This window comes from Lysinibacillus sp. NPDC097195 (assembly GCF_044762075.1).
Lineage (GTDB): Bacteria > Bacillota > Bacilli > Bacillales_A > Planococcaceae > Lysinibacillus.
The window spans coordinates 2,131,313-2,188,983 of record NZ_JBIWDP010000001.1 but is presented as its reverse complement, the minus strand read 5'-3'; the positions used below and the strand labels follow the sequence as shown (position 1 = coordinate 2,188,983).

General features: G+C 37.6%; 52 protein-coding genes and 1 riboswitch (1 of these 53 cut by a window edge). Of the genes, 48 read left to right on the top strand and 4 right to left on the bottom strand.

Annotated features, from left to right (window positions below):
• From ACIQXI_RS11385 to cobT, 36 genes are all read left to right on the top strand, one after another.
• On the top strand, positions 1 to 654 hold the 3' portion of the coding sequence (locus ACIQXI_RS11385) for an ABC transporter permease (protein WP_402924677.1). Its footprint begins 393 nt before the window's first position; only the last 654 of its 1,047 coding nucleotides appear in the window; the start codon falls outside the window, past its left edge; the stop codon is at positions 652 to 654.
• Position 655: 1 nt separating this feature from the next.
• Complete coding sequence (locus tag ACIQXI_RS11380) at positions 656 to 1,615, top strand: ABC transporter permease (protein WP_402924674.1); 960 nt, start codon at positions 656 to 658, stop codon at positions 1,613 to 1,615.
• A 233-nt stretch (positions 1,616 to 1,848) separates the two neighbouring features.
• Positions 1,849 to 3,120 carry an EF-P 5-aminopentanol modification-associated protein YfmF gene (yfmF, locus tag ACIQXI_RS11375; protein WP_402924672.1) on the top strand — a complete coding sequence of 424 codons (1,272 nt, stop codon included), beginning with the start codon at positions 1,849 to 1,851 and terminating at the stop codon, positions 3,118 to 3,120.
• A complete protein-coding gene (gene yfmH / locus ACIQXI_RS11370) occupies positions 3,117 to 4,415 on the top strand; it encodes an EF-P 5-aminopentanol modification-associated protein YfmH (RefSeq protein ID WP_402924670.1) in 1,299 nt (432 codons plus the stop codon). Before yfmF ends, yfmH begins: the two co-directional genes overlap by 4 nt.
• Positions 4,415 to 5,143 (top strand): elongation factor P 5-aminopentanone reductase, encoded by a 729-nt coding sequence (gene ymfI, locus ACIQXI_RS11365; protein WP_402924668.1) that lies wholly within the window; start codon positions 4,415 to 4,417, stop codon positions 5,141 to 5,143. The genes yfmH and ymfI overlap by 1 nt, the downstream gene beginning before the upstream one ends.
• Positions 5,144 to 5,188: 45 nt before the next feature.
• A complete protein-coding gene (locus ACIQXI_RS11360; RefSeq protein ID WP_402924665.1) occupies positions 5,189 to 5,446 on the top strand; it encodes a DUF3243 domain-containing protein in 258 nt (85 codons plus the stop codon).
• 227 nt (positions 5,447 to 5,673) lie between these two features.
• Positions 5,674 to 6,462 (top strand): DUF3388 domain-containing protein, encoded by a 789-nt coding sequence (locus ACIQXI_RS11355; protein ID WP_402924662.1) that lies wholly within the window; start codon positions 5,674 to 5,676, stop codon positions 6,460 to 6,462.
• A 16-nt stretch (positions 6,463 to 6,478) separates the two neighbouring features.
• Positions 6,479 to 7,402 (top strand): helix-turn-helix domain-containing protein, encoded by a 924-nt coding sequence (locus tag ACIQXI_RS11350; protein ID WP_402924659.1) that lies wholly within the window; start codon positions 6,479 to 6,481, stop codon positions 7,400 to 7,402.
• Positions 7,403 to 7,449: 47 nt separating this feature from the next.
• On the top strand, positions 7,450 to 8,028 hold the full coding sequence (gene pgsA, locus ACIQXI_RS11345; protein WP_402924657.1) for a CDP-diacylglycerol--glycerol-3-phosphate 3-phosphatidyltransferase: 579 nt from the start codon (positions 7,450 to 7,452) through the stop codon (positions 8,026 to 8,028).
• A 17-nt stretch (positions 8,029 to 8,045) separates the two neighbouring features.
• Positions 8,046 to 9,305: a competence/damage-inducible protein A gene (locus ACIQXI_RS11340; protein WP_402924655.1), complete on the top strand. Its 1,260-nt coding sequence runs from the start codon at positions 8,046 to 8,048 to the stop codon at positions 9,303 to 9,305.
• Positions 9,306 to 9,473: 168 nt separating this feature from the next.
• Complete coding sequence (recA, locus tag ACIQXI_RS11335; RefSeq protein ID WP_173477690.1) at positions 9,474 to 10,538, top strand: recombinase RecA; 1,065 nt, start codon at positions 9,474 to 9,476, stop codon at positions 10,536 to 10,538.
• A 591-nt stretch (positions 10,539 to 11,129) separates the two neighbouring features.
• Entirely contained in the window at positions 11,130 to 12,689 is a 1,560-nt protein-coding gene (gene rny, locus ACIQXI_RS11330; RefSeq protein ID WP_402924653.1) for a ribonuclease Y, read from the top strand.
• Between the two features lie 368 nt (positions 12,690 to 13,057).
• Positions 13,058 to 13,741: a YveK family protein gene (locus ACIQXI_RS11325; protein WP_402924651.1), complete on the top strand. Its 684-nt coding sequence runs from the start codon at positions 13,058 to 13,060 to the stop codon at positions 13,739 to 13,741.
• 78 nt (positions 13,742 to 13,819) lie between these two features.
• A complete protein-coding gene (locus ACIQXI_RS11320; RefSeq protein ID WP_402925750.1) occupies positions 13,820 to 14,485 on the top strand; it encodes a CpsD/CapB family tyrosine-protein kinase in 666 nt (221 codons plus the stop codon).
• A gap of 29 nt (positions 14,486 to 14,514) precedes the next feature.
• Positions 14,515 to 15,294, top strand: coding sequence for a tyrosine-protein phosphatase (locus ACIQXI_RS11315; protein WP_402924649.1), 780 nt, complete (start codon positions 14,515 to 14,517; stop codon positions 15,292 to 15,294).
• 72 nt (positions 15,295 to 15,366) lie between these two features.
• On the top strand, positions 15,367 to 16,485 hold the full coding sequence (locus ACIQXI_RS11310; RefSeq protein WP_402924647.1) for a glycosyltransferase: 1,119 nt from the start codon (positions 15,367 to 15,369) through the stop codon (positions 16,483 to 16,485).
• A gap of 52 nt (positions 16,486 to 16,537) precedes the next feature.
• A complete protein-coding gene (locus tag ACIQXI_RS11305; RefSeq protein ID WP_402924645.1) occupies positions 16,538 to 17,716 on the top strand; it encodes a glycosyltransferase in 1,179 nt (392 codons plus the stop codon).
• Positions 17,716 to 19,059: an O-antigen ligase family protein gene (locus ACIQXI_RS11300; protein ID WP_402924643.1), complete on the top strand. Its 1,344-nt coding sequence runs from the start codon at positions 17,716 to 17,718 to the stop codon at positions 19,057 to 19,059. The genes ACIQXI_RS11305 and ACIQXI_RS11300 overlap by 1 nt, the downstream gene beginning before the upstream one ends.
• Positions 19,060 to 19,249: 190 nt before the next feature.
• Positions 19,250 to 20,758: a lipopolysaccharide biosynthesis protein gene (locus tag ACIQXI_RS11295; RefSeq protein WP_402924641.1), complete on the top strand. Its 1,509-nt coding sequence runs from the start codon at positions 19,250 to 19,252 to the stop codon at positions 20,756 to 20,758.
• 269 nt (positions 20,759 to 21,027) lie between these two features.
• Positions 21,028 to 21,825, top strand: coding sequence for a TIGR00282 family metallophosphoesterase (locus ACIQXI_RS11290; protein WP_402924639.1), 798 nt, complete (start codon positions 21,028 to 21,030; stop codon positions 21,823 to 21,825).
• A gap of 234 nt (positions 21,826 to 22,059) precedes the next feature.
• Positions 22,060 to 22,326, top strand: coding sequence for a stage V sporulation protein S (locus ACIQXI_RS11285; RefSeq protein WP_010858535.1), 267 nt, complete (start codon positions 22,060 to 22,062; stop codon positions 22,324 to 22,326).
• Between the two features lie 495 nt (positions 22,327 to 22,821).
• Entirely contained in the window at positions 22,822 to 24,561 is a 1,740-nt protein-coding gene (locus ACIQXI_RS11280; RefSeq protein ID WP_402924636.1) for a 2-oxoacid:acceptor oxidoreductase subunit alpha, read from the top strand.
• A complete protein-coding gene (locus ACIQXI_RS11275; RefSeq protein WP_069510033.1) occupies positions 24,561 to 25,427 on the top strand; it encodes a 2-oxoacid:ferredoxin oxidoreductase subunit beta in 867 nt (288 codons plus the stop codon). The genes ACIQXI_RS11280 and ACIQXI_RS11275 overlap by 1 nt, the downstream gene beginning before the upstream one ends.
• Positions 25,428 to 25,851: 424 nt before the next feature.
• A complete protein-coding gene (locus ACIQXI_RS11270) occupies positions 25,852 to 26,226 on the top strand; it encodes a 2-oxoglutarate ferredoxin oxidoreductase subunit beta (RefSeq protein WP_402924634.1) in 375 nt (124 codons plus the stop codon).
• Between the two features lie 351 nt (positions 26,227 to 26,577).
• On the top strand, positions 26,578 to 28,122 hold the full coding sequence (miaB, locus tag ACIQXI_RS11265; RefSeq protein ID WP_402924633.1) for a tRNA (N6-isopentenyl adenosine(37)-C2)-methylthiotransferase MiaB: 1,545 nt from the start codon (positions 26,578 to 26,580) through the stop codon (positions 28,120 to 28,122).
• Positions 28,123 to 28,560, top strand: coding sequence for a YlbF/YmcA family competence regulator (locus ACIQXI_RS11260; RefSeq protein WP_402924630.1), 438 nt, complete (start codon positions 28,123 to 28,125; stop codon positions 28,558 to 28,560).
• Between the two features lie 147 nt (positions 28,561 to 28,707).
• Positions 28,708 to 29,376: an outer spore coat protein CotE gene (gene cotE / locus ACIQXI_RS11255; RefSeq protein ID WP_402924628.1), complete on the top strand. Its 669-nt coding sequence runs from the start codon at positions 28,708 to 28,710 to the stop codon at positions 29,374 to 29,376.
• 342 nt (positions 29,377 to 29,718) lie between these two features.
• Positions 29,719 to 32,286 (top strand): DNA mismatch repair protein MutS, encoded by a 2,568-nt coding sequence (gene mutS / locus ACIQXI_RS11250; RefSeq protein ID WP_402924625.1) that lies wholly within the window; start codon positions 29,719 to 29,721, stop codon positions 32,284 to 32,286.
• Positions 32,287 to 32,300: 14 nt separating this feature from the next.
• On the top strand, positions 32,301 to 34,211 hold the full coding sequence (gene mutL / locus ACIQXI_RS11245; protein WP_402924622.1) for a DNA mismatch repair endonuclease MutL: 1,911 nt from the start codon (positions 32,301 to 32,303) through the stop codon (positions 34,209 to 34,211).
• Between the two features lie 86 nt (positions 34,212 to 34,297).
• Entirely contained in the window at positions 34,298 to 35,791 is a 1,494-nt protein-coding gene (gene glpK / locus ACIQXI_RS11240; RefSeq protein ID WP_402924619.1) for a glycerol kinase GlpK, read from the top strand.
• Between the two features lie 17 nt (positions 35,792 to 35,808).
• On the top strand, positions 35,809 to 37,455 hold the full coding sequence (locus tag ACIQXI_RS11235) for a glycerol-3-phosphate dehydrogenase/oxidase (protein WP_402924617.1): 1,647 nt from the start codon (positions 35,809 to 35,811) through the stop codon (positions 37,453 to 37,455).
• A 3-nt stretch (positions 37,456 to 37,458) separates the two neighbouring features.
• Positions 37,459 to 38,376, top strand: a complete 918-nt coding sequence (locus ACIQXI_RS11230) for an alpha/beta fold hydrolase (protein ID WP_402924614.1) — start codon at positions 37,459 to 37,461, stop codon at positions 38,374 to 38,376.
• A complete protein-coding gene (miaA, locus tag ACIQXI_RS11225; protein WP_402924611.1) occupies positions 38,363 to 39,256 on the top strand; it encodes a tRNA (adenosine(37)-N6)-dimethylallyltransferase MiaA in 894 nt (297 codons plus the stop codon). The genes ACIQXI_RS11230 and miaA overlap by 14 nt, the downstream gene beginning before the upstream one ends.
• A 98-nt stretch (positions 39,257 to 39,354) precedes the next feature.
• Positions 39,355 to 39,585 carry an RNA chaperone Hfq gene (gene hfq / locus ACIQXI_RS11220; protein WP_402924608.1) on the top strand — a complete coding sequence of 77 codons (231 nt, stop codon included), beginning with the start codon at positions 39,355 to 39,357 and terminating at the stop codon, positions 39,583 to 39,585.
• A 249-nt stretch (positions 39,586 to 39,834) separates the two neighbouring features.
• Positions 39,835 to 40,137, top strand: a complete 303-nt coding sequence (locus tag ACIQXI_RS11215) for a rhodanese-like domain-containing protein (protein ID WP_402924605.1) — start codon at positions 39,835 to 39,837, stop codon at positions 40,135 to 40,137.
• Between the two features lie 87 nt (positions 40,138 to 40,224).
• A riboswitch (cobalamin riboswitch) is annotated at positions 40,225 to 40,401 on the top strand.
• A 102-nt stretch (positions 40,402 to 40,503) separates the two neighbouring features.
• Positions 40,504 to 41,562: a nicotinate-nucleotide--dimethylbenzimidazole phosphoribosyltransferase gene (cobT, locus tag ACIQXI_RS11210; protein ID WP_402924603.1), complete on the top strand. Its 1,059-nt coding sequence runs from the start codon at positions 40,504 to 40,506 to the stop codon at positions 41,560 to 41,562.
• A gap of 105 nt (positions 41,563 to 41,667) precedes the next feature.
• Here cobT and ACIQXI_RS11205 read toward each other — a convergent pair whose 3' ends face one another.
• Positions 41,668 to 42,273, bottom strand: coding sequence for a trimeric intracellular cation channel family protein (locus ACIQXI_RS11205; protein WP_402924601.1), 606 nt, complete (start codon positions 42,271 to 42,273; stop codon positions 41,668 to 41,670).
• 147 nt (positions 42,274 to 42,420) lie between these two features.
• On the opposite strand from ACIQXI_RS11205, the gene ACIQXI_RS11200 reads away from it, so the two are divergent.
• The 3 genes from ACIQXI_RS11200 (at position 42,421) to glnA (ending at position 45,701) form a co-directional block, all read left to right on the top strand.
• On the top strand, positions 42,421 to 43,671 hold the full coding sequence (locus tag ACIQXI_RS11200; RefSeq protein ID WP_402924598.1) for a methionine gamma-lyase family protein: 1,251 nt from the start codon (positions 42,421 to 42,423) through the stop codon (positions 43,669 to 43,671).
• Between the two features lie 254 nt (positions 43,672 to 43,925).
• The gene (locus ACIQXI_RS11195; protein WP_402924596.1) at positions 43,926 to 44,300 is read left to right on the top strand and encodes a MerR family transcriptional regulator; all 375 of its coding nucleotides are present in this window, start codon (positions 43,926 to 43,928) and stop codon (positions 44,298 to 44,300) included.
• 66 nt (positions 44,301 to 44,366) lie between these two features.
• Entirely contained in the window at positions 44,367 to 45,701 is a 1,335-nt protein-coding gene (glnA, locus tag ACIQXI_RS11190; protein ID WP_402924593.1) for a type I glutamate--ammonia ligase, read from the top strand.
• A gap of 45 nt (positions 45,702 to 45,746) precedes the next feature.
• Here the strand turns inward: glnA and ACIQXI_RS11185 are convergent, their stop codons facing one another.
• On the bottom strand, positions 45,747 to 46,598 hold the full coding sequence (locus tag ACIQXI_RS11185) for a helix-turn-helix transcriptional regulator (RefSeq protein ID WP_402924590.1): 852 nt from the start codon (positions 46,596 to 46,598) through the stop codon (positions 45,747 to 45,749).
• Between the two features lie 121 nt (positions 46,599 to 46,719).
• On the opposite strand from ACIQXI_RS11185, the gene fabF reads away from it, so the two are divergent.
• The 5 genes from fabF (at position 46,720) to ACIQXI_RS11160 (ending at position 52,038) form a co-directional block, all read left to right on the top strand.
• A complete protein-coding gene (gene fabF, locus ACIQXI_RS11180) occupies positions 46,720 to 47,955 on the top strand; it encodes a beta-ketoacyl-ACP synthase II (RefSeq protein WP_402924587.1) in 1,236 nt (411 codons plus the stop codon).
• Positions 47,956 to 48,485: 530 nt separating this feature from the next.
• Complete coding sequence (locus tag ACIQXI_RS11175) at positions 48,486 to 49,634, top strand: YhgE/Pip domain-containing protein (RefSeq protein ID WP_402924585.1); 1,149 nt, start codon at positions 48,486 to 48,488, stop codon at positions 49,632 to 49,634.
• Between the two features lie 92 nt (positions 49,635 to 49,726).
• Positions 49,727 to 50,266 carry a PadR family transcriptional regulator gene (locus ACIQXI_RS11170; protein WP_402924582.1) on the top strand — a complete coding sequence of 180 codons (540 nt, stop codon included), beginning with the start codon at positions 49,727 to 49,729 and terminating at the stop codon, positions 50,264 to 50,266.
• 338 nt (positions 50,267 to 50,604) lie between these two features.
• Positions 50,605 to 51,069 carry a DUF3291 domain-containing protein gene (locus ACIQXI_RS11165; RefSeq protein ID WP_402924581.1) on the top strand — a complete coding sequence of 155 codons (465 nt, stop codon included), beginning with the start codon at positions 50,605 to 50,607 and terminating at the stop codon, positions 51,067 to 51,069.
• 261 nt (positions 51,070 to 51,330) lie between these two features.
• Positions 51,331 to 52,038 (top strand): hypothetical protein, encoded by a 708-nt coding sequence (locus ACIQXI_RS11160; RefSeq protein WP_402924579.1) that lies wholly within the window; start codon positions 51,331 to 51,333, stop codon positions 52,036 to 52,038.
• A gap of 220 nt (positions 52,039 to 52,258) precedes the next feature.
• On the opposite strand, the gene ACIQXI_RS11155 is transcribed toward ACIQXI_RS11160, so the two are convergent.
• Positions 52,259 to 53,044: a hypothetical protein gene (locus ACIQXI_RS11155; protein ID WP_402924577.1), complete on the bottom strand. Its 786-nt coding sequence runs from the start codon at positions 53,042 to 53,044 to the stop codon at positions 52,259 to 52,261.
• 502 nt (positions 53,045 to 53,546) lie between these two features.
• On the opposite strand from ACIQXI_RS11155, the gene xerA reads away from it, so the two are divergent.
• The 3 genes from xerA (at position 53,547) to ACIQXI_RS11140 (ending at position 56,322) form a co-directional block, all read left to right on the top strand.
• Positions 53,547 to 54,389, top strand: a complete 843-nt coding sequence (gene xerA, locus ACIQXI_RS11150) for a site-specific tyrosine recombinase/integron integrase (protein ID WP_402924575.1) — start codon at positions 53,547 to 53,549, stop codon at positions 54,387 to 54,389.
• Positions 54,390 to 54,546: 157 nt separating this feature from the next.
• Complete coding sequence (locus ACIQXI_RS11145) at positions 54,547 to 55,497, top strand: YolC/YozM family protein (protein WP_402924574.1); 951 nt, start codon at positions 54,547 to 54,549, stop codon at positions 55,495 to 55,497.
• A 273-nt stretch (positions 55,498 to 55,770) separates the two neighbouring features.
• On the top strand, positions 55,771 to 56,322 hold the full coding sequence (locus tag ACIQXI_RS11140) for a GNAT family N-acetyltransferase (protein WP_402925747.1): 552 nt from the start codon (positions 55,771 to 55,773) through the stop codon (positions 56,320 to 56,322).
• 273 nt (positions 56,323 to 56,595) lie between these two features.
• Here ACIQXI_RS11140 and ACIQXI_RS11135 read toward each other — a convergent pair whose 3' ends face one another.
• Entirely contained in the window at positions 56,596 to 57,036 is a 441-nt protein-coding gene (locus ACIQXI_RS11135; RefSeq protein WP_402924571.1) for an Lrp/AsnC family transcriptional regulator, read from the bottom strand.
• Between the two features lie 132 nt (positions 57,037 to 57,168).
• Here ACIQXI_RS11135 and ACIQXI_RS11130 point away from each other — a divergent pair, with 132 nt between their 5' ends.
• Complete coding sequence (locus tag ACIQXI_RS11130) at positions 57,169 to 57,582, top strand: carboxymuconolactone decarboxylase family protein (protein ID WP_402924570.1); 414 nt, start codon at positions 57,169 to 57,171, stop codon at positions 57,580 to 57,582.
• The last annotated feature ends 89 nt before the right edge of the window (positions 57,583 to 57,671 follow it).

Genomic DNA, 57,671 nt, shown 5'->3' with positions numbered 1-57,671 from the left:
TTTAAAGTGCATGAAGTAATTGCGACAATTATGTTAAACTATACAGCGCTTTATATTGCGAACGCTGTTATTAAAAAATTGTCAGATGGTAGCTTTAAAACAGAACGCGTTCATGAATCCGCTTCATTACGTTCTCCGTTTTTAAGAGAGCTTACAGACAACTCAAGTCTTCACTATGGGATCCTCATTGCACTACTAATGGTTGTTGTTATGTGGTTCATTTTAGAAAAAACGACACGTGGTTATGAGTTAAAAGCTGTTGGCTTTAACCATAATGCGGCACAATACGCTGGTATGAGCGTTAATAAAAATGTTATTTTAGCTATGACAATTTCAGGTATGTTCGCTGGTCTTGGTGGTGCGATGGAGGCGCTTGGTACGTTCCAAAATGCATCGATTAAAGCTGGCTGGACAGGAATTGGTTTTGACGGTATTGCCGTTGCCTTACTTGGTGCCAATACACCACTTGGCGTAGTATTCGGAGCTTCATTATTTGGCTCATTAAAATACGGTGCACTTAACATGCCGAATGCTGCAGGTATTCCAGAGGAAATTGTATCAATTATTATTGCGTTAATTATCTTCTTTGTAGCGTCTGGTTACATTATTCGAGTTGGATTACAAAAGTTAAGTAAGAAAAAGGAGGGACAATAACATGAGCTTTTTAGAAATGTTATATTTCATCATCCCTTCTGCGATTCTTTATGCGACACCGTTAATTTTTACTGCAATCGGTGGTGTCTTCTCTGAACGTTCAGGTGTTGTAAACATTGGGCTAGAAGGTTTAATGATTGTCGGCGCGTTTGTTGGTATTGTTGTCAATTTAGAGTATGCACCACAATTAGGTTCTGCAACGGTATGGGTAGCTATGCTGGCTGCGGTTATTGTGGGGGGCATTTTCTCCCTACTACATGCAGTTGCGGCGATCTCTTTCCGTGCCGATCAAACGGTATCAGGGGTAGCCATTAACTTACTTGGTTTAGCTGCTACTGTATTCTTAGTGAAATTGTTTTATGATAAAGGTCAAACAGATATGATTGACGAATCGATTCGTCGCTTTGCAATTCCTTATTTAGAGGATATTCCGTTCTTTGGACCATTATTATTCCATAATGTCTACAGTACATCAATTTTAGCCTTTGCTGTAGCCATTGGCGCATGGTTTATTATTTATAAAACACCTTTTGGATTACGTCTACGTGCAGTAGGGGAACACCCAATGGCTGCAGATACGATGGGTGTAAAAGTGAATAAAATGCGTTATATTGCTGTTGTTATTTCAGGAGCACTTGGTGGTCTTGGTGGTGCGGTATATGCGCAAACAATTACAGGTAATTTCTCACATGCAACAATTGCTGGTCAAGGGTTTATGGCACTTGCTGCAATGATCTTTGGTAAATGGCATCCAATCGGTGCACTTGGAGCAGCATTATTCTTTGGTTTAGCGCAAACATTAAGTATTGCAGGGAACCAAATTCCGTATGTGCAAGATATTCCAGCAGTGTATTTGCAAATTTTACCTTATGTCCTAACGATCTTGGCGTTAGCAGGATTTATCGGTAAAGCAAATGCACCAAAAGCAAGTGGTCAACCATATATTAAAGGCAAACGATAAGTTTCAGGCAACATGTTTATTCGTTGAATTACTGGACAAAGTCGGAAGAAATGAAGCGAGTAAACAAAAGACTGGGCAAACAAGCCCAGTCTTTTGCCTTATACAGGTAACAATTGACAAGCTCATTTACACTTTTCCCATACATACTTTGGATTCTTTTTGCAATTATAGACAATAGACATGTATAGTATTTGTAGTACATTGTTATATTAAGAAAGATAGGAGGGTTTCATATGTTTAAAACAATACCTTTTGCAAAAGGTGTCAATTTGCATATCCGACAAACGACCCAATTTAAAACAGTAAATTTTTCGATTAAATGGAGAAGAGCTTTAACAGCCAAATGTGCGTCTGAACGTACGGTGTTAACAAATGTATTGCAACATAGCAATGCAAAATATACAACAACTGCTGCTTTTCGTAGTTTTTTAGATGACTTATACGGTACAGTGTTGTATTTTGATACATCGAAGCGTGGTAATGAGCATACGGTATTGATGAATGTTGAAACCGTAAATGATCAATATTTGGCTAATGCAAGTGTCTTAAATGAAGTGCTAGGCATTATGCATACGGCTATTTTTGAGCCAAATCTAGAAAATGGTGTCTTTAAAGAATCCATTGTAGAACGCGAAAAGAAAATGGTCATCCAACGTATTGAATCTATTTTTGACGATAAATCTCGTTTTGCACAGATGCGTCTACAAGAAATATTACGTCCAAATGAGCCTGCTTCTATTTCGGCAAATGGAACAGTCGAAGACATTGAAAATATTACACCAGCTTCTTTATTCGCTGCGTACGAATCAATGCTGACAAACGACAAAATCGATATTTATGTTGCGGGTGACATCAATGAAGATGAGCTTGTTGCAAAATTAAAACAGACACTACCATTTAAGGATCGTATTGCTGAGGAAATTCCAGCTGTATTGCCGCAAAAACATCCTCAAAATGATTATGTTCGTGAACAACAAGACATGAAGCAAGGAAAGCTGCATATTGGCTTTAGTACGCCAGTGCGATTTGGCGATGCAGATTTCCCTAAAATGCAAATCTTTAATGGCATTTTCGGAGGTTATCCGCATGCCAAATTATTTATGAATGTTCGCGAAAAAGAAAGCTTGGCGTACTACGCTTCTAGTTCTTATGCTTCCCATTATGGGTTGTTATTTGTCGTATCAGGTATCGAGGCGAAAAATGAAGAAAAGGCACTCAATCTGATAAAAGAACAATTGGCTGTAATGCAAGCAGGAGATATTACAGATTTAGAATTAGACCAAACAAAGGCGATGCTGACAAATCAACTAAAAGAATCGCTTGATTCTGCACGTGGTCAAATTGAAATCTTTGACCAATATAAAGACTTACCAGAGGAATTCTCGGTTGAAGCATGGGCAACGAAATGGCAAGCTGTTACGAAAGCAGATGTGGTCGAAATGGCGAAGCAAGTGCAGTTAGAAGCGGTCTATTTCTTAAGTGGAAAGGAGCAAACCGCACAATGAAAACAATTGAATTTAAACAATTAGACGAAACACTTTACTATGAAAAATTAGAGAACGGCTTAGATGTCTATATTTTACCGAAAAAAGGATTTTCTAAAACGTTTGTGACATTCACGACGAAGTATGGCTCGGTTGATCGTACATTTGTACCGCTTGGTGAATCGGAAAGTATTACAGTACCAGATGGCATCGCGCACTTTTTAGAGCATAAAATGTTTGAAAAAGAAGATGGCGACGTGTTCCAAAAATTTAGCGAATATGGTGCATCCGCTAATGCTTTTACTTCTTTCACGCGCACAGCCTATTTATTTTCTTCGACAGATAATATTTATAAAAGCACAGAAACATTATTAAATTTCGTTCAAGAGCCATACTTTACAGAAGCGACAGTCAATAAGGAAAAAGGTATTATTGGTCAGGAAATTACGATGTATGATGACCAACCTGATTGGCGCCTTTACTTTGGCACGATTGAAAATATGTATCATCATCACCCAGTGAAAATTGATATTGCAGGAACAATTGAATCCATTGATGGTATTACAGCAGATCATTTGTATACATGCTACAACACGTTTTATCATCCATCTAATATGTTGCTATTTGCCATTGGTGCTGTTGATCCCCAAGAGATGATGGCATTCATTCGCGAAAATCAAGGTAAAAAAGAGTTCCCTGAGCCAACACCAATTGAGCGTTTCTTTGATGAAGAACCAACAGAAGTTGCCATTAAAGAGCGTACATTGAATATGGATGTGCAAAAACCAAAGGTCTACATTGGTTTAAAGGCGAAAGACACAAATTTATCTGGTCGTGAAATGCTAAAGCATGAGCTGTCAGTACAAATTGCGTTAGAGTTAATTTTTGGGCGCACTTCTAGCTTTTATGAGCGCGTTTATGATGAAGGCTTGATCGATGAATCCTATGCCTTTGACTTTACGCTAGAAAAAGGGTTTGGCTTTGCGTTGATTGGCTCTGATTCAACTCAACCTGATGAATTGGAAAAAGCGATTAAAGCGGAGTTGCAAAAATTTGAAAAAGGCGCACATTTTGAAAGTGCAGACTTAGAACGTATTAAGCGTAAAAAAATTGGCTTCTTCTTACGAGCATTAAATTCAATCGAATTTATTGCCAACCAATTTACTCGTTATTCATTTAATGACATGAATTTATTTGATGTGGTGCCAGTTTTAGAAGAATTAACAATTGAAGATTTAACAACAGCGTTTACGTCTATACAAGGTGAGTCTCAACAAACCGTATTTAAAGTTTTACCGACAGAGAAGGGCGTCTAGTGAAAAAGTTTGCCCTTATATTAGGTGCATCGGGTGAGATCGGTCGTGCTATTTGCCAAAGCTTGGCACAAGACGGCTGGTCTCTCTATGTGCATTATTCAAACAATGAGCATATGGCTCAAACGTTATGCAATACGCTAGCGCGGGATTTTCCTACACAGGAATTTATGCGTGTCCAGGCAGATTTTACAACAATAACAGCGGCGCAACAATTGGCCACTCAAATTTTTAGTGTGCAGGCCATTGTCTTTGCTAATGGCCAAGCACATTATGCATTGCTGGAAGATACCACACTAGAGGATATGGATGTACTTTGGCGTGTGCATGTGCAAAATCCTATGCATTTAACTGCTTTATTATCTGCCAAACTACGTAGCCATGATGTAAGCTATGTGTTATTTATTGGCTCCATTTGGGGTGAAGCAGGTTCGGCAGGAGAAGCGCTATATGCTACAGTAAAAGGTGCTCAGCATGCTTTTGTTAAGTCCTACGCTAAAGAGGCTGCATTATCTCGCATTCGTGTCAATGCGATTGCGCCAGGTTTTATTAATACTTCGATGAATAATCATTTAAGTGATGAAGAGCTGCAATATATTTTAGACGATATTCCATTAGGAGCTGTCGGACAAACATCGGATGTTGCAGAAATGGTCCGTTTTTATCTTTCAGGTAAAGCAGATTATGTCACAGGACAAATTATTCGATTGAACGGTGGCTGGTACATATAAAATTTCTTTTTGCACATACTACATGTGTAAAGGAGGAGGAAACATATGACCATTTTAGAAAACTGGCAAAAATGGACATCTTTTTTAGGACAAAACGTTATGCAAGCTGAATCAAGTGGTATGCCAAAGAAAATGATTCAACAGGCTGCTGTCCAAATCGGCGAATATTTAGCGAACAATGTCGATCCTAAAAATGAACAAGAGCGAGTGCTGTCGGATTTATGGGGCGTTGCCTCTGATGATGAAAAACATGCATTAGCGAATTGTGTCGTAAAACTTGTGCAAAATAAACATGTACAATAAAAAAAGAGGAGAGCTACTCTCCTCTTTTTTCTATATTAAAAAGCGATAATTGCATAGAAAAGGGAACGTATGTAAGTCTATTTTCAATAGTACAAAAAAAATTAGAAAGAATTTAAAAATAACGCGTTAATTCCATGTATTCTAACTTTCCATTACATAAAAAATCAGCTATGATGGAACTTATAAAAGATTTTTTACGTTAACTAATAGGAAGGGAACGAGTGTGTTTGAGCGATTGGTACTTTGAATATGAGATTCAGGTGAATCGCCCTGGATTATTAGGAGATATTGCTTCACTTTTAGGGATGCTTCGTGTCAATATTATATCAATTAACGGTGTCGATGAAGATCGGCGTGGTATGTTAGTGCATACAGACAACGATGAAGCAATTGAACGTTTTCGTACAATTGTTTCGACAATGGAACATATCCACGTGACTAAATTTCGACAACCTAAACTTCGTGATCGATTAGCTATCAGGCATGGTCATTATATTCCTCGTGATGCAGATGAAAAGAATACCTTCCGCTTCGTGCGAGATGAACTTGGTATTTTAGTGGATTTTATGGCAGAGCTTTTTAAAAAGGAAGGTCATAAGCTAATTGGAATACGTGGGATGCCTCGTGTTGGTAAAACAGAGTCAATTGTTGCAGCAAGTGTTTGTGCCAATAAAAAGTGGATTTTTTTATCATCTACAATGATTAAGCAAACTATTCGTAATAAGCTCGCCGGCGATGAATTCAGTGACAATAATATTTTTATTTTGGACGGGATTGTGACACGTCGATCTTCGGATGAGCGACATTTGCAACTAGTGCGTGAAATGATGAATATGCCTTCTATTAAAGTAGTAGAGCATCCTGATATGTTTGTTCAGCATTCTGAATATAAGATTGAGGATTTTGATTATATCATTGAACTACGTCATCACCCTGATGAAGAAATTACTTATGAAATAATGGAAAAAAATCATATGATGTCCGAATCCGATTCATTCGGAGGATTTAATTTTTAATTTGATATTAAAGTAGGTGTTATTAGTGGCGGAATTAGGGACTCGACTGAAAGAGGCGAGACTGTCTAAAGGCTACAGCTTAGACGATTTACAAGAAATAACAAAAATTCAAAAACGTTATTTAGTAGGTATTGAAGAAGGCAATTATTCCATTATGCCAGGTTCGTTTTATGTACGAGCTTTTATTAAACAATATGCAGAGGCTGTTGGCTTAAATCCAGAGGAAATTTTAGAGACTTATAAAAACGAATTGCCAGGGACACCGAACGACCAAGTTAGCCAATCGTTGACTCAAACTTCAACAAGAAGAAAGGTGTCAAAAACCCCTTCGAATAAAATGATGGAGGCTATGCCGAAAGTCATTGTTGCTTTATTTATTATCGTTATTATCGTGGCTATTTGGGTTTTATTTCAATCTAAAAGCAACTCAGGAACGGGTGAAAGTAATGATGCACCACCAGTAATGGAGTACGATAAAAAACCAAAACCAATCGATAATGAGAAAGACAAAGAAGAAGAAGATAAAAAAGCGCAAGCGAATGCAAATAAAGACCAGAAAGACGATGTAACACCAGATGAAAGTAAAGATGATAGTAAGACTGATGAGGTTAAGCAAACGATTTCAGCAGGTACAATCGAAGCAGATGGGGCTACAACATCTTATTCTTTAACAGGTACTGATACGTTTAAAATTCGTATTGAAGTATCTGGTCCAACATTTATTGGTATTCGAGACCAACAGCAACAAGAATTACTAGCTGAAACGCGTGTCTATAACGCTGGTGAAGTGGTAGAGTTTGATGCAACAGCACAAAGCTATGCACGTATCCGCTTAGGTAATTCAACACAAGCTAAGGTGTATATTAATGACGAACTTTTAACGTACGCGCAGCAAATCGTAACGCAAAATATTGTCGTCAATTTCAATAAAGAACAGTAGTCATCTTAGGATGACTACTTTCTTTCATCATGAAAGGTGTTAGAAAAATGAACATTCCAAATAAAATTACCATCTCACGTATCTTACTTATTCCGTTTTTTGTCATTGTTATGATGTTTGATTTCGGCTGGGGAACAATGACATTATTTAGTGCAGAAATGCCAGTGCATCATTTTGTAGGAGCTCTTATATTTATTATTGCATCAACAACGGACTGGGTAGATGGTTACTATGCGAGAAAGTATAACCTTGTAACGACGTTTGGTAAATTTTTAGATCCATTAGCGGACAAATTACTTGTCTCTGCAGCATTTATTTTAATGGTAGAGCTTGATATGGCACCTGCATGGATAATTATTGTGATTATAAGCCGTGAATTTGCGGTAACGGGTTTACGTTTAATTCTTGCAGGCGGTGGAGAAGTCGTAGCTGCGAATCAGCTTGGCAAAATTAAAACATGGGCACAAATTGTTGCTATTGCAGCAGCCCTTTTACACAATACAATTTTTGTGATTTTCGGTATTCCATTCGATACAATTATGCTTTATATTGCATTGTTCTTTACATTATGGTCTGGATGGGATTATTTCTATCTAAATCGTCGTGTATTGCTTGAATCTAAATAAGAAAGGTCTTGTGGATTATGAATGCTGAAATCCTTGCAGTCGGCTCAGAGTTATTACTTGGACAAATCTCAAATACAAATGCAAAGTTTATTTCCAATCAGCTTTCTGAGTTAGGTATTAATGTGTTTTATCATACAGTTGTTGGCGATAATGCCAAGCGCTTAGAAGAAGCCATTAGCATAGCGGAATCTCGCGCAGACCTTATCATTTTTTCAGGTGGTTTAGGACCTACTAAAGATGATTTGACAAAAGAAACCATTGCTCGTCATCTTGGTTTGGATCTTGTTATTGATCAAGTTGCATTGACCTACATTGAGCAATTTTTTGCTAAACGTGGTATCGCAATGACGGACAATAATCGCAAGCAAGCGCTTGTTTTAGCAGGTAGCGAGGTGCTCGCAAATCATCATGGTATGGCACCAGGGATGATTTTGACAAAGGATCAGCATACCTACATATTGCTCCCAGGACCGCCAAAAGAATTGGAGCCGATGTTCCAATTTGAAGCGAAGCCAAAGCTTGGCACAATGCTAAATGATGGCGGTGTCATCGTATCTCATGTTATGCGTTTTTATGGCATTGGAGAAGCGGAGTTAGAAGTACGTGTGCAAGATATTTTAGATACACAAACTAATCCAACAGTTGCACCATTAGCGGCTGATGGAGAAGTAACTTTACGTGTCACAGCAAAAGCACAATCAGAGCAGGAAGCCCAACAGCTTATTCATGCAAAAGTTGCAGAGATTCGCGCAATTGTTGGCGACTTCCAATATGGCATAAATGATGATTCACTTGCTTCGAAAACAGTAGAGATGCTGCAAGACAATAATTTAACGATTTCAGCGGCAGAAAGTTTAACAGCAGGCTTATTTCAATCAGAGCTTGCCGAGATTCCTGGCGTAGGAAGCGTGCTTATAGGTGGCGTTGTAACCTATACGGAAGATGCCAAAGTAAAGCATCTTGGTATCCCGCAACAATTATTAGATAAACACGGTATTGTAAGCAGTGAATGCGCTGCAGCAATGGCTAGCGCGGTACGTGAAAAATTTGGTACATCTATCGGTATTGGTTTAACCGGTGCGGCTGGTCCTACAGCACATGACCATCAACCTGTCGGCACAGTATGGATTGGTATTGCAATAGGTGACGAAGAGCCAATAACGTATTTATTGCATTTATCTGGTATGCGCAACACCAACCGTTTACGTGCGGTTAAATTTACATTGCATTATTTAATGCAGCAATTAGAAGATCGAGGATATAAGAAACGCTTTTAGTTTGCTTAACTATAGTTAAAAATGGGAATTTGGGTAGGAAAGACTTATCCAAATTTTTATTTTGCAGTAAAACAGAATAAATGTTCGCTTTTTTCTTGCGTCTTCTCAAAAAAACAAGTATAGTAGAGATAGACAAAAACAGTGAACAGTTTCAAAGGAGGAAAAATAATGAGTGATCGTAAAGCAGCCTTAGAACAGGCGTTAAAACAAATTGAAAAGAATTTCGGTAAAGGCTCTATCATGAAGCTAGGCGAAAAAACAGATTTAGAAATTGCTACATCTTCTAGTGGTTCGCTAGCACTTGATGCAGCATTAGGCGTTGGTGGCTATCCACGTGGCCGTATTATTGAAGTATATGGTCCAGAATCATCAGGTAAAACGACAGTTGCGCTACATGCCATTGCAGAAGTACAAGCAAAGGGTGGACAAGCAGCATTTATCGATGCTGAGCACGCGTTAGATCCAATTTACGCTCAAAAATTAGGTGTAAATATTGATGAACTATTATTATCACAACCAGACACTGGTGAGCAGGCGCTTGAAATTGCAGAAGCATTAGTACGTAGTGGCGCGATTGATATTATCGTTATTGACTCTGTTGCAGCACTAGTACCAAAAGCTGAAATCGAAGGCGATATGGGTGACTCTCACGTTGGTTTACAAGCGCGTTTAATGTCTCAAGCATTACGTAAGCTATCAGGGGCTATCAATAAGTCTAAAACAATTGCTATTTTCATTAACCAAATTCGTGAAAAAATTGGTGTAATGTTCGGTAATCCGGAAACAACGCCTGGTGGTCGTGCGCTAAAATTCTATAGCTCAGTACGTTTAGAAGTACGTCGCGCAGAAGCAATCAAACAAGGTAATGATATTATGGGTAACCGTACGAAAATTAAAATTGTCAAAAATAAAGTGGCACCACCATTCCGTACAGCTGAAGTTGATATTATGTATGGTGAAGGGATCTCAAAAGAGGGCGAAACGGTCGATTTAGGTGTAGAATTAGATATCGTTCAAAAAAGTGGATCTTGGTATGCCTATGGCGATGAGCGTCTAGGTCAAGGACGTGAAAACGCAAAACAATATTTAAAAGAAAATCCTGCTGTTTTAGAAGAAATTGCAAATAAAATCCGTTCTTCTTACGGCATCGCCGCACAATCGTATACAATTGCTGCACATGATGATGAGGAAATGGATGAAGAGCTAATGCTTCTTCTTGAAGATGAAAAATAATGACACAACGTTCCCGCTTTAAAGAAGTGAGAATGATAATGACTGGAGCCAACTCAAATTTATCGAGTATGTCTCCAGTCTTTTTTTCTGTAATTAAAAAACAGTACGCATCTAACAGAGTGAGCTCGATTTTTTCGTCTTCATTGTTAGTGTCATAGAATGTTTTGTATTGATAGTCTGCTAAAGTATAGTGAATATGATAACTTTAAATTTCAAAGTAGTATTGTTAGGATGGTTATAAATAGGACAAATATTTATTCTGTCAAAGAAAGTACAAAAAATGGTGTTAAGATGCCGGTAATTGTGGTAATAATTGTATTATATCCTTTGTACTGAATTAACAGAATTTTAAACTTAGAAGGTCTTTTTTCTAGCTCAAAAGTAGTAGTTAATAAATACATCATATGGATATGACTTACTTTTTTTCTTGTCGATAGGCGAACAGATGCCCGTCTATCCTTGACAGAGCCTGAGGCTAGCTATACAATTAAATATGTATAATTTCTGAATTATGACTTTAAAATAGGCAGTACATTTTTTGTATGCGCCGACTGAAACTGTATTACCCAAATAGCAAGAGGAGGTGTTCATATGGATGGAATTACTATCATCTCCGCTTTGCTTGGACTCATCGTTGGTGCCGCTGTTAGCTATATCTACATGAAAAAAGTGAATGACTCAAAAATCACTGGTGCTAAACATGTCGCTGAAACAATCGTTGAAGAAGGAAAACGAGAAGCGGAGGCATTAAAGAAAGAAGCACTACTTGAAGCCAAAGATGAAACTCACAAATTTCGAACTGAAGCAGAAAATGACATTCGTGACCGTCGTTTAGAACTTCAAAAACAAGAGAACCGTTTATTGCAAAGAGAAGAAAATCTTGATCGCAAGGATGATGCTCTAAATAAGAGAGAAGCCGGCTTGGAGCGTAAGGAACAGGCTCTAGCTGAAAGACAACAGCATATTGAACAGATGGAGAGCAAAGTGGACGAGCTCGTTGTAACGCAAAAAACAGAACTAGAGCGCATTTCTGCTTTAACAAGAGATGAAGCCAAAGCTATTATCTTAAGTGAAGTAGAGAAAGAGCTAGCAACTGATATTGCTGTCATGACGAAGGAATCTGAAATGCGTGTGAAAGAAGAATCTGATAAAAAAGCACGTGAAATTTTATCACTGGCGTTACAACGCTTTGCTGCAGACCATGTAGCAGAAACGACAGTCTCCGTTGTAAACTTGCCAAATGATGAAATGAAAGGTCGTATTATTGGTAGGGAAGGTCGAAATATCCGTACGCTTGAAACGTTAACAGGTATCGATTTGATCATTGATGATACACCAGAAGCGGTAATTTTATCTGGATTTGATCCAATTCGTCGGGAAACGGCTCGACTTGCACTTGAAAAGCTGGTACAGGATGGGCGTATTCACCCTGCTCGCATCGAAGAAATGGTTGAAAAATCTCGCCGTGAGGTTGATGAACAAATTCGTGAAACAGGGGAACAAACGACATTTGAAATCGGTATCCACAATCTACATCCAGATTTAATGAAAATTTTAGGTCGCATGAAGTATCGTACAAGCTACGGTCAAAACGTTCTAAAACATTCAGTGGAGGTTGCGCATTTAGCAGGCTTACTAGCTGCTGAGCTTGGTGAAGATGTAGCATTAGCTCGTCGTGCAGGTTTATTGCATGATATAGGGAAAGCAATCGACCACGAAGTTGAAGGAAGCCATGTTGAAATTGGCGTGGAATTAGCTACGAAATATAAAGAACATCCTGTTGTAATTAACAGTATTGCTTCTCACCACGGTGATACTGAAGCAACATCTGTTATTGCGGTATTAGTAGCTGCGGCAGACGCTTTATCAGCAGCTCGCCCAGGTGCTCGAAGTGAGACTCTGGAAAACTATATTCGCAGACTTGAAAAATTAGAAGAGATTTCTGAAAGCTATGATGGCGTAGAAAAATCATATGCGATCCAAGCAGGTCGTGAAATCCGAATTATCGTTCAACCCGAAAAAATTGATGACTTAGCATCACATCGACTTGCACGTGATATTCGTAAGCGTATTGAAGAAGAACTAGATTATCCAGGGCATATTAAAGTAACCGTTATCCGTGAAACACGTGCAGTGGAGTATGCTAAATAATACATGAGAAGGCTCCTCTTGACTTTAGTCAAGGGGGGTCCTTTTTTATATTAATGGATGATAGCAATATAAACTAATTCCCTCTTAAAGAGATAAGAGCGGGGGGGAACTTCTTTACAAAATGTAAGCAATGCAGCCGTAGATAAAAGTGTTAGATTGATGGCAGTCAATCTAACACTTTTTGTCGTTCACCCTAGTCAATCATCCGTTCAACGTAGCTGGTTATGGCATGAGTATCCTCTTACTCCAATATGAATAAAAGGCTGTTAGCGATAATATAATAGGCCATAAAACTTTTTGAAAAAAAACCTAGTGAAAACAACGGGATATAGACTAGCCAGCATATGTTATGTCGAGGGGGAAGGTTGTTGCGAGAAACAATCACATTGTATGATGCATTGAAAATAGTACGAAAGCAATTGCTTTATATTATGAGTTTTGCACTCTTCCTAGCATTAATCACAGCGTTTCTAAGTTTCTTTATTATTAAGCCTACCTATGAGGCAGAAACACAGCTTTTAATAAATCAAAAAAACACCGCTCAATCTCCCTTAGGTGTTCAGCAAATGGAAACCGATCTGCGGTTGATTAATACGTATAATGTCATCATACAAAGCCCTGCAATCTTATCGAATGTTATTAGTCAACTCAATTTAACGAGCACACCTGAAAAATTAAAGGAAAAAATAACCGTATCGAACGCTAGTAATTCTCAAGTTGTCAATATTGCAGTGCGTGATCAAAAGCCTGCCATGGCAGTTAATATTGCCAATACGGTAGCGGAGGTATTTCAAGAAGAGATTCAAGTGTTAATGACGATCGACAACATTAATATTTTGTCAGTTGCAAAATTAGACGACAAGCCAGAGCCTGTTGCTCCAAATAAAACTTTCTATATTGCGGCAGCAACAATAATTGGATTTATAGTAAGTGCCGCCATTGCCTTATTGGTAGAATGCTTCGACACAAAAGTTAAAACAGAGCAAGATGTTGAAGAAAAGATTGGGTTGCCGATTATTGGCATCATCAGCAAAATTAACGATGCTACCTAAAATTATAGTATCCCACAACATAAGGAGGGCGAAGCGGTGTATCAAGAAAAGAGAGCGAATAAAAAAAAGCTGAAAAAAATGGGGAGAAAGCTTGTAACGGTTAGTAACAGCCATTCTTTTGTCTCAGAGCAATTTCGTACAATACGAACAAATATTACTTTCGCGATGCCAGATCAAGAAATTAAAACAATCTTAGTGACTTCAGCCACGCCAGGAGAAGGGAAATCTACGAATGTGGCTAATTTGGGCGTTGTATTTGCACAAGAAGGGAAAAAAATATGTATTGTCGATGCCGATTTACGTAAACCGACAATGCATTATACGTTTCAATTACAAAATTTGAGGGGTCTGTCCAATTTATTAACTAAACAATATGACCTGTCAGATGTGTTAAATAGTACAGACATTCCCAATCTATTTGTTTTGACGAGTGGACCGATTCCGCCTAATCCGGCTGAATTACTATCCTCCAAAGCTATGGATAGTGTAATCAGGCAACTTATTAATGATTTTGACATGATTATTTTTGATGCGCCACCACTGTTATCTGTAACGGATGCGCAAATTTTATCTAATAAATGTAATGGGACATTGTTAATCGTCAATAGCGGTGCGGTGGAAAATGCGAGTGTATTAAAAGCGAAAAGTAGTTTAGAGGCATCAAAGGCTAATATATTAGGTGTAGTTTTAAACAATTATAAAATACCAGTCGGTGAATATTATGATCAATATTATCATAAGTAAAATGTGCATAAATAGGGAAGTGAATCGTATTGATAGACATACACAGCCATATTTTAGTGAATGTCGATGATGGTCCTGAAACAATGGAGGAGACTTTTCGATTATTTGAACAAGCTGTAGTAGAAGGTATTACAGCACTTATTTCTACATCACATGCACTGCACCCTCGTTACCATGTCCAGTGCCATATAGTAAGTGAACAAATTGCTCAATTACAACAGGAAATTAACAGGCGTAAATTGCCATTAACACTTTACCCAGGACATGAGGTGAGATTGGCAGGTAATATAGTTGAACTGCATGAAAAAGGACAGCTACATACATTAGCGCAATCGAATTATATGTTAGTAGAGCTTCCTTCAAGTTTTATCCCACCATATATAAGCACCATCATTTACAACTTATTGACAGCAGGTATAACACCTATTATTGCACATCCAGAACTAAATGCTGCTATTGCAAAAAATCCGAGTATATTGGAGCAACTTATACGGGAGGGGGCACTTGCACAAATCACTGCAGGGAGTTTAGCCGGTAAGTTTGGTAAGTCCATTCAACAGTTTTCCTTAAAATTAGTTCGGTCAAACCTTGTCCATACATATGGGTCCGATGTGCATAACATCAAGTCACGTCCATTTTTATTTGAGAAAGGACTTCAATTTTTGGAGAAACAAAAACAATTGGATGCAGTAGATATTTTTTTAGAAAATAATGCGCGAATTATCAACAATCAACCTTTTATAGTTTATGAACCCGAAAATAATTTCAGCAAAAAAAGTTGGAAGTTATTTGGGTCGATGAAGAAATGACGAAGCAAGATGACCGTAGAAGCGAAGCGCCATAAAAATGATGGAATTAAACATATAGGGGGACAGTGTGGGATGAGAGTTGTTTTTATGCGAAGCAATCCAATTTCTCCAGATCCAAGAGTTGAAAAAGAAGTGGACAGCCTTATGGAACATAATTGGCATGTCCAAATTTTAGCTTGGGACAGAGATAATAAATATAAAGCAAGAGTGCAGTTTTTAAAACGCTCTCATGCCATTAAAATCACAAGATTTGGCATCCCTGCTACTTTCGGTGGAGGATTTAAAAAGAATTTTTTCCCGCTTATACGATTTCAATTAAAGCTATTCCGATGGCTATTTCAAAATAAAAATGCGTATGATATTATCCATGCTTGTGATTTCGATACAGCACTTGTAGGTACGATTTGTGGGAAAATCCTTCGGAAAAAAATCATTTATGATATGTTCGATTCGGTCACTGCACCCTTTCATGGACCAGTCATTATTGGGAAAATAGTTGAACAAATAGATATTGCACTTTTAAATAGCGTGGATGCAGTCATTATTTGTACTGAAAAGCGAAGAGGTCAAATTGCTAAAGCAAGTCCAAAAAAAGTAGAAGTGATTTACAATACTCCGCTCCATGTGCATTTAAATGATCATTTAAATTTAAATCAAGAAAGAGTAAAAATTGCCTATATTGGTATTCTGGCAAATAAAAGACTCATTAGCGAACTAGTAGATATCGTAAAAAATAATCCAAAATATGAATTACATATTGGTGGATTCGGGAAGCTTGCCGACGAATTAGCACAGATAGCACACCAATTTGACAACATTGTATTTTACGGAAAAATCCCCTATGAAAAAACGCTAGCATTAGAAAAAAGTTGTGACATTATGACCGCCATTTATGATCCGGAAGTATCCAATCATTATTACGCAGCACCAAATAAATTTTATGAGGCGCTTATGCTTGGCAAACCATTAATTATGGTGAAAAACACGGGAATGTCTGAAGTAGTGGCAGAAAATAATATAGGTGAGCTAATCGATTTTAATCAAGAGAGTCTCCAAAAAGCTATTGAGAAGCTCATTGAGCGTAAAAAAGAATGGCCTGAAATAGCACGCAAAATGAAGCTATTATACGAGGAACAATATAGTTGGCGTGAGATGGAGAAGCGCATTATTACCTTATATAACAATTTATAAAAATTAAAGTCATAGCTTAACTTCAAAGACTGCTAGGGGGATTTTCAACGCTATGAAAATTTTATTTGTTGCGCAAAATTTTCAGATGGGTGGTATTCAAAAGGCTTTAATTAATACGCTAAAGGAAATGAGTGTTGAAGAGCAGTTTGAGATCGATGTGTTTACATTCGGCAAAGGTGAACTCCTAAAAGACATCCCTCCGAATGTACATGTATATGTTGGAGGCTTATTGTTGCAGCTCATTGCCACGCCATTTTATAAAGTGAAACAGAGCAAAAACTTCTGGCATATCATTCTTCGAATAGTATGTATGGTCATTGTAAGATTAATTGGCTCTAACCATTTTTATGCACTGCTTTTTAAGAGGCATCGCCATTATAAACAGTATCATATTGCCATTTCTTATTTTAATGACGCACCGAATAGTTATTTTAATCAAGGAACGAATTTATTTGTAGATAAATTTGTCAAGGCGGATAAAAAGTTTGCCTGGATACATACCGATCCACTACGAGCAAACTTCAGTTATAAAAGTTGTGTGAAAACCTATCAAAATTTTGATAGATTAATTTGTGTTTCAGAAGCCTGTAAGCAAAAATTACAGCAATTTCTTCCTCAATATCAACTGAAAGTACAAGTTATCTACAATTTTTTTCCTATAGCAGAAATAAAGGAGATGGCAACACAGTTTACGCCATTTGACAAAGGTCCAATAGATTTATTATCAGTTGGAAGAATGGATAATGCGACGAAAAGGTTCGACCTCATTCCGTATATTTGTAAACTGTTGAAAGAGCGCTCTAGCCAGCGATTCTATTGGCGAATTATAGGCGATGGACCAGACCTACATCATAATCAAAAATTAGCACTACAATTAGGTGTGGCAGATGTAATAGAGTTTGTTGGCGAATGTCATAATCCATATCCGTTTATTAAACAAAGTGATGTCCTTATATTAACTTCAGCATATGAAGGCTATCCGATGGTAGTGGGAGAGGCTTTAATATTAGAAACGCCTGTTATTACAACAAATTTTGCAGCAGCAGCAGAACAACTTCGAGACGGTTTAAATGGATTGATAACATATGGGGATGTAGAGGAGATTGCCATAGCTATTGCCAGTGTAATTAGCGATGAGGGGAATCTTCAGAAGATGAAAAAATATATTGAAGAAAACCGTTATACAAATCAAAAAGCACAGGAGCAATTAGTAATGGAGTTTGATCGCTAATGACATTAAAAAACATACATGTCAGTATGTTGATTTGTATTGTTTCCAGTCTATTTGTTGTCTTAAAAATGTACACAGGAAGTAATCTATTTCTTATAGTTTTTATGCTATTAATAATGACTGCGATGCTGTTAGATAAACAACCACATCGCGTGGAATATTTGCTATTTTTTATTTCATGGGTATATGTCATCAAGTTCGATTTAACAAGTTATTCGCTGTTTGTCGTGCTTAGTTTTGTGTATATTGTGGTAAGTATAATGACCCTTATTATGCTAAACAAAAGTATATCAACTCGGCTAGTCTTCGCCTATATGTTATTTGGGTGTTTTGCCATTGGGGCAACGCTGTTTAATGGAGGCAATTTAATCGAAGTGTTGGGTTTTGTCTTAAATTATAGTGTGCTCTTTTTTGCCGTGCTGTTCATCGATTCAAACACTTATTTTAAAAGATATACGTATATCTATGCAACAGGTTTATTAAGTGCTGCAATTGTTCGTTGGATAAGCTTTTCTGTACAAGAGATTGACAGCTTTATTCAGTCCATGACAATAGTCAATACAGTAAAGACAACAAGTGCTTTAAACACAAGATTTACAGGTTTAGATTTAGATCCGAATTATTTCAGTTTGCAAATTCTTATTGCAATCACTTGTTTACTAGTCCTTTGTTATTACGATAGCAAAAAGAATATTAAGCCCATTGTATTTATTATAGTATTAGCGATATTTGGGATATTTACTTATTCCAAAATGTTTATCATCACATTTACTGCTTTTATTTTATTAACGTTCTTCATGTTTGTTAAAAACAATGTGAAAACAGCAGTCAAATTTGCTTCATTTATCATAATGATTTGTGGTGTTATGCTACTTTTCTTTTATGAGAAGCTTTTCGAAATATACAAGTTTCGTTTTTTTGGAGCAGGGACGTCAACAGATGCAATTACGACGGGGCGATTAAGTAGGTGGAATATGTTTGCAGCGGAAATTTTTCAAAGTACAAAAATATTTATAATGGGGGCTGGTTTTGGAACAAGCTTTTCCCATGAAAAAATGGCACATACAATGTACTTATCAACGCTATATTATCTAGGGATAATTGGAATTGTTCTAGTACTCCTATACATCTCCAGCCTTAATCAAGTACTCCGACAAAATATTGGTATTAGTAGAGAAACAACTTTTCAACTATTTTCGATCAACGCAATTCCTCTTTATATTATGTTAATTGCCAACATTGTTTTAGATTCTTTCATCATGGATTTTTTCCCTTTTCATATTATGCTAATTATGTTTGCGTTAACGTTTCAGAAAAATCAAGAGAGTATGGCTGGGAGGTAAACTAATGCTATTATTAAGCATGATTGTACCGATTTATAATAGTGAACGTTATGTAAAGGCTAGCAAATTATTTTATTCTGCGATATGTGTGAAATGGGGCAAAAATGATGAAAAATAAAGCCAGACACGGGGTGGTAGACATTGTAATATGCGAAGCATGGATTGACGTGAAACGAAGTAGACGTGAATAATGCGAACTAAGAAAATCATTTTAAATTTATTTTCCAATGTGACGTTGCAAATTGTTACGGTAATCATTAATTTTATTATGCCTCGATTATTTATAACGACATACGGCTCCGCTACGAATGGACTTGTGACATCGATTAAGTATTTTTTAAGTTACTTAAGAATTGTAGAAGCGGGGGCGGGCAGTGCATCTATCGCAGCACTGTATAAACCTTTAGCGATGAACGATAAAGAACAGATAAACGGCATTCTATCTGCAACTCATTATTTTTACAGACGTTCGGGTATAATATTTGTGTTTTTAGTGGCCCTTTTAGCAATTGGCTACCCATTGCTCGTCAATAAAGAAATAAGCCCACTTATTGCATTCAATTTGGTGATTGTGCTCGGTCTCAGTGGTGTTTGGGAATATTTTTTAATCGGAAGATATTTAGTGCTTCTAACAGCAGATCAAAAAAGCTATATTGTTTACCGTATTCAAACAGCTTTATTGATTGCTAGTACAATACTTTCCTATACTTTCCTCACGCTTGGTTTTTCCATTGTCGTGGTTGTTGGTAGTTCTAGCATTTTATTATTACTAGATATCCTTTTTTTAAAAGTATATGTCCAAAAAAAATATCCGTATTTCAATAGTAGTGTAAAACCTAATACACCAGCAATTAGTAAGAAGTGGGATGCTTTCATCCATCAAATTGCTTCGTTAGTTGTCTTTAACACACCGATTATATTAATTTCCATTTTTCTTGGTCTTACAGAGGTTAGTGTATTTACGGTGTACAATATGGTATCTAATGGTATTACATTGTTTATTTCCGCTTTTTCAGGAGCGATGTTAGCAGCCTTTGGAGATATACTTGTAAAAGAAGAGCGAGAGGCATTACAAAAACATTTTCATTATTTTGAATACGTTTTTTTTGCGGTCGTGGCATTTTGTTATACTTGTACAGCAATTTTAATTTTGCCTTTTATGACAGTCTATACGGCTGGCATTGTCGATGCAAACTATATAAGACCGGAGCTAGCGACACTTTTTGTTATTTGTGGCATTGCTAATGCCCTTCGCATTCCTGCCACGACATTAGTCAATTCGGCGGGACATTTTAAAGAGACAAAGATGCGCGCTGTCATTGAAGCGGCCTTAAGCTTTTGTGTCTCTTTTGTATTAGTTCAATTTATAGGAGTAGAAGGAATTTTAATAGGGTCATTATGTTCACATGTTTATCGTACATGCGATTTAATGCTTTATACATCCAAAGTAATTTTAAAAATTTCAGTATTTGTTACACTAAAAAAACTTGTTTTCAATGGTAGTTTGGCTTTCGTTGCAGCCTCGCCGTTCTTATTCTTCATCGAGCTACATATTGCAAGTGTCGGAGCATGGATTGTTGCAGCGATGTGCATCTCTATATGGACGATTACCGTTATTTTTCTTGGAAATTGTATATGCCAACCAATCACAACGCGTAATATTTTGCTACACTTAAAGCGGGTAATTTCTCCTCACTAAAAGTTTTCTTTTGGTTGTGAAAGAAAGCTTTTTACGACGATTTGTAGCCGTTTTTTGAAATATGTAGATGAATGGATTTGTAGAGTAAGTGCAAGCGAACATATATACACGAATTATCATATTCGAGCGAGTAAACAAACAATTCTTTATCTATGGCAAAAAATAAGCAACATTATCCAGAGATGATTTTTCTCTTTATTTTTGCGGTAGTTGAAGATAAAATGGTAAACTCTAATGAGTGTTATTGAAAGAAAGAGTGGTTTTGAAAAATGAAAGTACTATTTATTGGAGATATCGTCGGTTCAATTGGACGAGATGCGGTAGAAAAATATTTACCACGATTAAAAAAGAAGTATGGTGCAGATGTAGTGATTGCCAATGGTGAAAATGCAGCGGCAGGTCGCGGCATTACACGTAATATTTATAATGATTTGTTACAAATGGGTGTAGATGTTATTACAATGGGTAACCACACTTGGGATAACAAAGATATTTTTGATTTTATTGATGATGCGGATTATTTAATTCGACCAGCGAATTTTTCACCTGAGGCGCCTGGTAAGGGTATGGTGCAAATTTCGAAAAATGGCGTTACATTATCAGTGATTAATTTACACGGTCGTGTATTTTTGCCGCCGCATGAAGATCCATTTGCAATGGCAGAGCAATTAATTGAAGAAGCCCATAAAACTTCACCACTTGTCTTTGTGGATTTCCATGCAGAAGCGACAAGTGAAAAAATAGCGCTTGGTTGGCACTTAGATGGTAAGGCATCTGCAGTTGTTGGAACACATACGCATGTGCAAACAGCGGATGCACGCATTTATCCTAATGGTACTGCCTATATTACAGACGTCGGCATGACTGGCCCATATGATGAAATTTTAGGTATGACAAAGGAAAGTGTCATTTATAAGTTCCAAACGAATATGCCATCACGTTTTGAAGTACCGAAAAAGGGTCGTGATGTGTTAAGTGGCTTTTTTGTTGATATTGATGATAAGACAGGGAAAGCACTCCGTTGTGAAAGAATATATATTAATGAAGATTATCCGTTTCAAGGGTAAATGGAAAAACTACTGTACAAATCGTATGTACAGTAGTTTTTTTGTAGCTACTAGTTGTTGGAACGAAGAAAAGTGCATGAATTTTAGGGATTTCTAATATATAAGAAATGAAAATAGTCTATTTTCATTTTGCTGAGCATAAAATGACCTATCGACAATAACTTGAGGTCCAAAATAAAGGGGGACATGAGTTGTTGAGCGTAAACACTATTCGCGAAACGGGGAGGAATAATTGTGGATTCATTAAAAGTATCGTCACGCTCTAATCCAAATTCAGTTGCAGGTGCATTAGTCGCGGTAATCAGAGAAAAAGGGCAAGCAGAAATGCAGGCAGTTGGGGCAGGTGCACTTAACCAAGCCGTAAAAGCAGTGGCCATTGCACGCGGATTTGTAGCGCCAAGTGGCACAGATTTAATTTGCGCTCCGGCGTTTGCCGATATTTTAATTGCTGGTGAAGAACGTACAGCCTTAAAGCTGCTAGTAGAAAAACGTGTTCGATAATAAAGGAGAACTTTAATCGGTGGGGGCAACCCCACCGATTATTAAGTGCTATTATGAGTGCACTTTTTGAGTGCCAGGCACCGAAACAATTCTGAATATTAAAACATTTATGTGAAAACAAAGTGAAATTTACGTATGGGTTCTGCTCAAGATAGACACAACATAAGCCGCAACTAATCGCACGTTAGCGATGGTTGCGGCTTATGTTGTGCTCACAGAAAGTGCCAGGCACCGAAACAATTCTGAATTTTTACGCGGAAGATGATCAATCTTGCTAAAAACCAATAATAAATGCTAGACTATGCACTGGAAATCAGCGAGTTAATCATTTATATTTAAGTGATTTGAAAATTACAACTTTTTGAACAATATTTTCGGTCAAAGGTCTGAATTTCGCCTATTTCATTGAATAACAATAGTGTAGACCGTTTCTTCGTGTTAAACTTATGAAGGAAAAAAATAATAGTATACATTGGATTTTAAGGAGTTGTTGAGATGTTACATCAGCTTTCGTGGAAAGTCGGTGGGCAACAAGGTGAAGGGATCGAGAGTACTGGTGAGATTTTCTCGATGGCAATGAATCGTCTAGGTTATTTCCTATACGGTTATCGTCACTTCTCTTCTCGTATAAAAGGTGGCCACACTAATAATAAAATTACAGTTCGTCCAACAGAAGTACGTTCTATTGCGGATGATTTAGATATTTTAGTGGCGTTCGACCAAGAAACAATCGACGTCAATTATAAAGAACTAACAGAAAAAGGTATTATTTTAGCGGATGCAAAATTTGAACCCGTAAAGCCTGAAGATTCAAAAGCACCATTATTTGCTGTCCCATTCACAGAGGTAGCAGCAGAGCTTGGTACAACGTTAATGAAAAACATGGTGGCCATCGGAGCTACCGCTTCACTTTTAAACTTAGAAGATGCTGTGTTCCAAAATGTAGTCGATGACATCTTCGGCAAAAAAGGTGAAGAAGTTGTTCAGAAAAACATGGAAGCCATCGCACGCGGTCATGAAATGATGAATGAACTATTAGGCGACCGTATCGGTGAGTGGGCATTAGCGCCAGCTGATGGTAAACGTCGTATGTTTATGATCGGCAATGATGCAATAGCACTTGGTGCACTAGCTGCAGGGACACGCTTTATGGCAGCATATCCAATTACACCGGCATCGGAAATTATGGAATACTTAATTAAAAAATTACCGAAATTCGGTGGTGCCGTAATTCAAACAGAAGATGAGATTGCTGCAGCGACGATGGCGATTGGTGCAAACTTCGGTGGTGTGCGTTCGTTTACAGCGTCAGCAGGTCCTGGTCTTTCATTGATGATGGAAGCCATCGGTCTTTCTGGTATGACTGAGCAACCTTTAGTTGTGATTGATACACAACGTGGCGGCCCATCTACTGGTTTACCAACGAAGCAAGAACAATCGGATTTAATGGCGATGCTGTATGGCACGCATGGTGAAATTCCAAAAGTAGTCATCGCACCTTCAACAATGGAAGAAGCGTTCTTTGACACAATTCAAGCGTTTAATATTGCAGAGGAATTACAATTGCCTGTTATTTTAATGACGGACTTACAGTTATCACTTGGTAAACAAACGGTTGAACCATTTGATTACAAAAAAATTGAAATTCGTCGTGGCAAAATTGTTACTGAGGAAATTGAAGCATCAGCAGATAAAGCTTACTTCAAACGTTATGAAGATACAGAAGACGGTATATCACCACGTGTATTACCAGGTCATTTAAATGGTATCCACCACGTAACAGGTGTTGAGCATGATGAAACTGGGAAGCCATCTGAAGCAACTGGCAATCGTCGTACACAAATGGACAAACGCTTCCGTAAATTAGATGCATTGAAGTTCGATACACCGGTTTACAAAAATGCTCCTCATGAAGAAGCGGATGTTTTATTAGTAGGCTTTAACTCAACACGTGGAGCAATCGAAGAAGTACAAGAGCGTTTAAACGCACAAGGCTTGAAGGTGAACCACGCGCATATTCGCTTAATTCATCCATTCCCTTCTGCTGAAATGGCACCTCTTGTGGCAAAAGCGAAAAAAGTAATCGTTGTAGAAAACAACTATACAGGTCAATTAGCAAATATCATGAAAATGAATATTGGCGGTCACGATAAAATTGAGATGATTACTAAATACAACGGTACGCCGTTCTTACCAGGTGAATTAGAAGATAGAGTGAAGGAGTTGACTCGCTAATGGCAACATTCAAGGATTTTCGTAATACAGTGAAACCAAACTGGTGCCCAGGTTGTGGCGACTTCTCTGTACAGGCTGCCATTCAACGTGCAGCAGCAAATGTAGGCATCGAACCAAACGAACTAGCCGTTATTTCTGGGATCGGCTGTTCAGGTCGTATTTCAGGTTATATTAATTCCTATGGTTTCCACGGTATTCATGGCCGTGCACTACCAATTGCACAAGGATTAAAAATGGCAAATCGTGATTTAAACGTCATCGCCTCTGGTGGTGACGGAGATGGTTTTGCGATTGGTATGGGGCATACGATTCATGCTATCCGTCGTAACATCGACATCACATATGTTGTTATGGATAACCAAATTTACGGTTTAACAAAAGGGCAAACATCTCCACGCTCGGCTGCTGGATTTATTACAAAATCAACGCCAGGTGGTGCAATTGAGCCGTCGTTAAAACCATTGGAAGTAGCTTTAACAAGCGGTGCAACGTTTGTGGCACAAGGTTTCTCAACGGATATTAAAGAATTAACAGCTTTAATTGAAGCGGGCATTAACCATAAAGGTTTTTCTTTCATCAACGTATTTTCACCATGTGTTACGTATAACAAAGTGAATACCTACGATTGGTTTAAAGAAAACTTAACAAAGCTTGCTGATATTGAAGGCTACGATAATGCTGACCGTGGCATGGCCATGCGCACAGTGATGGAGCATGAAGGCTTAGTAACAGGTATTATTTATCAAGATAAAGAAACAACTTCTTATCAAGAAAAAGTGCCTGGTTACGCTGAATTACCATTAACGGATATCGACATTAAAATGAGCGAAAATGAATTCGATGCACTTGTGCAGGAGTTTATGTAAATAGATTATTCAAAACTACAACTTCAACTATGTGGTTTTGAATGTCACAAAAGGCATCAAGATGTTTATCTTGGTGCCTTTTGCTATGTATTCAATGATGAGGGTGCCAGGCACTAGTACATTTCCATGCAATTTATGAATTACCAAGTAAAAATCCACGCAGACTCCTGCGGGAACAGCACAGAACGTAAGACGCAACAGACGACGCGGATAGCGACGGTTGCGGCTTACGATGTGCCCGCGGAACGCGAAGTGGATTTTTACGATTTAGGAGCCGAAATGATGCAAGGCAGCTATACAAGGTGCCAGGCACTCAAACAATTTAATTACATTTTCATTATGAAAATGAATTCGATGATTAGTAGGGGGCGTCCGCGGGTAAAATTAAAGGAAAAAATGATACAATAAAAGAAAAAAAGAGGCGATGTTCGTGAATAATATCATTGATTTTATTGCGAAAAAAAAGGAACGAGAAGAACAGCAACGTGCCCGAGACTTAGAACGGTATGTTGCGACTCATTGTAAATTTCATCAGCCAGAAAATATTGATGCACTCGTTGATGGGAAAGTAATTGAAGTGAAGGATCATACGTTGTTTTTAGGGTTTTTATCCATATTAAAAGATGAACAAATTGAGCCCCTTCATATCTTTCAGGACGTATTTACTTTAGAACCTATCCGTTTTGAAATGGCCTATAACATGAAGTGGTGGTCAGTTGTGCAGCTTGCTTTTACATTTTTAACAATTTTAAAAGAAAATGAACCGCATACATATGCCGATTTTCTAGGATTATCTTAATTTATCTAGGGTGTGTGCACGTCTGAGAAAATGAGCCAAACGTGCGCATACAGTACTGGATTCTCCTTATTTTCAACTTCAAAAGCCCCCTTTTATCGCTCAATCCTCTAAGACTAAAATCCGATAGTAATTTATCCATATTTAAAAAAAGAATGTGCGGCCAATGATTTGTTATTCTTCAACCTATGGAGAAACAAAAATAACGGAATGTTTATAATAAGCAAGTGTATTTAAGTCGAAACCGCGACATTTAGTACACAAACCTTGTAGGAAGTAGTAATCATTCAGTATAATAGTAAAATGGGAATTCGAATGCACGGATTTCGTTTGAAAGGAGTTACCTGACCTGCAATGAATGAAGAACAACGATTAACTAGTCAACAAGTCAATCAACCAAAAAAAGAAGACAAGCCTGAAAAGGATTATAGTAAATATTTTGAGAAGGTTTTTACAGCACCTTCATTAAAAGATGCAAAAAAACGTGGCAAAGAAGAAGTGAAATACCATAAAGACTTCCAAATTGCCGAACAATTTGCTGGCATGGGTGAGGGACGGACGTTCTATATCCGTACATATGGCTGTCAAATGAATGAGCACGATACAGAAGTAATGGCTGGGATCTTTATGCAACTTGGCTATACATCAACTGACATTATCGAGGAAGCAGATGTCGTGTTACTAAATACATGTGCGATTCGTGAAAATGCAGAAAACAAGGTATTTGGAGAGCTTGGTTTCCTGCTAAAATATAAACGCAAAAATCCAGAAATGCTGATTGGCGTATGTGGCTGTATGTCGCAAGAAGAATCCGTAGTCAATAAAATTTTAAAAACGTATCCACACGTCGATATGGTCTTTGGTACACACAATATTCACCGATTACCAAATATTTTAAAAGAAGCTTACATGTCGAAGGAAATGGTGGTAGAGGTTTGGTCAAAAGAGGGCGATGTTATCGAAAACTTGCCGAAAAAACGACTAGGTTCCATTAAAGCTTGGGTAAATATTATGTACGGCTGTGATAAATTCTGTACGTATTGTATTGTGCCCTATACGCGAGGGAAGGAGCGTAGTCGTCGTCCAGAGGAAATTATTGCTGAAGTGCGTGAGTTAGCAGCATCGGGCTATAAAGAAATCATGCTGTTAGGTCAAAATGTCAACGCTTACGGCAAAGACTTCGAGGACATTGACTACCGACTTGGTGATTTAATGGATGAACTGCGCAAAATTGATATTCCGCGTATTCGCTTTACAACAAGTCACCCACGAGATTTCGATGAATATTTAATTGAAGTGCTAGCAAAAGGCGGTAACTTAGTTGAACATATTCATTTACCGGTACAATCAGGCTCAAATGAAGTGTTGAAGATTATGGCGCGTAAATATAGTCGTGAGCATTTCCTAAGCCTTGTTGATAAAATTAAAGCGGCAATCCCTGGCGTAACGCTAACAACGGATATTATTGTCGGCTATCCAAACGAAACGGAAGAGCAATTCGAAGAGACTTTATCGTTATACCGTGAAGTAGGCTTTGAAATGGCCTTCACATATATTTATTCTCCTCGTGAAGGGACGCCGGCTGCGAAGATGGTTGATAATGTACCGGAAGATGTGAAAAAAGAACGTTTACATCGTTTAAATGCCGTGGTACAAGAGTATTCAAGAAAAGCGCTTGAAGGCTTAAAAGGCGAAATCGTAGAAGTGTTAGTCGAAGGAACAAGTAAACGTCGTGATGATGTACTGGCTGGCTATACGCGTAAAAATCGCCTTGTGAATTTTAAAGCACCAACAGAGTTGATTGGACAGTTAGTGAACGTGAAAATAACGGAGGCTACTTCTTATTCATTAACTGGAGAATTTGTGGAAGTAGTAAAAAATGAAAAGGTGGAAGCGTAAATGACTCAAGTATTGTATACAAAAGAAGATTTAATTAAAAAATCCCATGAAATTGCGCATATGATTGCGAATACACCAGAAGTAGATTTTTTTAAAAAAGCTGAAGCACAAATTAATGAAAATCAACTTGTTCGTGAACGTATAGCTAGTTTAAAAAGCTTACAAAAGCAAGCAGTTAATTTCCAACACCTAGGTAAAGAAAAAGCGTTAAAAATGATTGAAGATAAGATCGCAAAAATTGAAGAAGAAATTAATGCGATTCCTGTTGTGCAGCAATTTAAAGAATCACAGGGTGATGTTAATGACTTATTACAATTAGTGTCAAACACAATTGCCAATAACGTGACAAATGAAATTGTTCGTTCAACTGGTGGCGATGTATTACGTGGTGAAACAGGTTCGTATGTACAAAATTCACAGCCTGGAAGCTGCTCATAAACAAATAATAGAAGAAACAGCCCGAATAACAGCATTCGGGCTATTTTTATGGCCTAATTTAGGAGGGCGTTTGCATGCAATTAGAGCCTTTACGAAAGCTGATAAAGGTAAAATTGTAGAAAGTAAGTCCATTAGATTCTATGAAATATGTTCACCCAATGGGCGCTACCTGCATATGATGGAGTGAAAAGAGTCGAAGGAGGAATTGCGCTGAAACGTTTACGACAAATCGTGACGAAAGCAGTAGTTGCCAAAGGGAAGAAGAGAACAGAAGAACGTGTAACGTTATGTCCAACAAATAAACCGACAAGCATTCTCGGTTGCTGGGTAATCAACCATACTTGTTCAGCAAAGAAAGTCGGTAAATTTGTAGAAGTGTCAGGAAAGTTTGATGTCAATGTATGGTATGCTTATAGTAATCATTCGAAAACAGCAGTGTTTTCGGAAACGGTTCACTATAAAGATAAGGTAAAGCTTCATTTTAGAGATGGCGAAGTAACAGTTGGCGATGATGTACGAGTGCGTGTGATTCAAGAACCAAATTGCATGGAAGCGATAATTTCTCCATGTGGCACGAAATTTGAAATTGTAGTAGAGCGTGAGACAGTTGTTGAGGTAATGGGTGAAATGACAATTTGCATAAGTGTACATCCGCTAGATTTCGAAGAGGAATGGAACTTTAGTGATGAGAGCTCATCTTCATCTTCTTCCTCATCTAGTTCAAGCTCCAGCTCTAGCTCAAGTTCGTCTAGCTCGAGCAGTGATGGGAGATTTGTTTTAGAGTCGTCATCGTTTCCTGATGAGCGCCCAAGATAGAACACAAGAAGATATTTTTTGGATACATGCGAAATGCTAGCATCTTTACAAAGGTGAAATAAGCGTTTCGCATGTATCTTTTGTTATAATAAAACTAACGATCAGGGATGACGTCCACTTATGTGGAAAAAAGTAGTTGTGGGTGAAAATTTTGTTTTAGGAATGTATAAATGTTCAGTAACAAAGAGCAAGCCCGCAATAAATACTACCTCCTAGTGCAGGCGTTTAGCACGCATTTAAGCGATAGGGCGTAGTTATTGTAAAACTGCTAGGAAGCAGATTTATTTTAAAATAAACAAGAAGCAAAGATGCTTTAAAGGCAAGAGCGAGGGAATTTATTAAATGACAACATACACACCAATGATGCAACAATATTTGCAAGTAAAAGAAGATTATCAAGATGCCTTTTTATTTTTTAGATTAGGTGACTTTTACGAAATGTTTTTTGAAGATGCCATTAATGCATCGCAAATTTTAGAAATCACATTAACAAGCCGAGATGCAGGTGCTAAGGAGCGTATTCCGATGTGTGGCGTACCGCATCACTCGGCTAAAAATTATATTGAAACACTTGTGCAAAAAGGCTATAAGGTCGCAATTTGTGAACAAACGGAAGATCCAAAGCAAGCAAAAGGCGTAGTCAAACGTGAGGTAGTGCAACTGATTACACCAGGTACCATTATGGAAGGGAAAGCGCTTGATGGGAAAACTAATCATTTTATAGGCGCTGCCCAACAGTTGGATGCTACTACATTTGGTTATGCCTACTTGGATCTATCGACAGGTGAAGCCATTGCATCATCCATAGAAGGTGATGGCAAGGCACTGCTAATGCAAATGCAAGCATATGGTATTCGTGAATTAATCGTAACGGAGAGCTTACAGCTTCTATTAGCAGAACATGCTGTAAATGTTGGAATCGTTCTTTCCGTTGAAGAAGATGAAATGGCGATGGACAAAGCTGCGAACTATTTAGATGCAGTACCAACGACGATACAGGAAGCATGCCTTCGTTTACTTCATTATATTGATAAGACACAAATGCGTTCACTTTCGCATATTCAAGCATTTACCTTTAATGAAATGAAAAACTATTTGCGTATTGATTCTAGCTCGAAGCGCAACTTAGAGCTTATTCAGTCCATTCGTGGCGGCGATCAAAAGGGCACGCTCTTATGGCTTTTAGATGACACTGTTACAGCAATGGGCGGACGAAAGCTTAAACAATGGCTCCATCAACCGTTAGCCTCACGTTCAGCGATTGAAGCAAGACTCGAAATGGTGAGCGATTTGTTAGAAGAATATTTTGTTAGATCAGAATTACAAAGTTCTTTAAAGCAAGTATATGATTTAGAACGTTTAGCTGGTCGGGTCGCATTCGGCAATGTAGGCGGGCGCGATTTAGCACAGCTTCGTGAGTCGTTACGTCAAGTGCCAGTTATTCAACAACAGCTAGTAGGAGCCCCTAAAGAAACATTGCAAAAGCTAGGTGCAACACTCGATACATGTGCAGATGTGGAGGCTTTATTGGCACGTGCGATTACAGATAACCCGCCAATCACCATTAAAGAAGGCGATGTCATTCGGGATGGCTATAATGAACGCTTAGACGAACTGCGCTATGCATCCCGCAATGGTAAGGACTGGATTGCCCAGTTAGAACAAGCAGAACGTACGAAAACAGGCATTAAAAACTTGAAAATCGGCTATAACCGTGTATTTGGTTATTATATCGAAATTACAAAATCTAATATTCATTTAGCAGATTTAACGCGTTATGAACGGAAGCAAACACTTGCAAATGCAGAGCGTTACATTACGCAAGAATTAAAAGAAAAAGAGGCACTTATTTTAAATGCTGAGGAAGAAAGTTTAGCATTAGAATACAACCTATTCGTGGAAATTCGTGAGCAATTAAAATCTTACATCCCACGTGTCCAAGCATTAGCCGCAAGTATTAGTGAATTAGATGTCTTGCTGAGCTTTGCAAGCGTCTCAGAAAAATATCGTTTTACAAAACCGGAATTTCATGCGGGTCGTGCACTAGAAATTATGGAAGGACGTCATCCTGTTGTCGAGAAAATGCTCAATAAACAAATGTATGTCCCAAATGATTGTGTGCTTGAAGAAAATCACAATATGATGCTTATTACAGGGCCGAATATGTCCGGTAAAAGTACGTATATGCGCCAAGTTGCGCTAATCGTAGTGATGGCGCAAATGGGTTGCTATGTACCTGCGGAAAAGGCGAGATTGCCCATTACAGATCAGATTTTCACACGTATTGGGGCTGCTGATGATTTAGCAGCGGGACAATCAACATTTATGGTAGAAATGCTAGAATCCCAGCATGCCATTATGCATGCTACAAAAAATAGCTTAATGCTGTTTGATGAAATTGGTCGTGGGACGTCCACCTATGATGGTATGAGTCTAGCGCAATCGATGATGGAATATATTCATGACAAAATAGGTGCCAATACACTGTTCTCCACGCATTATCATGAATTGACTGCCTTAGAGAAAGAATTACCTCGCTTACAAAATGTCCATGTATCTGCCACTGAAAAGAACGGGGCAGTGGTCTTTTTACACAAGGTAAAAAAAGGAGCGGCTGATAAATCATACGGTATTCATGTGGCACAGCTAGCGCAATTACCTGAGGAAATTTTAGAGAGAGCACGTATTTTGCTTGAAAATTTTGAAGCCGGTAAAAAACAACCAGCGTCACAAAAAGTAGAGGAGCAACCTGTACAAATGTCATTATTTACAGAACAAGCACCGCTATCTTCAGCTGAAGAAGATGTTTTGAAAAACTTAGAGAAGGTCAATATCCTTGGCACATCACCGATGCAGGCCATGAATATTTTATATGAATTACAACAGCAATTAATCAACGCTAAAAAATAAAGGAGTGATGCGTCATGGGAAAAATTCAAATTATGGACGCGTGGCTATCCAATAGAATTGCAGCGGGGGAAGTAGTAGAACGACCGGCATCTGTTGTCAAAGAATTAGTTGAGAATGCCATCGATGCTGGCAGTACGTCTATAGATGTCTTTTTACTTGAGGCAGGGCTCACTTCAATCCAAGTGATTGATAACGGTAGTGGCATGGATGAGGAAGACGCATTAATTTCCTTTTCCCGCCATGCAACAAGTAAAATTCATCAAGAACATGATTTATTTCGAATTCGGACGTTAGGATTTCGTGGTGAGGCATTAGCCTCCATCGCATCCGTTTCCAAAATGACAATGATTACATCCACTGGCGAATCAGGGACACATGTCGAGCTAGAAGGTGGTCATGTGACAATGCAAAAACCTGGGCCATTGCGTAAAGGCACGGATATCACAGTGGCACAGTTATTTTTCAATACACCTGCTCGTTTAAAATATATGAAAACAATTCAAACCGAGCTTGGTCATACAATCGATCTAATGAATCGTTTAGCGCTCGGTAATCCACAAATTGCCTTCCGATTGTTACATAACGGTCAGCAGTTATTACAGACGAATGGACGAGGCGATGTGCAACAAGTGCTTGCTGCAATATATGGCATGCATAATGCGAAAAAAATGGTGGCATTTCAAGGGGAATCACATGACTACAAAGTATCTGGCTTTGTGTCTTTACCAGAAGTGACACGTGCTTCTAAAAATTATATGTCTTTATTTGTTAATGGACGTTGGGTCAAACATTATTTGGTGCAAAAGGCTATTATCGACGCCTATCATACGTATTTACCGATTGAACGCTTTCCAATTGTAGCGCTCTTTATCGAAGGTGATCCGTATTTAACTGATGTAAATGTGCATCCTGCCAAACACCAAATTCGTTTAAGTAAAGAACCAGAGTTACTAAAATTAATTGAAGAAACGATTCGAGGCAAAATTCGTGATGTTGTACGTGTACCGCTGATGGAGAAGAAGGAAAAAATCCCAAAATCCGCAACGGAACAGCTAAATATATGGAAGCCTGCACCGAAGCTTGATGTAGAAAAAATGAACGCCATTGTTGAAAAGTTATATGATACGCAAACTGTTCAGGAATCATCTAGCATTTTACCGACTGAGCAACCAGCATATACAGCTACTTATACAGAAGACAGCTGGCAACCTTCTCAACCAACTCAACCAAAGGCTACAAATCATATAGAAGATCAGTTACCACTAGAGCAGCCGGAGATCCTTCAGGAGGAGTCGCCATTAAATCAGCCTACCCTAGAAGATGAGGAGACAAAAAAAGAGCCATTTCCAGCACTTGAAGTTGTAGGGCAAATACATGGGACCTATATAGTCGCGCAAATGGAGGATGGCTTTTATTTAATCGACCAACATGCAGCACAGGAGCGCATTAAATACGAATTTTTCCGTGAAAAAGTTGGTCAAGTTAATCCGAATGAACGGCAGGCATTGTTGCTTCCGTTGACCTTCCATTATGCAGCAGACGAGGCACTCATACTGCGAGAAAATAGACAGCAGCTTGAGGCGGTTGGCGTATATTTAGAAGATTTCGGACAGTCATCTTTTGTTATTCGAGAGCATCCTAGCTGGTTTCCAAATGGTGAGGAGCAGGACATTATCGAGGATTTAATCGAGCAAGTATTGACGACCAAAACAGCCGATGTTAAAAAAATGCGTGAGGCGGCGGCCATTATGATGAGCTGTAAAAAGTCTATTAAGGCCAATCATTATTTAACGAAAGAACAAATGGTTGCGTTGTTAGATGATTTACGCGAAGCAGACAATCCATTTACCTGTCCACATGGACGTCCAGTATTAATTCATTTTACAACCTATGAAGTGGAAAAAATGTTTAAACGGGTAATGTGATAATGAATGAGTACCACGGTCACAACGAAATATAAGAAGCCTACAGCAAAATCGATTGTGGTGCGAAAACCTAAGGGGGAGAATGAATGGGTCAATTTATTTTAGCAATCGATCAAGGGACGACAAGTTCAAGAGCGATTTTATTCGATCAGCAAGGTGAAATTGTCCATGTTGCGCAAAAGGAATTTCAACAATATTTTCCGCAAGCCGGCTGGGTTGAGCATAACGCCAATGAGATTTGGGGCTCTGTGCTCGCGGTTATTGCAGCCGTGTTAACAGAAAGTAGTTTTGAAGCAAGCGAAGTCCATGCAATCGGCATTACCAATCAGCGGGAAACGACAGTCGTGTGGGATAAGCATACGGGTCAGCCCATTTACAATGCGATAGTTTGGCAATCAAGGCAAACACAGGATATTGTGTCGGCATTGAAGGAACAAGGACATGAAAAATTAGTGCAACAAAAAACAGGATTGCGTCTAGATTCCTATTTCTCAGCATCAAAAATTAAATGGATTTTAGACAATGTCGAAGGCGCACGTCATAAGGCGGAAAATGGTGATTTGCTATTCGGTACAATTGATTCTTGGATTGTTTGGCGATTATCAAAAGGACAGGCGCATATTACCGATTATTCAAATGCAGCGCGGACATTACTTTATAATATACATGAGCTAAAATGGGACGCAGAACTTTGCGATCTATTTCAAATTCCGATGTCAATGTTACCAGAAGTAAGAAATTCCTCAGAGATATATACGACTACATCTCCAAGTATATTTTTCGGTGAAGAAATTCCGATTGCCGGTATTGCTGGTGATCAACAAGCAGCACTTTTCGGGCAAACATGCTTTACGAAAGGCATGGCGAAAAATACGTACGGCACTGGTTGTTTCATGTTGTTAAATACGGGAGAGCAAGCAGTAAATAGTGAAAATGGCTTGCTAACTACTATTGCCTGGGGCATTAACGGCACAGTAACATATGCGCTAGAGGGCAGTGTTTTTGTAGCAGGTTCAGCCATACAGTGGTTACGTGATGGACTTCGCATGATACGTACGGCACAAGAATCTGAAAGGTATGCGTCAAAGGTAGCCGATACAGATGGTGTTTATGTTGTACCTGCATTTGTAGGTTTAGGAACACCGTACTGGGATACCGACGCACGTGGAGCAATTTTTGGTTTAACACGAGGCACTTCGAAAGAACATTTTATCCGCGCAACACTTGAGTCGTTAGCTTATCAGACGAAGGATGTACTGGATGCGATGGAAGAAGCGGCTGGCACACCAATTGAAGTATTGCGGGTAGACGGTGGAGCAGTAAGTAATGCTCTATTAATGCAGTTCCAAAGTGATATGTTGCAGCTACAGGTCGAGCTTGCAAAGTTAAATGAATCGACCGCACTCGGGGCAGCCTATTTAGCGGGACTAGCAACAAACTTTTGGCCAAACCAAGAGGCCTTAACGGCACTAAGGGTAAATGGCCAAAGCTATCAACCGAAAATGACGATAGAGCAAAGTGCAAATCTATATGCAGGCTGGCAGCGAGCTGTTGCGGCAACACGTTTATTCAAATCATAGCTAATGGGGGAGAAAGTATGTTTTCATTTGAGCATCGTCCAAAAATTATAGATTATTTAGAGCAATATAGCTTTGATGTATTAGTAATTGGAGGTGGTATTACGGGTGCTGGCGTGGCACTTGACGCGGCTTCAAGGGGACTATCGGTCGCGCTCATTGACATGCAAGACTTTGCGGCTGGCACATCTAGTCGTTCAACAAAACTTATTCATGGTGGTCTTCGTTATTTAAAGCAATTTGATGTAGGGGTAGTGGCAGAAGTGGGACGTGAACGAGAAATTGTTTATGACAATGCCGTCCATGTAACGACACCAGAAAAGATGCTGTTGCCATTATATAAGAATGGTTCGCTAGGTCCATTTACGACTTCAGTTGCATTAAAAATTTATGACCGTTTAGCAGGTGTGAAAAAGCAGGAACGTCGCACCATGCTGAGTGCACAAGAAACAGCCGCGCTAGAGCCACTTTTAAAGCGCGATGATCTTGTTGGTGGCGGCTATTATGTGGAGTACCGTACAGATGATGCACGACTAACTATTGAAGTGCTAAAAAAAGCGGTTGAATATGGCGCACTTTGCTTAAACTATGCTGAGATGACAGGGTTTTTATATAACAAGAAAAAGCTCATTGGGGCAAAAGTAAAAGACCATGTAACAGGAAAAATAGTCGAAGTACATGCAGCACAAATTGTCAATGCTACGGGTCCATGGGTAGATGAAGTCCGTCAAAAAGATAAAAATACGGATAAAAAACAATTACGATTAACAAAAGGTGTCCATATCGTACTCGATCAAAAGCATTTTCCATTGCAACAGGCAGTCTATTTCGATATTCCCGATGGTCGAATGGCCTTTGCCATACCGCGTGATGGCAAAACGTATGTAGGGACAACGGATACAGTTTATGAAGGAAGCCCTGTTCACCCTACAGCGACACAGCAAGATGTCGATTATTTAATTGAAGCGGCCAAAAACGTCTTTCCTACAGCAGACATTACGCGAGAAACGATAGAGTCTTCTTGGGCAGGTGTACGTCCACTAATTTTTGAAAAAGGCAAAGATCCATCTGAGATTTCCCGAAAGGATGAAATTTGGACAGCACCAAGCGGTTTAATGACGATTGCGGGTGGTAAGCTAACAGGCTACCGTCAAATGGCGGAAACCATTGTCGATAAAATTGTCAAAATCCATAAATTTAAACATGCAGGTCCGTGTATGACGCGCGAACTATCGCTTTCGGGTGCAAAGGGTATCAATGCCATTAACTTCCCAGATTATACTGCCTATAAAGCAAGAGAAGGTGTTCAATATGGCTTGAATTATGATGAAGCAAAGCATCTAGTCCAAAAATATGGTACAAATGTAGATGCATTATTTAATCAAGTTAAGTATTTGCACGAACATGGCAGTACGATGCCACTTGTCTTACATGCAATGTTACTGTACGGAATAGAGGCTGAAATGGTCTATACACCTTGTGATTTCTTTATTCGTCGAACGGGCTTATTATACTTTGATATTGATGCAGTGCAACAATATAAGCAACAAGTTATTCAAGTCATGCAACAGCGTTTCAACTATTCAGAGTCCCAACGAAATACTTATATAGCCCAATTAGAACAGGCGATTATCGATGCAACAAGTTTTGCCAATGTGGAGGTGTAGTTTATGGAGCGTTATGTAAAAATGTCAGATGGGCATTTTGTCTTTACGCGCACTTTGACTCCCACTATTCCATGTATAGGTCATATTCATATTTTACATGGTATGGCAGAGCATAGCGGACGTTATCTTAATTTTGCTCGCATACTTTGTGCTGCGGGCTACGCTGTGACGATGCATGATCATCGTGGCCATGGCGAAACGGCTGCTTATAACGGCACATTAGGTTTTTTTGCTGAAACAAAAGGCTTTCATCGTGTTGTGGAAGATGTCCGTGAAGTAATTATGACAATGCATGCCCCATTTGCAGATGTGCCTTTAATCGTATTCGGTCATAGTATGGGATCTTTTATTGCAAGACGATATATTCAACTCTACGGGCATAATGTCGATAACGTTATTCTTTGTGGAACTGGGAGTGTCTCGGCCTTGCATATGGTAGGGCATTATGTTGCACAAGTGTTGGCGATACAAAGGGGTAAAGAAACAGAGAGCGCGTTATTAAATAAATTGAGCTTTGGAAGTTTTAATAAACAGTTTTCCAATCCGAAAACAACGTATGATTGGTTATGTTCTGTAGAGCATGAAGTACAAAAATATATAGAGGACCCCTATTGTGGCTTTATTCCAACCAATCAATTTTTCGTTGATTTAACGGCAGGTTTTAAGGAACTAAATCGAAAAAAAGAAATAGAAAAAATAAAGAAAAACTTACCGATCCTTTTGATAAGTGGTAGCAAGGATCCTGTTGGTGATGCAGGTCAGGGTGTGTACAAGGTGGCTGAACAGTTTGTGGCAGCAGGTATACAGGATGTCACAGTTTATTTATTTGAAGATAAGCGACATGAAATTTTAAATGAGGACAATCAACAGGCGGTTCATCAAGTTTTATTACGGTGGTTAGAAAAATATGATAGAAAATAAAATACAGCAAGCAGAAGTTGTAGCAATTGTAGGTCCTACAGCTTCAGGTAAAACAGCACTGAGCATTGAGTTAGCCAAAAAATATAATGGTGAAATCATTAATGGCGATTCCATGCAAATTTATAAAGGTTTAGATATTGGCACAGCAAAAATTACTGAGGAAGAAATGCAAGGAGTGCCACATCATTTATTAAGCTTCAAGGAGCCAACGGAGTCTTTTTCTGTAGCAGACTATCAAAAAATGGTGCGTGCCAAAATTAGTGAAATACAGGCACGTGGAAAGCTACCCATTATAGTTGGGGGCTCTGGTCTATATGTACAAGCAGTGCTCTACGATTATCAATTTACAGAGGAACAAGTAGATGAGGTAGCACGTAAGGCTTATTATGAGGAACTAGAAAAGCTAGGTCCAGAAGCGATGCATGCAAAGCTTACTGCGCTTGACCCGCAAACGGCCCAAACGATTCACCCTAACAATACGAGACGTGTGATTCGAGCGTTAGAAATGATTGAATTAAGTGGTGTTTCTAAGGCTTCAGAGGCGCACAATCGTGGAGAAATTCCATTATATCGCCACTTGATTATAGGGCTAGGTGAAAATATGACTCGACAAGAGCTATATGACCGTATTAATCGACGTGTGGACTTGATGATGGACAATGGGCTGTTAGAAGAAGTAAAAGGATTGTGGCAACAAAATATTCGAGGTGTGCAGTCGATACAAGCGATTGGCTATAAAGAATTATATGATTATTTAGATGGTCGTTGCTCATTGGAAGAGGCAATTGAAAATTTAAAACAAAATTCTCGTCGCTACGCAAAAAGACAGCTTACTTATTTCCGCAACAAAATGGATATACATTTTATTAGAAAAGACTAAAAACTTTAATATTTTCTAAAAATTACTAATTGATAAATTGGGATATCATGCTACTATAGGAATGAAGAGGTAGAAAGAGAGTAGAGGAGGCGCATTCTATGAAATCAATTAATTTGCAAGATACGTTTTTGAACCATCTACGTAAAAACAGTGTTTTTGTAACTGTGTTTCTGTTAAACGGGTTCCAGTTAAAAGGAACTGTGAAATCTTATGACAACTTTACAGTATTATTAGTAGATGCTGAAAGTAAACAGCATCTCATTTACAAACACGCAATTTCTACATTCGTTCCAGCTAAGCAAGTTGAATTTTTAGAGACAGAAGTATAGAAAATATACTTAGCAATAAGTGCGACATATTGACAAAAGGCAGAAAGAAGTTCAATCTCATGCCTTTTGTATTTTTTTATTCTTTTTTAGTATATCGCAAAGTTTTTGTGGCGAGTGAAAAGGACTTCGTGGCGCATCGCAAAGCTGCTAGCAGCCCTTCCTAAGTCATAGCGGTGTTACATCACTAGCTGTTTTTTTTCGTACACGCTATAATGTAATAGGAAATTGATATATTGGAGGATTACACAAATGAAATCGATGGATACAACACAATTATTAGAACGCTTAGATGCTAACGAAGACCTATACATTATTGATGTACGCGAAGATGATGAAGTAGCACAAGGCGTAATCCCGGGTGCCCAACATATTGCACTTGGTACAATACCTGAACGTTTAAACGAATTAGATAGTGCAAAACCATACATTATTGTATGTAAAGCTGGTGCACGTTCAGCAAATGCTTGTGCCTATTTAGAAGCACAAGGCTATGATGTAACAAACCTTGAAGGTGGCATGTTAGCCTACGATGGGGAATTAGAATTTAAATAATATAGCGTTACAGAGGTATTGAACGAGTCAGTCGTTTACTACCTCTTTTTTATTGACACTAAAAATACTTTGTCGTAAATTGAAAGTAATTACATACAAGCATTAGGTGCCCGCTTTGGGAGAATAGGGAATAAAGTGAAAATCTTTAGCGGTCCCGCCACTGTAAAATGGAGTTTTATAGAAAAATACCACTAGCATTGTCTGGGAAGGTTCTATAAAATGTTGAGATTGAGCCAGGAGACCTGCCTAATTGCTTCGGATGATATAGACGATGGAAAAGTCTGTAGTTTATTTGTGATGAAATAAACTACAGGCTTTTCTTTTTTTTCATTCTGTATGTAAAAGATATTAAAAGGAGAGATAACGATGGAACTACTACAGCAAACGTTGCAAAGTATTCAATACGCTGACAAACAAATGATGGAAAAATCTAAAAACTATATTGATTCCCTTAGCAAGCCACCAAATAGCTTGGGGAAACTGGAGTCACTTGCCATACAACTAGCTGGAATCACCGGACAACTAAATCCTAAACTAGATCATAAAACAATTATCGTCTGTGCGGCAGATCACGGTGTTTGTGCTGAAGGCGTCACGTCAAACCCGCAAGATGTAACGTTGCTCCAAACGTTGAATTTTCCTAAAGGGGTGACAGGCGTTTGTGCGATTGCTAACATAACAAATGCAAAAGTAGTAACGGTAGACGTTGGCGTCAAAGAAGATGTTCCGCTTGATGCGGGTGTGCTCATTAAGAAAATTAAATACGGTACAGATAATATGGCATTAGGTCCAGCGATGACTAGAGCAGAAGCCATTCAATCGCTTGAAGTAGGCATTGAAGTTGCGACAGCGGAAATTGCACAAGGGGCAAATGTACTTGCTACTGGTGAAATGGGGATTGGTAATACAACACCGAGTGCCGCGATATTATCTGTGCTTCATGGCTGTCATCCGCATGAAGTAACTGGGTTCGGTGCTGGGCTAGGGTCAGGAGGAATCGAACATAAAGTAGCTGTTATTCAAAAGTCTATTGAATTAAACAAACCGAATCGTCATGATGCAATTGATATTCTTGCCAAAGTAGGTGGGTTAGAAATCGGTGCAATGGCTGGCGTTATACTTGCTGCTGCTGCCAATCGTAAACCAGTTGTGATTGATGGTTTTATTTCTACGGTAGCAGCGCTTATTGCCCATGAATTGGAACCGAAAGTGCAAGACTATATAATTCCTTCTCATGCCTCTGAAGAACCAGGTGCAAAAATTGCTGCCAAACTGTTAGGCGTCGAGCCGATGCTACATATGAATATGCGATTGGGAGAAGGCTCTGGTGCAGCTTTAGCCTTTCCAATTTTAGATGCAGCTTGTTCGATGGTAAGCAAGATGGCAACATTAGCAGAGACGATGGCGCTAATAGCTAAGGAATAATTGATTTAGAAAAAGCAAAAAGTGTTAGATTGAATTGAATTCAATTTAACACTTTTTTTATGTCAGGGGACCTCCTTCGCTTCTTTAATGAAGTAGCCCCCTCTATTAAGCTCGATGCAACTTACGCAATGGCAAGCGCCATTTCTTCATATAAGATAGTACGCGTAGTATCGTAATGACACCGAATAATACATATAAGAAAATATCTCCCTGTAATAATTCTAATCCGATTAGAAGACCAGCAAGTGCTGCCCAGACACCGTAGATTTCATCGCGTAGCACGAGTGGCTTACGTCCGGCTAGTAAATCTCGCACAATCCCCCCGCCTGATCCAGTTAAAACTGCCGCAACAATCACCGCACTAATCGGCATGTTGAGTTTGACAGCATACAATGCACCTTGAATCGCAAAAGCCGATAAACCGATGGCATCAGTTAAATTGCCCCAACGATGCCAATGCTGTATCAAATGATGCGGAAAGATAAAAAATATCGTAATGGCCGCAATCGCGATTTGAAACATCATATCTTGCCCCCACAATGTTGTAACGGGTAGCCCGATTAGTAAATTACGAATGGCACCGCCACCGAATGCCGTTACAATGCCAAGTATATATACACCGAATAAATCGTATTCTTCTTCCATTGCTATTATTGCTCCGGAAATAGCGAAGGCAATTGTCCCGATAATGCTAAAAACTTCCCAAGCCATCACTTTCCCTCCTTAAACGAGAATATATTGTAGTAAGTCCGCCCCTTAGCTTAGCGCATTTAACAGTTAGACACAATAGCAATTTTTGCAGGCTTGCAAACAAATTGATAAGATAGGAAAGAACAATTTGAAACGGAGACGAAAATAATGACTTTTACAACCCATTTAACAGCAGAAACGCTAACATTAGCGGAAAAAATAGAAGAAAAGGTGCGCCCTTATCACACAAAGGTGGAAAATATGGCGTTCATCAATCAGCAAAAGGTACTTGCTGCATTCCGAACACATCAAGTAAGCGATTATCACTTACATCCATCCAATGGTTATGGCTATGATGATGAAGGGCGGGACAATCTTGAGCGGGTATATGCACAAGTTTTTGGAGCAGAGGCAGCAATTGTGCGACCGCAAATTATTTCCGGCACTCACGCGATTACGCTTAGTTTATTCGGTGTGTTACGACCAGGTGATGAATTGCTCTATATTTCAGGTCAACCATATGATACGTTACAGTCGATTGTCGATGGTGGAGACAAAGATACAGGCTCTCTCAAAGATTATAAAATTGGCTATCGCCATGTAGATTTACTGGATAACAAAGAAATTGATTGGGATGCAGTTACTGCGGCCATTACGCCAAACACGAAGATGATAGCCATTCAACGCTCTAAAGGCTATGCCACTCGTCCATCCTTTACGATTGCGCAAATTGCAGCAATGTGTGCAAAGGTACGAGAACTGGCACCGAATGCCGTTATTTTTGTAGATAACTGCTATGGTGAATTTGTAGAGGCGCAGGAACCTACAGAAGTAGGCGCAGATTTAATAGCGGGTTCATTGATTAAAAATCCTGGCGGAGGCTTAGCAAAAATAGGAGGCTATATTGCAGGACGAGCGGATCTAGTAGAAAAATGTGCGTATCGTATGACATCACCAGGAATTGGTGCAGAAGCAGGTGCTACATTAAATACGCTTGGTGATTTCTATCAAGGCTTTTTCCTAGCACCTCATGTTGTGAGTCAAGCATTAAAAGGTGCGATTTTCACTGCGGCTATGTTGGAGGAAGTAGGCATGACGACATTCCCAAGTTATCACGCAGAGCGTACAGACCTAATTCAATCGGTATCGTTTAATACTGCTGAGCAAATGATTGCTTTCTGTCGTGAAATTCAGGCAAACTCTCCGATTAATGCGCATTATGCGCCAGAGCCTGCTTATATGCCTGGCTATGAAGATGATGTTATTATGGCGGCAGGTACATTTATTCAAGGCTCAAGTATCGAACTGACAGCTGATGGCCCAATTCGACCACCGTTCACCGCATTTATTCAAGGTGGTCTAACATATGAGCACGTGAAATTCGCTATATGTAGCGCGGTACAAAGCATCCGAAAATAGTTATTGCAAAGCCCTATCACAGTTTTGTGATGGGGCTTTGCTCGTAATGTCAGTATTAGCAGGTTGTCAATGTAGGGAGCTGTTCCTGAACTTCATACAATTTATTATTAAGAAAAAAGCCGTAAAAAGTATAGTTTTTAACAATTTTTCATCAATTCAAAAAAAAATTAAAAATCCATGTTAGGAAACCTTACATCTTTATTGACAGTGAAAATTTTTCGTTATATGATAAGCGGGTATTAGGGGGGAATTAAATGAGTCGTGAAATTAGACGAACGATGCCGTTATTATCTATGAGTATCGTGATGCAATTAACCGAGCTTTCGGCACGCCAAATTCGTTATTATGAAGAACACCATTTAATAGAGCCACACCGAACAGAAGGTAATCGACGTATGTTTTCATTAAATGATGTTGATACACTTCTTGAAATAAAAGATTATTTAGAGCAGGGCATGAATATGGCGAAAATTAAAAAGTTATTTGCTAAAAAATTAGATCCTGTTGCAACCGAAGAACCTGATTTAAGCGACACAGAATTACGTCGTATTATGCGCGAAGAAATGCGTCAAGCTCAGCGCATGCAAAAATCATCCATTCGACGTGGTGATTTATCTCGATTCTATTAAAGGTTTTTTTGTTAATAGAATAGGGTAATGATATATGTTAGACAATTTATAGGAGTGTGGAAAACTGTGGGTAAATACACAAAAGAGGACATCAAGCGTTTAATAGAGGAAAAAAATGTAAGTTTCATACGTTTACAATTTACGGATATTCTAGGTACAATTAAAAACGTTGAAATTCCTGTTAGTCAACTAGATAAAGCACTAGAAAACAAAATGATGTTCGATGGCTCATCAATTGAAGGCTTCGTGCGTATCGAAGAATCAGATATGTATTTATATCCTGATTTAGATTCTTTCGTAGTGTTCCCTTGGACTTCAGAAAAAGGGAAAGTAGCACGTTTCATCTGTGACGTATACACTGCGAAAGGTGAACCATTCGCTGGTGACCCACGTAATAACTTAAAACGTATCCTTAAAAAAATGGAAGATATGGGCTTCACAAGCTTCAACTTAGGGCCTGAGCCAGAATTTTTCTTATTTAAATTAGATGCAAAAGGTGAACCTACTTTAGAAGTAAACGACCACGGTGGTTATTTCGACTTAGCACCTACTGACTTAGGTGAAAACTGTCGTCGTGATATCGTTTTAGAGCTTGAAGAAATGGGCTTTGAAATTGAAGCTTCTCACCATGAAGTAGCACCAGGTCAACATGAAATCGACTTTAAATATGCAGATGCTATTACAGCATGTGACAACATCCAAACATTCAAATTAGTTGTTAAAACAATTGCCCGTAAACACGGTTTACATGCGACATTTATGCCAAAACCATTATTCGGTGAAGCAGGATCTGGTATGCACTTCAACGTATCTTTATTTAAAGGTAAAGAAAATGCATTCTACGATGAATCGACTGAACTAGGTCTTTCTGAAACTGCAATGCAATTTATGGCAGGTGTCCTTGAACACGTACAAGGATTCACAGCTGTAACAAACCCAACAGTAAACTCTTATAAACGATTAGTTCCTGGTTATGAAGCACCATGTTACGTAGCATGGTCTGCACAAAACCGTTCACCACTTATCCGTATCCCATCTGCGCGTGGTCTATCAACTCGTGTAGAAGTACGTTCAGTGGATCCATCAGCAAACCCATATTTAGCGATGGCTGTTATTTTAGAAGCGGGTCTAGAAGGTATTCGCAAACAATTAACACCACCAGCGGCAATTAACCGTAATATCTACGTAATGACTGAAGAAGAGCGTAAAGCAAACGGTATCGCAAATTTACCTCCAGCGCTTGACGATGCGTTAACATTACTTGCGCAAGATAAAGTAGCTCAAGCTGCTTTAGGTGAGCACATTTATGCAAACTTCAAAGAAGCAAAAGAAATCGAGTTCGACATGTATCGTACAACAGTACACCAATGGGAACGCGACCAATATTTAAAAATGTATTAATCAAAAGCGTTGGGGCTCTAGGGCTCCAACGCTTTTATGTTCGTATTATTTTTCAGCGCTAACTTTCCTCATTAATCGTTTCAACTTATCTTCTGTATCTGTATCTTCAATAGGTGTGTAAATACTGCATCGTAAATCCATATCGCCTTGCACTTGTAGAGAAGTTAAATTAAACAACATCTTGCCTGCTTTGGCATGTCTAAATTCAATAGTCATTTCTGGTGCTTTACTCACCTGACTTTCTTGCCATAAATCTCGGAACGCTGGATAGGACTGACTCATTTCTTCAATAAAATCGTTATACCATTCATCCCCTAAATAGTGGCCATAATAAGTACGAAAAATAGCAAGAAAGCCTTTTGCGAAATGTTCCCAATTGACGGCCAATGCTTTGAATTCCTTTCTTGTGAACACTAAACGAATCAAGTTTCTTTCACTAATCGGTACTTGTTCAAAGTCTAAAAAAACATGAGCTGCTGCACTGTTCCATCCGACAATATGACAATGTCGATCAGTAATGATTGTTGGACAATACGTCAATTCAGCTAAAATTCGTTTTAAAGCAGGGCTTAACTCGGATAGTTCCTTTTTTAAAGGGGTGATTTCTGATTTTACTTCCAGGGCAAGATTATATAAATAGTCCGTTTCATCAATACTTAATTGCAATGCAGAAGCGATACAATCAAGGACGCTTGCAGATACTTTAATATCCCTTCCTTGTTCTAGCCATGTATACCAAGTAGTACTGACACCCGCTAATTGAGCAACTTCTTCTCTACGTAAGCCTGGTGTTCTTCTGCGCGTACCGGCAGGCAAACCAATAGACTCGGGCTTTATTTGGGCCCGTTTCGATTTTAAAAATGTCGACAAAGCTTCAAGCCTATTTTTATCATTCATGTTATAAACCTCTCAGTATCATTTTTTACCTATTAGATATTATACCAGGATAAACAGTGTCTTGTAATAGGATATATACGATGTAAAATACAACTATCATATCAATTGGGGGGAATGAACAATGGAGAGAGTTGTTATTACAGGGATGGGAGTCGTTTCTCCTTTAGGAAACGACATTCAAACATTTTGGCATAATTTAATGAATGGACAATCTGGTATTACAACGATTGATACATTTGATGTTACAAATCAAAAAACTAAAATTGCTGGCATGATTAAAGACTTCAATGCTGAGGCATTGTTAGGGAAAAAAGAAGCAAAAACATTAGACCGTTTTGCACAATTTGCTTTAGTTGCGGCCGAACAAGCGTGGCAAGATGCCAATTTGAACAGCGAGTTGATTGATCATGAAAGATTAGGCGTCTATGTAGGTTCGGGCATAGGCGGAATTGAAACTTTTATTGAAAATATAGATGCGCTTAGACAGAAAGGGCCACGAAGAGTTAGTCCAACACTAGTACCTGCTATGATTTCAAATGCGGCTGCAGCTCAAATTAGCATCAAGTGGAAAGCAATGGGCCCATCGATGTCTCCTGTTTCTGCTTGTGCAATTGGCAATACGGCTATCGGAGAAGCTTTTCGATTAATTCGTTACGGAGAAGTTGATGTGATGTTTGCAGGGGGAACAGAGGCTGCGATAACAGACTTATCAATAGCAAGTTTTGGCAATGCGACAGCATTATCAACGAGAAACGATGAACCTACGATGGCTAGCCATCCATTTGATGATGGTAGAGATGGCTTTGTTATGTCAGAAGGCGCGGGCATATTAATTTTAGAATCGTTATCGCATGCTTTACAACGAGGAGCAAAAATTTATGCAGAAGTGATTGGCTATGGTGCAAGTTCAGATGCACATCATATCGTAGCTACCCATCCAGAAGGCAAAGGTGCCTACCTTGCCATGAGAGCAGCTTTAAAAAATGCCAATATCTCATCTGAAGAAATCGATGTCATAAGTGCCCATGCCACAAGTACAAAAGTGGGGGATATCTCTGAAACGATGGCTATTAAGCAGTTGTTTGGAACACAAGCTTATCAAATTCCCGTAACAGCGAATAAATCGATGCTTGGTCATATGTTAGGAGCAGCTGGAGGCGTAGAAGCAATAGCTTTAGCGATGAGCTTAAAGGAAGGAATTATCCCTCCGACAATTAACTTAGAACATCCCGATCCTTTATGTGATTTAGATTATGTACCGACCGTTGCTCGCCATGCAAATATAAAAATGGGGTTATCAAATTCATTTGGCTTTGGCGGTCATAACGCAGCAATTGTTTTAAAAAAATATCAGTAAATAGTTAAAACAATCACTTCTATAATTTGAATAGCGCCTTTACTCCGGTCATAACCTACGTCGGGAGTAATAAAGAAAGAGTTAGATTGCTTACAATCAATCTAACTCTTTTTTGCTATGTAAAAGTGTAATGGCGAACATCAAGTTGTGAGTGGAGATTTTGGAGGACAAACAAATGATTCCCCGATTTAATCTAGGATTAAATCGATGCAACACACGGTTTCATCTAATATTAGTAAAAAATAGCAAGGCTTTGATATTTATTTTCTATTTTGCAAAATTTGTATTTTATAAACGGGCTGTGCAAGGTCGTTAGTCTTAGCATTTCCTTATTTTGAAGATGTATCATTGCTCATTTCACACTTTAGACAAAATATAAAAATTACTGTTCTTTGCCTTTATCTATTCATTGCAAAGTAATTCATATTTTTGTAGAATTACAATCACGGTTTAATTAAACTACTTAAATTAAACTATTCCATTTAGAATATAAATAGAAAATGGGTTTGTAGAAGGGAAGTACTAATTAAATGAAGTTTAAAGAGTTTTTAAAAACGAAAGGTGCCAAGGGCTCTATTTTTATGGGGATCTTATACGCGGTATGTATGCTAGGTATCTTTTTACCAGGATACACTGCCATACCGGGCAATATTGATCAATTACCGATAGCCATTATTAATGATGATAAAGGGGAATATGGAGCACAAATAGCTGATAGTTTAACTGAACAGCTGCCATTCGAGGATATTCAAACAGATATCACAAATAAAGAGGCTATAAAAGATTTAGAAAAAAATGACTTAGCTTTAGTCGTTCATATTCCAGAGACGTTTTCAGCTGATTTACAAAAAGGTGATGTATCATCAAGTATTGATTTCTCAATCAATGAAGCAAGTGCAACAGCAGTATCTTCATCAATGCAACAAATTGTAATGCAAATTAATGCGCAATTAAGTGCACAATTTTCACAACAAACAGCCCAAGGAATTTTAATGAACTTACATGTGCCAAAAGAGCAAGCAGCTGAATTAGCGGCGCAAATTGAAAATAGTTATGTAGGAAATACTGTAACAATCAACGATGTACCAGATGGTATGCATAACAATATGCTACCAATGTTCTTAACGATGGCCATTTATGTTGGGGCTATGATTGGTGCGATGCAATTAGTAGGCGCATTTAAAGCCAATCGCGGGAAAGCAACAAAAACACGTTTATTTATCTATATGCAATTAACATCGATTATTATCGGTATGGTAGCTGGTATAGTATCAACAGTTATGTCATTTGCCATCAATGATTTATCAGGAGTAGATGTCTTCTTCCAAATTTGGGGCCAACAAACTCTAAATTATTGGGCAAGCTTTAACTTCACTGCTATTTTCGTATTATTAGTTGGTGAAGCGGGTATGATTTTAAACATTCCTATTTTATTAATCCAAACAATCGCTAATGGGGCAACAATCTCTCGCGATATGATGTATTTACCGTATAAATGGATGAGCCATATTTCACCAATGTATTATTCTGTACAAGCATACTTTAACAATATATTTGGTAGTGTGAGTGCGGCACCGTTCGTTTTAGGTTTAACAACAGTTGGCTTTGTAGCAATGGTCATTAATGTATTAATTGTTTGGGTGCTTCATAAACCACTACCAGTAGCTGTGGAGAAGTAATTTTTAAGAAATGATAAAAGCTTAAAAATCTGATGAAGTAAATCGTTAGTTTTGATAAAATAGAACTAATATTTGCCTAAGGAGCTGAAACAATGGCAATTCAAATTTTCATTCTTAGCAAGCTTATGGAAGGAGATAATTATCCTTATAATTTAAAAAAGCGGATTGCTGAATTGCAGTCACTTGATTCCATAAATGGTTTAACAGAAAGTAAGTTATATTATCATTTTGAATCATTGGCGAAGCAAGGACTAATCGAGACAAAAGAAGTTATTAAGGAAGAGAATCGACCAGATAGGCATGTATTTTCTATTACTGAAAAAGGCCGTGAAGCCTTGCCAAAAAAGATTTATAAATCGCTTGAAAATGCCAATACAATCGGTGATATGGTTATTGGTCTAGCCAATATGGAATACGTTGATCGTGACAGAATAATTCATATTTTAGAAAAAAAACTACACGGGATGCATGCGAAATGGGACTTTCTGTTTACTAAGGACAGAAAACATTTAGTAAAGCCTGGTGGAGAAGTGCTAGCCGATTTCGTCAGCGATTATGCGAATTTTAGAATACAAGGCTCCATTCAGTATCTTGAAAGATTAATCGAGCATGTGCGAAAAGAAGAAATTTAAGAAAAAGACTACTTGTATTAATTACAAAAATCTTTATAATTAACGGGTTGGTTAACATATCAAACATTATATTGTATAAAGTACTGATAACAAAGCCCGATAATTTTAAAAAAAGATTGATTAAAGATCCTGTATTGATATACAGGATCTTTTCTTATTCTACAATCGGGCCATTTAATTGAATAACACTTCTAAATTAAAAATATGATTTGATGTTAATCTTGATGTGAGTTTGCGAAACAATGTACTTAAACAAACGGGACAGTTTAATTGAAGAAGGAATTTCTATATTTTCACTTGAATATATCTATAAAAAGACTATAGATGGAGGATTATTTATGGCTTTAGTTTCAATCTATACTGTTGGTAGGCTAAATCATCCCTATTACCACCCAATCTCTCGTGAATTTTATCAAGTTGGAAATGAAGTATTTTCTCAGGCAACTAAATCAGGACTTATAGAGGCATTTTCAACTGAGGGAGTCTCTTTCCCTGAAGAAACTGTAAAGGGAAATGGTTCTCCTATTCTTACGCTTACAGTATGGAGAAGTCTTCAATCCTTATATCGCTTTACCTATTCAGGACAGCATATACAAGCATTACGAGATAAAAGCAAATGGATAGAGCAATATCCAGAGAAGCATCTATCTTATGTAGTTTGGTGGACAGAAAAGGTGGAGGATGTCTCATGGGAGGAGGCATTTAAGAGATACAACTACTATATTCAGCATGGGCCAAGTCATTTTGCATTTGATTTTAAGCATACATTTGATGAAAAAGGGGAGAGATTCTTAATTAAGTAGTTGGGATTCTTTATGGATGGAATGTGTAGTATTGTACTCAAACTAACGGGGTGCTTTAGATCAATAACGATCTTCCACAATAGGGCGCGATTCTGTAATAAGGATCAGCGCTCCTTTTCATTAAAGGTCCATATTATGGAAAAAATCGTTTATATTATCTTATCGATCAAACTAAGCTTTGGAAAGTTATTACCTCCATTAACTAAGTAATCAGAGAATAGACAGTGAAATTTCGAGAACACTAAAATGAGGTGTTTTCTTATGAAAAAAATTCTTATTCTAATGATTGCAATATCTCTTTCTGCCGTTTTATCGAAGGCGATAGCTATGACAAATGACTATGAAGAAATTGCTAAATCTGATAAAGTGGGCGTTACCATTTATGCAAAAAAGCTAAATGGATTATATACGGATTTTAAAATTAAATTTCAAGGTAGTATTTTTTCAAAACCTTATTGGATAAACACAACAAGTCCTACTTGGTCACCTGAAATTATCTATGAGGATATCAGCCAAGATGGAAAGAAAGAGCTTGTTATAATTTTGACTAAAGGTATTGGTACTGGTGTTTTAGAACGTGAAGTTCATATTTTTCATTTTCAAACACAACAGCGAAAATCAGATAAAACACAGAGTCTGATACCAGTTGAAGTACCTGTTGATGAACCATTAGCGATACTTTTAAAAAACGTAAAGACCGAGTTAATATCAAACAAAGCAAGTGTTAGTATTGGTGACAAGAAATATACAATTGATATTAAACCTTTGGGTATCCAACCTGAACATTTATTTGATGAGATATACTTTGGTAATCTTATCAACTTTGAAATAAAAAACAATCAACTTATTGCAAAGCTCGGAGGACAAATCTCTTCAGTAGGAGGATATATCGGAGATATTCAAATCACCTATAAATTCAAAGACAAAATGTATCAAGTAAAATCAATTGAATTTATTCCTTATGAATAAAGAAAGTCCTTCAACAATCGAGCGCGATTCTGTAATAAGGGTCAGCGCTCGTTTGCATTAAAGGGCCATATTATTGAATAACGTTTTTTTAAGATATGTAACCAAACGACGCTTTGGGGAGGTTTTTTATTCGATTAACGAAGCAACGTGTTAAAGAAGAATGAATATTAATGAATATTTAATATAACAGCCTTATCAAGTTACTTGATAAGGCAAAAGTTCACTTTTTTTTAGATTTTTCGTGTTCATTTCTTTGTTTTTGCTGTAACCAATAATCTGGTGGTTCATACTCAATTAAAGAATAATCAAGTTCAGCTCCATTCGTTGCTAATTGAACTAATAAATACTTCTCTATATTACTTGGGTTTATATCACTTGTTTTAATGCTAATAACATCAACTCCATTTCGTTTAGGTGTTCCAACAACAACAACTTGATTACCTTTTGTATAAACATCTGTGATATTTGTTTGAAATACAACTATATACAGGTCAAGGTCCGTTTCATTTATTTCAGTAGGAAAAGCTATACCCACATTCTGCTGAAAATTTAATTCAGCAGAAATTCCAATGGCGTAAAAAGGAAATATGCGGTGTTGAGCATAATGGATTCTAGAGGGAACGTAACTCCATCTCCCACCCCAATATGTGCTATGCCATTGTTCTTCGTATATTGGTCTAATATAGTCTGGCTCCCTTACTATTACATTGAATGGAATTTTTGTTCCTTCTTTTATTGCTACTGGAATGGGAAGGTCATCAGTAGGAAAATGCTGCTCTGCCCCTTTTTCAAAGGGAAAGGGTGAATCAAGAATAGTGGTGGGTTTAGGTGGTTCGAGGCTATCTAAACGTTGTTCTAATTCCTGATTTTGTTTGTTTTCACTTTTATCACTATTCGGTTGTGAAAAGGGTAACTCCAACGAGTTTGCATTTATGGACTTACTGTAAACAAACAAGTTTAAAATAATTGAAAAACAAATAATATAACTAATCTTAGTTTTTAACATCTTAGTCACCTCACCATATTATCTGTTTTTATGAGAATGTTATGCGTAAGATAAGTCGTTCCAATTAACGGGTGCATAGTGCAATAAGGATTTATAGCGTATACAAAATAAATCTAAATAACGTTCCCAAATGAAAGTTTGGAAAGAAACCGAAATCCAAGAAATGCTGTTAAACCAACATTTCTTGGAATTTCCTTTGAATATTGTCTATCCAGATTTTTATGCAAATAATAAACAGGGCTACGATAATACTTTTCAAGATTATGAAGATAGTGATATCTGATAAAAACCCGTATATTTAATTGATATAACGATCTTCAACAAACGGGCGCTTTCCTGGAAAAAGGGGGAAGGCCCCTTTTCTAATTTTAACTGGTTAAAAAGACTTCGGAAATTATCAATATCTTAGCTTATTGAATAATCACTGTATGAAAAAGCCTCTCTCTGAACATAATAGAATATAGAATACTAGATTTAACCTTAGTAGGAGAGTGAAAGATAAATGTTATTATCCGAAGCGTGGAAAAAATACCAACAAGATAAAAAAATCGAGGGATATTCAACACTTACATTAAAAACATATTGTTTTCAATACAATCTTTTATTGCGATTTTTTGGTGATATTGATATGAACGGATTTAATACAGAAAAATTAAAAGAGTACTTAATACAGTCAGGAGAACACTTAAAGCCATCCAGTTTAGGGCATAGGATTCGTTGTGTTAAATCACTATTTAGATGGTCACATGAAGAGGGATATATTCTAAAAAATCCTGCTGCTAAATTGAAAGAGCCGAAATTAGGTAAAAGAATTCCTAAGTTTCTCTCGGAATTAGAGATCGAACATCTAAGGGAAGCTTGTCAATCAACGATGGAAAATGCACTATTTGAGTTTATGTATTCAACCGGCTGCCGTATTGGGGAGGTAGTAAAATTAGATCGTGATGATATTGATTTTCGAACAAATTCTGTCATTGTACAAGGGAAAGGTGATAAAGAAAGAGAAGTATACTTTAATACTCGTTGCTCCATTTGGTTAAAAAGGTATTTAGATGAACGGGAGGATGAAGATCCTTGTTTGTTTATTACGGACAGAAAGCCTAAAAGGCGTATGAGCATTGATAATTTAAGATATATTATTAAGCGCGTATCAAATCGGGCTGGAATAAAAAAGAGTATACACCCGCATCAATTACGACACAGCTTTGCAACGCATATGATTAATAACGGTGCGCCAATAGATGTTATCCAAAGTTTACTTGGGCATGAAAAGAGTGAGACTACAAAGATATATGCTCAGTTAAGCGGAAAAATAAGACAAGACTATTACAGTAAATACTTTTGAAATTAAATCCTCAGTAATTCAAGACACCCATGTAAAAGTGGTTGTCTTTTCTGTTATAGGGACATTTAATTGAATAAAACTTAAGCTAACGAAGCAGAATAGTTCAACAAATGTATGGATTAATTTGGTAAAATAAATCTAGAGAGGAGGAATTGTAATGAGAAAGTTTGTTTCTGTTTTAATAATAGTTGTTGTAGTCGTCATAGTAACGAATATAAGCATTAACAAATATGATAGCTCCTCTAATGATAATACACGTAATAATAATGATGAGTCAGGAGGGGACCGCATTGCATCTGTACTAGAAAATGCATGGGATGAATTTGGGTTATTTAGTTTTGGGGTAGGTGATACAGACCAGACAATTTCGATTGTAATGGATGACACGAAAAGTGACGTACAACTGAAAAAGTATTTAGAGGAAAATGTAAATAAAACAGATTTGAACGAATACAACATCGAAATTACTAAAAGAAGTTTACAAGATGAGGATACAGTGTTTTTTATGCATAAGGTTTCAAATATTGTTTGGGATTATATACAAGAGAAAAATTATAAGGACGTGGATTTTTACAGCCCTTCAATTGAACCTGAACCAATACTAAGATTAACTATTCCTGAGTACAGTGAATTATCCAGTGAAAGTTTGAAAATGGAGTTAGAAGATTTATTAGTTTCCAAGAAATCTGAGCTACCAAAAAAAGATATTTCTTATGAAATACAGGTTATAAAGAGTACTGATAAAATTTCCATTGAATCAGATGCCGTAATCAGTGATGTTGTTGAAGATTTTCAAGGAACAAAAAATCGTGTAATTATTTCTAGTACAGATATTTTTAAAGGAAATGGTATCTATAAAATGTCTTGGGCGCAATCATCAGATTCGAAGGATTATAAATTTCATGTTACAAACAATACAGGGACAAATGTAACAGTTCAAATTCAACAGAGTGGTCACACGCAAACTTATAATTTAGTGGCTAATGGTTCTACTACATGGGTCCAATCAGCTGCTTCTTCTGGTGACCATACAATAGTGGTAACAACATCTGATGGAAGAATTTTTAAAGGGGATGTTTTTGTCAGTGTATCTGATGTTTCTTTTTAATTATTTAACCCAACATACCTATAGACTGAACTATACATAGAGGAATATTATACTGATGTAGCTTTGTAAAAGAGATTGATTATTTATAATAAAGTTTGATTTAAAACCATCTCTCCTCTATAGATTTCTTAGAGATGAGATGGTTTTTTTGAAGGAAAGTGCCTTTTTCATTAAAGGGCCATACTCGTGAAATAACATTCTTTTGGGGAAATTTTTCTTCAGTAAGTAGAATAGGATGGTTATAATGGTATAAAACGGTAGAAATGAGTGTGTATTTTGAAAATTTATGAAACACAAAGGTTAATATTAAGACAGATTGATGAAAGTTGGGCTGAGGAAGTTCTTCAATACTACAATAGGAATCGATTTTTTTTATCTGAATGGGAACCTCAACGTCCAGAGGAATTTTATACTCTTGATTTTCAGAAGAAATTTCTTCAAGAAGATTTCAAGTCTAATGAAAATGGAACAATATTTAGGTTATGGATTACTAATAAAAATGATGAACAAAAAATTATAGGATGTATAACGTTTAACTCGATTGTACGTGGTGTTCTTCAATCTTGTATTTTAGGTTACAAATTAGACAAAGAGGAAATCAATAAAGGTTTAATAACAGAAGGAATAAAAAAAGCCATTATAGTGGTTTTTGATGAGTTAAAAATACATAGAATAGAGGCACCTATTATGCCGATTAATATGGCTTCTAGAAAGGTTGTAAGCAAATTAGGATTTGAAAATGAAGGTCTTTCTAAGAAATATATTAAAGTAAATGGGAAATGGGAAGACCATACAAGGTGGGCATTAATTAATAGAAACGAGTAATAAAGATTAATTCAGTATCAAAAATAAATTTAATAAACATTCTAAAATGAAAGTTTTTTAAAAATGCACGAACTTTGTTAAATCAACGTTTGTGCATTTTTGGTGTGTATAGAGACAAATTAGAAAGCTGTATACCAGCATTTTTTATCGTTCCTATACTTTAATTACAGGGCCTTTAATTGAAAAACAATATTCCACAATCGGGCGCATTTCTAGAGTAAAAATTGCGCTCTTTCTTTATGTAGGTCGAGTGTTACTACAACTAATTATTCTTCAATCCATAAAGATTTTTAAATTCGTTGGAACTTGTGAAAAAATAAAATGTGTTACAGTTTGAGCGATTGAATTTACTTCATCGATGAATTTTTCAGCTTTAGCAAACGTTTCAAACTGCATTTTTAGCATATAACACGCACTTCCTGCTATTCGATAACAAAATTCAATGTTTGGCAGTTTCTCAATATAATTTTTAAAAGAATTATAGTCCCCATTTTTAATTGTTGCTTCAATTATGCATTGGATTGGTAAACCTAATTTCTCATAATCAACTTCTAAAGTATATTTTTTTATAATTCCAAATGACTCCATTTGTCTAACACGTTCCGTTACTGATGGAGAAGACAGATTCACCCTTCTTCCAAGCTCGCTCATTGACAAACGGCTGTTATTATGTAGTTCATCTAAAATTTTTTTATCAATATTATCTATTTTCATTTTTAAAGATTCCCTCCAAAAAAACATAAATTTTAAAAGTAATTATTTGAAAACAGTTGTGAATTTAATGTAATTTAGTTATTTTATTTTTTATAATTAGTTCATAGTCAAATATAACAAGGAGGAAGTTTTATGGCAAGAATATTGGAATCTAATTTAGGAGAAACACCTTTTCAACGACTATTGGGGCATAATAAAAAAGTAATGGAAGAATGGAATCAGCTAGGAGATACGCTAGAAAAAGATGGACTATTAACATCTCAATTAAAGGAACAAGTGAGAAGAACATTAGCCCAAAGTAACGGATGTGAGTATTGTAAAGCCAAAGGAAGACCTGAACCTGAAAAGTTTAATGAAAAAACGTCTATTGCAGTAGGATTTGCAGAAGTCTTTTTAAAACAAAAGGGTGACATAGCTGATTCATTTTTTGATATTTTGAAAGAGTGCTTCACCCAAGAGGAAATAAGTGAATTATGCGCATTTATTTCTTTTACGACTGCTTCACAAAATTTTGGAGCAATGATGAAATTGAAACCTGAAAAATAAACAATTTTCTTATTCAACAATCGGGCGCATTTCTTTAATAAGGAATGCGTCTTCCTCTATTAAAGGGCCATTTTATTGTAATAAGAGTG

Coding starts and splice junctions, on each gene's coding strand:
- fabF (WP_402924587.1), top strand. CDS start 46,720: ATGGAGAGAGTTGTTATTACAGGGATGGGAGTCGTTTCTCCTTTAGGA.
- ACIQXI_RS11290 (WP_402924639.1), top strand. CDS start 21,028: ATGAAAGTACTATTTATTGGAGATATCGTCGGTTCAATTGGACGAGAT.
- ACIQXI_RS11145 (WP_402924574.1), top strand. CDS start 54,547: ATGAGAAAGTTTGTTTCTGTTTTAATAATAGTTGTTGTAGTCGTCATA.
- xerA (WP_402924575.1), top strand. CDS start 53,547: ATGTTATTATCCGAAGCGTGGAAAAAATACCAACAAGATAAAAAAATC.
- ACIQXI_RS11380 (WP_402924674.1), top strand. CDS start 656: ATGAGCTTTTTAGAAATGTTATATTTCATCATCCCTTCTGCGATTCTT.
- yfmH (WP_402924670.1), top strand. CDS start 3,117: ATGAAAACAATTGAATTTAAACAATTAGACGAAACACTTTACTATGAA.
- rny (WP_402924653.1), top strand. CDS start 11,130: ATGGATGGAATTACTATCATCTCCGCTTTGCTTGGACTCATCGTTGGT.
- hfq (WP_402924608.1), top strand. CDS start 39,355: ATGAAATCAATTAATTTGCAAGATACGTTTTTGAACCATCTACGTAAA.
- miaA (WP_402924611.1), top strand. CDS start 38,363: ATGATAGAAAATAAAATACAGCAAGCAGAAGTTGTAGCAATTGTAGGT.
- ACIQXI_RS11260 (WP_402924630.1), top strand. CDS start 28,123: ATGACTCAAGTATTGTATACAAAAGAAGATTTAATTAAAAAATCCCAT.
- ACIQXI_RS11185 (WP_402924590.1), bottom strand. CDS start 46,598: ATGAATGATAAAAATAGGCTTGAAGCTTTGTCGACATTTTTAAAATCG.
- recA (WP_173477690.1), top strand. CDS start 9,474: ATGAGTGATCGTAAAGCAGCCTTAGAACAGGCGTTAAAACAAATTGAA.
- ACIQXI_RS11160 (WP_402924579.1), top strand. CDS start 51,331: ATGAAAAAAATTCTTATTCTAATGATTGCAATATCTCTTTCTGCCGTT.
- ACIQXI_RS11320 (WP_402925750.1), top strand. CDS start 13,820: ATGGGGAGAAAGCTTGTAACGGTTAGTAACAGCCATTCTTTTGTCTCA.
- ACIQXI_RS11230 (WP_402924614.1), top strand. CDS start 37,459: ATGGAGCGTTATGTAAAAATGTCAGATGGGCATTTTGTCTTTACGCGC.
- ACIQXI_RS11155 (WP_402924577.1), bottom strand. CDS start 53,044: ATGTTAAAAACTAAGATTAGTTATATTATTTGTTTTTCAATTATTTTA.
- ACIQXI_RS11165 (WP_402924581.1), top strand. CDS start 50,605: ATGGCTTTAGTTTCAATCTATACTGTTGGTAGGCTAAATCATCCCTAT.
- ACIQXI_RS11130 (WP_402924570.1), top strand. CDS start 57,169: ATGGCAAGAATATTGGAATCTAATTTAGGAGAAACACCTTTTCAACGA.
- glpK (WP_402924619.1), top strand. CDS start 34,298: ATGGGTCAATTTATTTTAGCAATCGATCAAGGGACGACAAGTTCAAGA.
- ACIQXI_RS11340 (WP_402924655.1), top strand. CDS start 8,046: ATGAATGCTGAAATCCTTGCAGTCGGCTCAGAGTTATTACTTGGACAA.
- ACIQXI_RS11195 (WP_402924596.1), top strand. CDS start 43,926: ATGAGTCGTGAAATTAGACGAACGATGCCGTTATTATCTATGAGTATC.
- ACIQXI_RS11305 (WP_402924645.1), top strand. CDS start 16,538: ATGAAAATTTTATTTGTTGCGCAAAATTTTCAGATGGGTGGTATTCAA.
- ACIQXI_RS11300 (WP_402924643.1), top strand. CDS start 17,716: ATGACATTAAAAAACATACATGTCAGTATGTTGATTTGTATTGTTTCC.
- ACIQXI_RS11135 (WP_402924571.1), bottom strand. CDS start 57,036: ATGAAAATAGATAATATTGATAAAAAAATTTTAGATGAACTACATAAT.
- ACIQXI_RS11295 (WP_402924641.1), top strand. CDS start 19,250: ATGCGAACTAAGAAAATCATTTTAAATTTATTTTCCAATGTGACGTTG.
- ACIQXI_RS11175 (WP_402924585.1), top strand. CDS start 48,486: ATGAAGTTTAAAGAGTTTTTAAAAACGAAAGGTGCCAAGGGCTCTATT.
- ACIQXI_RS11235 (WP_402924617.1), top strand. CDS start 35,809: ATGTTTTCATTTGAGCATCGTCCAAAAATTATAGATTATTTAGAGCAA.
- mutS (WP_402924625.1), top strand. CDS start 29,719: ATGACAACATACACACCAATGATGCAACAATATTTGCAAGTAAAAGAA.
- ACIQXI_RS11310 (WP_402924647.1), top strand. CDS start 15,367: ATGAGAGTTGTTTTTATGCGAAGCAATCCAATTTCTCCAGATCCAAGA.
- ACIQXI_RS11275 (WP_069510033.1), top strand. CDS start 24,561: ATGGCAACATTCAAGGATTTTCGTAATACAGTGAAACCAAACTGGTGC.
- ACIQXI_RS11200 (WP_402924598.1), top strand. CDS start 42,421: ATGACTTTTACAACCCATTTAACAGCAGAAACGCTAACATTAGCGGAA.
- pgsA (WP_402924657.1), top strand. CDS start 7,450: ATGAACATTCCAAATAAAATTACCATCTCACGTATCTTACTTATTCCG.
- cobT (WP_402924603.1), top strand. CDS start 40,504: ATGGAACTACTACAGCAAACGTTGCAAAGTATTCAATACGCTGACAAA.
- yfmF (WP_402924672.1), top strand. CDS start 1,849: ATGTTTAAAACAATACCTTTTGCAAAAGGTGTCAATTTGCATATCCGA.
- ACIQXI_RS11280 (WP_402924636.1), top strand. CDS start 22,822: ATGTTACATCAGCTTTCGTGGAAAGTCGGTGGGCAACAAGGTGAAGGG.
- ACIQXI_RS11170 (WP_402924582.1), top strand. CDS start 49,727: ATGGCAATTCAAATTTTCATTCTTAGCAAGCTTATGGAAGGAGATAAT.
- miaB (WP_402924633.1), top strand. CDS start 26,578: ATGAATGAAGAACAACGATTAACTAGTCAACAAGTCAATCAACCAAAA.
- ACIQXI_RS11205 (WP_402924601.1), bottom strand. CDS start 42,273: ATGGCTTGGGAAGTTTTTAGCATTATCGGGACAATTGCCTTCGCTATT.
- ACIQXI_RS11270 (WP_402924634.1), top strand. CDS start 25,852: ATGTTCGTGAATAATATCATTGATTTTATTGCGAAAAAAAAGGAACGA.
- ACIQXI_RS11360 (WP_402924665.1), top strand. CDS start 5,189: ATGACCATTTTAGAAAACTGGCAAAAATGGACATCTTTTTTAGGACAA.
- mutL (WP_402924622.1), top strand. CDS start 32,301: ATGGGAAAAATTCAAATTATGGACGCGTGGCTATCCAATAGAATTGCA.
- cotE (WP_402924628.1), top strand. CDS start 28,708: ATGTTCACCCAATGGGCGCTACCTGCATATGATGGAGTGAAAAGAGTC.
- ACIQXI_RS11215 (WP_402924605.1), top strand. CDS start 39,835: ATGAAATCGATGGATACAACACAATTATTAGAACGCTTAGATGCTAAC.